The organism is Candidatus Spyradosoma sp. SGI.093, assembly GCF_050314555.1.
Classification (GTDB): Bacteria; Verrucomicrobiota; Verrucomicrobiia; order Opitutales; family UBA953; genus Spyradosoma.
This window is the reverse complement of sequence record NZ_JBNPNH010000006.1, coordinates 57672-114452: the sequence shown is the minus strand read 5'-3', so window position 1 is coordinate 114452 and position 56781 is coordinate 57672. Positions and strand designations below refer to the sequence as shown.

General features: G+C 65.4%; 47 protein-coding genes (2 of these 47 running past the window's edge). 20 read left to right on the top strand and 27 right to left on the bottom strand.

Annotation, left to right across the window (positions count from 1 at the left end; genetic code table 11):
• A protein-coding gene (locus tag ACQREB_RS07045) for a metal ABC transporter permease (RefSeq protein ID WP_427767007.1) crosses the window boundary here: on the top strand, positions 1-398 show its 3' end. The gene continues 445 nt to the left of window position 1, outside the view; only the last 398 of its 843 coding nucleotides appear in the window; its start codon lies beyond the left edge, outside the window; its stop codon occupies positions 396-398.
• Between the two features lie 9 nt (positions 399-407).
• On the opposite strand, the gene ACQREB_RS07040 is transcribed toward ACQREB_RS07045, so the two are convergent.
• From ACQREB_RS07040 to ACQREB_RS07000, 9 genes are all read right to left on the bottom strand, one after another.
• Positions 408-1268: a hypothetical protein gene (locus ACQREB_RS07040; protein WP_427767005.1), complete on the bottom strand. Its 861-nt coding sequence runs from the start codon at positions 1266-1268 to the stop codon at positions 408-410.
• A 257-nt stretch (positions 1269-1525) separates the two neighbouring features.
• On the bottom strand, positions 1526-2665 hold the full coding sequence (locus ACQREB_RS07035; protein WP_427767002.1) for a D-alanyl-D-alanine carboxypeptidase family protein: 1140 nt from the start codon (positions 2663-2665) through the stop codon (positions 1526-1528).
• Positions 2662-4275 (bottom strand): murein biosynthesis integral membrane protein MurJ, encoded by a 1614-nt coding sequence (gene murJ, locus ACQREB_RS07030; protein WP_427766999.1) that lies wholly within the window; start codon positions 4273-4275, stop codon positions 2662-2664. Before murJ ends, ACQREB_RS07035 begins: the two co-directional genes overlap by 4 nt.
• Complete coding sequence (locus tag ACQREB_RS07025) at positions 4272-5273, bottom strand: N-acetylmuramoyl-L-alanine amidase family protein (protein WP_427766996.1); 1002 nt, start codon at positions 5271-5273, stop codon at positions 4272-4274. The genes murJ and ACQREB_RS07025 overlap by 4 nt, the downstream gene beginning before the upstream one ends.
• Before the next feature lie 134 nt (positions 5274-5407).
• Positions 5408-6586 carry a DNA-processing protein DprA gene (gene dprA, locus ACQREB_RS07020; RefSeq protein ID WP_427766994.1) on the bottom strand — a complete coding sequence of 393 codons (1179 nt, stop codon included), beginning with the start codon at positions 6584-6586 and terminating at the stop codon, positions 5408-5410.
• 16 nt (positions 6587-6602) lie between these two features.
• A complete protein-coding gene (locus tag ACQREB_RS07015; protein ID WP_427766992.1) occupies positions 6603-7544 on the bottom strand; it encodes an ArsR/SmtB family transcription factor in 942 nt (313 codons plus the stop codon).
• A 21-nt stretch (positions 7545-7565) separates the two neighbouring features.
• A complete protein-coding gene (locus ACQREB_RS07010; protein WP_427766989.1) occupies positions 7566-8531 on the bottom strand; it encodes a hypothetical protein in 966 nt (321 codons plus the stop codon).
• Between the two features lie 14 nt (positions 8532-8545).
• Positions 8546-8998 (bottom strand): ExbD/TolR family protein, encoded by a 453-nt coding sequence (locus ACQREB_RS07005; protein WP_427766986.1) that lies wholly within the window; start codon positions 8996-8998, stop codon positions 8546-8548.
• Positions 8999-9011: 13 nt separating this feature from the next.
• Positions 9012-9824, bottom strand: a complete 813-nt coding sequence (locus ACQREB_RS07000) for a MotA/TolQ/ExbB proton channel family protein (protein ID WP_427766984.1) — start codon at positions 9822-9824, stop codon at positions 9012-9014.
• A gap of 462 nt (positions 9825-10286) precedes the next feature.
• Between ACQREB_RS07000 and ACQREB_RS06995 the strand changes: the two genes are divergently transcribed.
• Positions 10287-12014 (top strand): Na/Pi cotransporter family protein, encoded by a 1728-nt coding sequence (locus ACQREB_RS06995; protein WP_427766981.1) that lies wholly within the window; start codon positions 10287-10289, stop codon positions 12012-12014.
• A gap of 52 nt (positions 12015-12066) precedes the next feature.
• On the opposite strand, the gene ACQREB_RS06990 is transcribed toward ACQREB_RS06995, so the two are convergent.
• Positions 12067-12975: a hypothetical protein gene (locus ACQREB_RS06990; protein ID WP_427766978.1), complete on the bottom strand. Its 909-nt coding sequence runs from the start codon at positions 12973-12975 to the stop codon at positions 12067-12069.
• A 118-nt stretch (positions 12976-13093) separates the two neighbouring features.
• Here ACQREB_RS06990 and ACQREB_RS06985 point away from each other — a divergent pair, with 118 nt between their 5' ends.
• From ACQREB_RS06985 to ACQREB_RS06975, 3 genes are all read left to right on the top strand, one after another.
• A complete protein-coding gene (locus ACQREB_RS06985; RefSeq protein ID WP_427766975.1) occupies positions 13094-13882 on the top strand; it encodes a ParA family protein in 789 nt (262 codons plus the stop codon).
• 134 nt (positions 13883-14016) lie between these two features.
• Positions 14017-14778 (top strand): glucosamine-6-phosphate deaminase, encoded by a 762-nt coding sequence (gene nagB / locus ACQREB_RS06980; RefSeq protein ID WP_427766972.1) that lies wholly within the window; start codon positions 14017-14019, stop codon positions 14776-14778.
• A gap of 135 nt (positions 14779-14913) precedes the next feature.
• Positions 14914-16308: an ROK family protein gene (locus ACQREB_RS06975; protein WP_427766969.1), complete on the top strand. Its 1395-nt coding sequence runs from the start codon at positions 14914-14916 to the stop codon at positions 16306-16308.
• Positions 16309-16648: 340 nt separating this feature from the next.
• Here ACQREB_RS06975 and ACQREB_RS06970 read toward each other — a convergent pair whose 3' ends face one another.
• From ACQREB_RS06970 to ACQREB_RS06940, 7 genes are all read right to left on the bottom strand, one after another.
• Positions 16649-16900 carry a hypothetical protein gene (locus tag ACQREB_RS06970; RefSeq protein ID WP_427766967.1) on the bottom strand — a complete coding sequence of 84 codons (252 nt, stop codon included), beginning with the start codon at positions 16898-16900 and terminating at the stop codon, positions 16649-16651.
• A gap of 30 nt (positions 16901-16930) precedes the next feature.
• On the bottom strand, positions 16931-17527 hold the full coding sequence (locus tag ACQREB_RS06965) for an RsmD family RNA methyltransferase (RefSeq protein ID WP_427766964.1): 597 nt from the start codon (positions 17525-17527) through the stop codon (positions 16931-16933).
• 112 nt (positions 17528-17639) lie between these two features.
• Positions 17640-18431: a succinate dehydrogenase/fumarate reductase iron-sulfur subunit gene (locus ACQREB_RS06960; RefSeq protein WP_427766962.1), complete on the bottom strand. Its 792-nt coding sequence runs from the start codon at positions 18429-18431 to the stop codon at positions 17640-17642.
• A gap of 46 nt (positions 18432-18477) precedes the next feature.
• Complete coding sequence (locus tag ACQREB_RS06955; protein WP_427766960.1) at positions 18478-20484, bottom strand: fumarate reductase/succinate dehydrogenase flavoprotein subunit; 2007 nt, start codon at positions 20482-20484, stop codon at positions 18478-18480.
• Between the two features lie 25 nt (positions 20485-20509).
• Positions 20510-21421: a succinate dehydrogenase cytochrome b subunit gene (locus ACQREB_RS06950; protein WP_427766958.1), complete on the bottom strand. Its 912-nt coding sequence runs from the start codon at positions 21419-21421 to the stop codon at positions 20510-20512.
• A gap of 201 nt (positions 21422-21622) precedes the next feature.
• Positions 21623-22810, bottom strand: a complete 1188-nt coding sequence (locus ACQREB_RS06945; RefSeq protein ID WP_427766955.1) for an efflux RND transporter periplasmic adaptor subunit — start codon at positions 22808-22810, stop codon at positions 21623-21625.
• Positions 22811-22831: 21 nt separating this feature from the next.
• A complete protein-coding gene (locus tag ACQREB_RS06940) occupies positions 22832-24433 on the bottom strand; it encodes a TolC family protein (protein WP_427766952.1) in 1602 nt (533 codons plus the stop codon).
• 156 nt (positions 24434-24589) lie between these two features.
• Between ACQREB_RS06940 and ACQREB_RS06935 the strand changes: the two genes are divergently transcribed.
• A complete protein-coding gene (locus ACQREB_RS06935) occupies positions 24590-25972 on the top strand; it encodes an alanine/glycine:cation symporter family protein (RefSeq protein ID WP_427766950.1) in 1383 nt (460 codons plus the stop codon).
• A gap of 12 nt (positions 25973-25984) precedes the next feature.
• On the opposite strand, the gene pbpC is transcribed toward ACQREB_RS06935, so the two are convergent.
• From pbpC to ACQREB_RS06920, 3 genes are all read right to left on the bottom strand, one after another.
• The gene (gene pbpC, locus ACQREB_RS06930; RefSeq protein WP_427766947.1) at positions 25985-28138 is read right to left on the bottom strand and encodes a penicillin-binding protein 1C; all 2154 of its coding nucleotides are present in this window, start codon (positions 28136-28138) and stop codon (positions 25985-25987) included.
• 25 nt (positions 28139-28163) lie between these two features.
• On the bottom strand, positions 28164-32858 hold the full coding sequence (locus tag ACQREB_RS06925; RefSeq protein WP_427766945.1) for an alpha-2-macroglobulin family protein: 4695 nt from the start codon (positions 32856-32858) through the stop codon (positions 28164-28166).
• 231 nt (positions 32859-33089) lie between these two features.
• A complete protein-coding gene (locus tag ACQREB_RS06920; protein ID WP_427766943.1) occupies positions 33090-33962 on the bottom strand; it encodes a metallophosphoesterase in 873 nt (290 codons plus the stop codon).
• 220 nt (positions 33963-34182) lie between these two features.
• Here ACQREB_RS06920 and ACQREB_RS06915 point away from each other — a divergent pair, with 220 nt between their 5' ends.
• From ACQREB_RS06915 to ACQREB_RS06900, 4 genes are all read left to right on the top strand, one after another.
• On the top strand, positions 34183-34935 hold the full coding sequence (locus ACQREB_RS06915; RefSeq protein ID WP_427766940.1) for a hypothetical protein: 753 nt from the start codon (positions 34183-34185) through the stop codon (positions 34933-34935).
• A gap of 303 nt (positions 34936-35238) precedes the next feature.
• Positions 35239-35478: a FeoA family protein gene (locus ACQREB_RS06910; RefSeq protein WP_427766937.1), complete on the top strand. Its 240-nt coding sequence runs from the start codon at positions 35239-35241 to the stop codon at positions 35476-35478.
• 153 nt (positions 35479-35631) lie between these two features.
• Positions 35632-37950 carry a ferrous iron transport protein B gene (gene feoB, locus ACQREB_RS06905; RefSeq protein ID WP_427766935.1) on the top strand — a complete coding sequence of 773 codons (2319 nt, stop codon included), beginning with the start codon at positions 35632-35634 and terminating at the stop codon, positions 37948-37950.
• 239 nt (positions 37951-38189) lie between these two features.
• Positions 38190-38363 carry a hypothetical protein gene (locus ACQREB_RS06900; protein ID WP_427766933.1) on the top strand — a complete coding sequence of 58 codons (174 nt, stop codon included), beginning with the start codon at positions 38190-38192 and terminating at the stop codon, positions 38361-38363.
• 105 nt (positions 38364-38468) lie between these two features.
• Here ACQREB_RS06900 and ACQREB_RS06895 read toward each other — a convergent pair whose 3' ends face one another.
• The 3 genes from ACQREB_RS06895 to ACQREB_RS06885 form a co-directional block, all read right to left on the bottom strand.
• Positions 38469-38627: a hypothetical protein gene (locus ACQREB_RS06895; RefSeq protein WP_427766930.1), complete on the bottom strand. Its 159-nt coding sequence runs from the start codon at positions 38625-38627 to the stop codon at positions 38469-38471.
• A complete protein-coding gene (locus ACQREB_RS06890) occupies positions 38582-39307 on the bottom strand; it encodes a polyprenyl synthetase family protein (RefSeq protein WP_427767021.1) in 726 nt (241 codons plus the stop codon). The genes ACQREB_RS06895 and ACQREB_RS06890 overlap by 46 nt, the downstream gene beginning before the upstream one ends.
• Before the next feature lie 218 nt (positions 39308-39525).
• Positions 39526-41058 (bottom strand): sulfatase, encoded by a 1533-nt coding sequence (locus ACQREB_RS06885; RefSeq protein WP_427766928.1) that lies wholly within the window; start codon positions 41056-41058, stop codon positions 39526-39528.
• Between the two features lie 150 nt (positions 41059-41208).
• Here ACQREB_RS06885 and ACQREB_RS06880 point away from each other — a divergent pair, with 150 nt between their 5' ends.
• Together ACQREB_RS06880 and ACQREB_RS06875 are read left to right on the top strand one after the other, a co-directional pair.
• On the top strand, positions 41209-42129 hold the full coding sequence (locus tag ACQREB_RS06880) for a nucleoside recognition domain-containing protein (RefSeq protein ID WP_427766926.1): 921 nt from the start codon (positions 41209-41211) through the stop codon (positions 42127-42129).
• Between the two features lie 137 nt (positions 42130-42266).
• The gene (locus ACQREB_RS06875; protein ID WP_427766923.1) at positions 42267-42434 is read left to right on the top strand and encodes a hypothetical protein; all 168 of its coding nucleotides are present in this window, start codon (positions 42267-42269) and stop codon (positions 42432-42434) included.
• 77 nt (positions 42435-42511) lie between these two features.
• On the opposite strand, the gene ACQREB_RS06870 is transcribed toward ACQREB_RS06875, so the two are convergent.
• From ACQREB_RS06870 to yajC, 3 genes are all read right to left on the bottom strand, one after another.
• Positions 42512-44860 carry a Tex family protein gene (locus ACQREB_RS06870; protein WP_427766921.1) on the bottom strand — a complete coding sequence of 783 codons (2349 nt, stop codon included), beginning with the start codon at positions 44858-44860 and terminating at the stop codon, positions 42512-42514.
• A gap of 109 nt (positions 44861-44969) precedes the next feature.
• Entirely contained in the window at positions 44970-47780 is a 2811-nt protein-coding gene (gene secD / locus ACQREB_RS06865; RefSeq protein WP_427766918.1) for a protein translocase subunit SecD, read from the bottom strand.
• A gap of 79 nt (positions 47781-47859) precedes the next feature.
• The gene (gene yajC, locus ACQREB_RS06860) at positions 47860-48228 is read right to left on the bottom strand and encodes a preprotein translocase subunit YajC (protein WP_427766916.1); all 369 of its coding nucleotides are present in this window, start codon (positions 48226-48228) and stop codon (positions 47860-47862) included.
• A 152-nt stretch (positions 48229-48380) separates the two neighbouring features.
• Between yajC and aspS the strand changes: the two genes are divergently transcribed.
• Positions 48381-50171: an aspartate--tRNA ligase gene (gene aspS / locus ACQREB_RS06855; protein ID WP_427766913.1), complete on the top strand. Its 1791-nt coding sequence runs from the start codon at positions 48381-48383 to the stop codon at positions 50169-50171.
• A gap of 160 nt (positions 50172-50331) precedes the next feature.
• On the opposite strand, the gene ACQREB_RS06850 is transcribed toward aspS, so the two are convergent.
• Positions 50332-51633 (bottom strand): thymidine phosphorylase, encoded by a 1302-nt coding sequence (locus tag ACQREB_RS06850; protein ID WP_427766910.1) that lies wholly within the window; start codon positions 51631-51633, stop codon positions 50332-50334.
• A gap of 230 nt (positions 51634-51863) precedes the next feature.
• Here ACQREB_RS06850 and ACQREB_RS06845 point away from each other — a divergent pair, with 230 nt between their 5' ends.
• The 7 genes in view from ACQREB_RS06845 to ACQREB_RS06815 are tightly spaced (at most 42 nt apart) and all read left to right on the top strand, a layout consistent with a single transcriptional unit that may run on beyond the window.
• A complete protein-coding gene (locus tag ACQREB_RS06845) occupies positions 51864-52277 on the top strand; it encodes a type II secretion system protein GspG (RefSeq protein WP_427766908.1) in 414 nt (137 codons plus the stop codon).
• Positions 52278-52292: 15 nt separating this feature from the next.
• The gene (locus tag ACQREB_RS06840) at positions 52293-52817 is read left to right on the top strand and encodes a type II secretion system protein (RefSeq protein WP_427766906.1); all 525 of its coding nucleotides are present in this window, start codon (positions 52293-52295) and stop codon (positions 52815-52817) included.
• Positions 52814-53272 carry a PulJ/GspJ family protein gene (locus ACQREB_RS06835; protein ID WP_427766903.1) on the top strand — a complete coding sequence of 153 codons (459 nt, stop codon included), beginning with the start codon at positions 52814-52816 and terminating at the stop codon, positions 53270-53272. The genes ACQREB_RS06840 and ACQREB_RS06835 overlap by 4 nt, the downstream gene beginning before the upstream one ends.
• Before the next feature lie 6 nt (positions 53273-53278).
• On the top strand, positions 53279-53926 hold the full coding sequence (locus ACQREB_RS06830) for a PulJ/GspJ family protein (protein WP_427766900.1): 648 nt from the start codon (positions 53279-53281) through the stop codon (positions 53924-53926).
• Between the two features lies 1 nt (position 53927).
• Positions 53928-54977: a general secretion pathway protein GspK gene (locus tag ACQREB_RS06825; protein WP_427766897.1), complete on the top strand. Its 1050-nt coding sequence runs from the start codon at positions 53928-53930 to the stop codon at positions 54975-54977.
• Between the two features lie 42 nt (positions 54978-55019).
• On the top strand, positions 55020-56285 hold the full coding sequence (locus ACQREB_RS06820) for a hypothetical protein (protein WP_427766895.1): 1266 nt from the start codon (positions 55020-55022) through the stop codon (positions 56283-56285).
• A protein-coding gene (locus tag ACQREB_RS06815; RefSeq protein ID WP_427766893.1) for a hypothetical protein crosses the window boundary here: on the top strand, positions 56282-56781 show its 5' portion. It continues 94 nt past the right edge of the window; the window shows 500 of its 594 coding nt (coding positions 1-500); the start codon lies at positions 56282-56284; its stop codon lies beyond the right edge, outside the window. The genes ACQREB_RS06820 and ACQREB_RS06815 overlap by 4 nt, the downstream gene beginning before the upstream one ends.

Below are 56781 nucleotides of genomic sequence, written 5' to 3'. Positions count from 1 at the left end.
TCGCCGCGGGAACGACGCTCGCCGTCGCGGCGTTCTTCGCCGTCTTCCGCGCGCCGCTGAAGCTCGCGAGCTTCGACCCGGAATACGCGCGGCTGGCGGGAGCGCGCCCGCGCCTGATGCAGACGCTTTTTCTCGTGCTGGTCGCGCTCGCGGCGGTCTCGTCGGTGCGCGTCGTGGGCGCGCTGCTGACGACGGCGCTGCTCGTCATTCCCGCGGCGGCGGCGAATCTGCTTTCGAAATCCGTCGGAAAGACGGCGACGCTCGCGGCGGTCTTTTCGGTGCTTTCGGGCTTCGCGGGACTCTACGCGTCGTACTGGTTCGAAGGCGTTCCCGCGGGCGCGGCGATCGTCGTCGCGGAATCGGCGACGTTCTTTGCGGCGTGGCTCTTCCGCCGCTGAAGGCGCGCCTCAGTCGGCGCTTTCGAAGAGGGATTCGGGAATTTTCGGCATCGGCTTCGCGAGGAATTCCGGCGTGAACAGCTCGGGCGCGAAGCGCAGGCGCAGCGCCGCCGCACGCACGACGAGCGTGTCGCGGTCGCGCGTCTTTTCGTCGCGCAGCTCGAGTTCCTTGAACATGTAGAGCCCCTGCGTCCTGCGGATGCTGCCGAGCGTGAAGGTCTTGAGCTTTTCGCCGTCGCGGGAACGCGATTCGGCGACGACGAGCGCGTTGTACACGCGGTCGAAGCCGATGCGCACGGAGCCGATTTCCGCGTCGATCTTCTCGCGGAAATCCTCCGGCGGGAACATTTTGAAGAAGTGCACCGGGCGCGCGCGGTGGCGGCGCGTGCCGTCGTATTCGTATTTTTCCCAGAAGAGAAACGGCGTCTGCAGGTCGAAGGGCGTGAAGACGAGATCGCTGAAGAAGGGGCGCGTTCCCGCGGCGTCGATTTTTTCCGGCGTTCCCGCGGCGCCGAGCGTCCACAGACCCGGCGTCTTTCCGCTTCGGATGAGAAAGCGCTTCCGCTCGCTCTCGGGCATTCCCGCGGCGCCGACGTCCAGCCGCAGCAGAGCGCCTTCGGCGTCGCTCGTGCCCCAGAGCGTTCCCGCGTAGCGCGTCTCGTCCTCGCTTTTGCGCGGCTTGTGGACGATTTCGATGCGCAGGCAGTAGTCCGCCGGCAAGCGGTAGGCGCGGAAGGCGTCGAGCACGGCGGCGGCCTCGACGGCGTCGAGCTGCTTCAGCCCGAAGTCGCGGGACTGCGCGGCGAGCGGAGCCGCGAACGCGACGAGCGCGAACGCGGCGAGGAGGATTTTTCGGAGAAAGGAAAACATAGGGAAAAGGTTATGAGGTTATGAGGTTATGAGGTTATGAAGGTTATGGAGGTTCATTGCGTTCGACTGCGCCGAGGAAAGCGACAGGAGCAGTGAACAGCGAACAATGAATAACGGATAATTAATAATTAATAATGAATAATGAATAACGCAGTGATGAATACAGTATTGAAAAATCCTTTCGGCGAAGCCGAACGCAAGGCGTTATTCATTATTCATTGTTCGCTGTTCACTGCTTTCATTGTTCGCTGCTCCTGTCACTTTCTTTCTCGGAACGGCGTCGGCGCGTACTGCATCGCGTCGAGCGCGAGCAGGCCGCGGTACATCAGCTCGGCGGCGCGCTGATTGCGTTCCCGCTGCGAGGTCTTCGCGTCGATCTCGCCCTTGGCGTTCTTCACGAGCCCGCCGAGCACGACGGCGATCACGCGGCGGTTCCCGCGCGAGGCGGTCGTGACGATGGAGGCGCCGTCGTTCGTCCAGCCGGTCTTGAGCCCGTCGCAGCCCTCGAAGGTTTCGAGCAGGCGGTTGTGATTCTTCAGCCACATCACCGCCTTGCGTTTTTCGTTCGCGGGATAGGGATGCGTGATCGTCGAGGCGTAGCGCAGCGCGTTCGGAAAGCGCTTGAGGAGCGCGACGGAAAGCTTCGCGAGATCTTCGGCGGTCGTGAGGTCGGGCGAGGCTCCGGCGGCGCGTTCCCGCCGGCTCGGCGGCAGGCCGTGCGGCGTGGCGAAGCGCGTGTCGTCCAGCCCGAGCTCGCGCGCCTTGGCGTTCATCGCCGCGACGAAATCCTCGACGCTCCCGCTCACGGTTTCGGCGAGCACGACGGCGGCGTCGTTCGCGGACTGGAGCATCAGCCCGTAGATGAGCTCTTCGATCCGGCAGGGCTCGCCCGTGTCGAGATTGAGCTGCGTGCCGCCCATCGAATAGGCGCGGCGGCTCGCGGGAACGACGTCGTTCAGCGCAATTTTCCCGGCGTCGAGCGCCTCGAGCGTGAGGAAGAGCGTCATGAGCTTCGTGACGCTCGCGGGCGGGCAGCGGCGGCGGACGTTCGTTCCCGCGAGCATGCGCCCGGTCTCGGCGTCCACGCAGATTTCGCCGGCGTCGCGGAAGGACTTGAGCGCCTTGCGCGGCGGGCGCGGAATGCGCGCGACGCGGACGGGCACGGGCGTTCCCGCGGTCGGTTCGGCGGGCTCGCTCCGCGGCGGCTCCGCGGGAACGCCCTGCTCCGGCGCGTCTTCGGGCGCGGACGGCGGCGCGGCGGGCGGGACGGCGCTTTCGGGCGGGAGCGCGGCGGCGGGCGAGCCCGGATCGCCGCCCTCGCGGAGCAGCAGAAACGCCGAAAGCCAGACGACGAGCGCGACGGCGCCGCCGAAAATCAGCATGCGGGAAGGCTTCATGATTTTTTGCGTTTTAAGAGTTTCCTGAGAAAAATGTCCAGCAGCTCGTCGCATTCCGGGAAGCGCAGCAGCTTGAGGCAAAGAAAATAAAGCGCGACCGCCGCGGGAACGACGATGAAGAACGCGCCGAGCAGCCCCCACGCGAAGCCCGCGCAGAGCCGCGTCGCGCCCTCCCACGCCGCCGCCGTCGCGACCGCCATCACGAGCGACGCCAGCACGACCTTCGCGAGCGGCTCCGCGACGGGATCGGCGAAGAACACGCGTTCCCGCCGCCGCAGCACGAAGAGCAGCGCCGCGCACTGAAAAGCCGCCGCCGCGAGATTCGCCGCCGCGAGCCCGCACGCCTTGAAGTGCCAGCCCAGCACGGGCGCGAGCACGAGATTCAGCGCGAACGTCGCGACGCCCACGCGCATCTGCGTCCGCGTGTCCTTCAGCGCCGCGAACGCGCGCCCGACGATGCCGCTCACCGCGTAGAACGGGACGGCGAGCGCGAAGACGCACAGCACGGGAACGGTCAGCGCCGTGTCGCCCGCGGAAAAGTTGCCGTGCTGGAAGAAGCCGCGCACGAGCGGCTGCGCGAGCACGATGATGCCGAACGTCGCGGGAACGTTGATCGCGAGAATCAGCCGCATCCCGTAGGAGAACGTCGCGCCGAGCTCGCGCGTCCGCTTCTCCGCCGCGTGCCGCGCGAGCAGCGGGAACACGACGGTCGTGATCGTCACCGTGAAGATGCCGACGGGAATTTCCACGACGCGGTTCGCGAAGTAATAGACCGCCAGCGCGCGGTCCTCGAGAAAGAACGCGAGCGCGCGCGTCGCGAAAATGTTGAGCTGGTGCACGCCCGCGCCGACGAGGGCGGGCAGGAAGAGCGCCTTGAGTTCGTCCCACGATTCCGTCGTCGCGAAATCGACGCGCGGCCGCCAGCCGGAGCGGTACAGCGCCGCCGCGGGAACGCACAGCTGCAGCGCGCCGCCGAAGAGCGCGCCCGCGCAGAGCCAGACGACGCGCTCCTGCGGCGTTTCGCCGAAATGCCAGCCGAGCACGCCGAGCGCGAAGATCATCGAGAGATTCAGCCAGATCGCGCTCAGCGCCGTCACCGTGAACCTGCCGAGCATGTTCAGCGCCGCCGTGAAGAGCGCGGCGATGCAGATCATCGGCATGTAGGGCATGCACAGCGCCGTGAGCCACGCCGCGAGGCGGTGCCGGTCCGCGTCCGTTCCCGCGCCGAAAAATTCCGCGAGCCGCGCGAGCGTCTCTTCCGGCAGCAGCGCGACGCCGACCGCCGCCGCCGCGAACGCGAACGTCAGCGCGAACATCCACGGCGCCGTGCGCGTGATCACCTGATTGAGAAAGCGGAACGCGCGCGCGTCGCCGCCGCGGGCGCGCTCCTGCGTCATCGCGGGCATGAGCGCGCTCGTCAGCGCGCCTTCGCCGAGGAGCCGCCGGAAAAGATTCGGAATCTGAAACGCGAGAATGAACGCCGAGGCGACCGCGCCCGTGCCGAAGAAGCCCGCCGTGAGCTGGTCGCGGAAGAGCCCGAGCACGCGCGAGCCCGCCGTTCCCGCCGCCGTGACGAGCATGTGCGCGTAGGATGTCTCGCGGGAACTCATCGGCGGGGCGACGGAATGCGGCGTTTGGCGGCGCGCGGCTTGCGCGTTCCCGCGTCGGAGGCGCGCAGCGCGTCGAGCGCGCCCGCGTAGGCGACGACGCCTTCGGCTATGCCCTGGGCGATCTGCTCGCGGCGGTTCGTCGTCGCGATCAGCGCCGCCTCGGAGGCGTTCGTGAAAAAGCCGCATTCGACGAGAATTCCCGGGCACTTCAGCGTGCGCAGCACGGCGAAGTTGGCGCACTTGACGCCGCGGTCCTCCGCGTCGATCTTTCCGGAAAGCGCGCTCTGCACCCTGTAGGCGAGCAGCAGGTTCCACGCGTCGAAGCGGTTGCCGGCGTCGGCGGCGGTCTTCGCGTTCTTCTGCGCGAAGGAGGCCTCGCCCACGGGCGTGAGCATCCACGTCTCGACGCCGCGCGCCGAGGCCGCCGAAGCCGCGTTGAAATGCACGCTGACGAAGAGATGCGCGCCCGCGGCGTTCGCCTTTTCCGCGCGCGCCGCGAGATCCACCGCCTCGTCGCGGGAACGCGTCATCTCCACCGTAAAGCCGCGCGCCTTGAGAATGCGCTGGAGGCGCTTCGCGACGTCGAGCGTGTACGCCTTTTCGCGCATCTTCCCCTGGATCTTCCCGGGATCGGAGCCGCCGTGCCCGGCGTCGATGACGATTTTCCGCGCCGCGGGAACGCCCGTCTTCGCGGGCGCGACGATCGGCGCGACGTGCTTTTCCCAGTCGCGCTTCTGGATGAAGATCTTGCCGTTCGCACAGGAAATCGCCGAGCCCGTGTACACGCGCGTTCCGTTCACCGTGACGTAGGGCTTGCGGTCCTGCGCCTCGATGGTGAAGCCGCGGATCTTCCAACGGCGCAGATCCGGCACGCTCGAGGCGTTCGCCGTCGCGCCGGCGGCGCGCAGCGTCGAGTCGAGATTGATCGCCTGCGCTCCCGCGAACGGAGCGGCGAGCGCGAACAGAGCGGCGATGACTATGGCGGCGAATCGGGACATAAAACGGAAACGCCACTATGAGCGTTCCCGCGCCTCCCCGCAAAATCTTTTTCCCGCTGATTTTCCTCTCGCGGCCCAGAGCTTTAACCTTTTTAACCCCTAACCTTTAACCCTTAACCTCTAACCTTTAACCTCTAAAGCGTCTTTTCGTAGGTGCCGTCTGCCTTGCGGGCGACGAGGCGCTCCAGCTCCAACAGGAGAAGATTAGAAAGCACGGCGGCGGCGGGAAGGTCGGCGCGCTCGGCGATTTCGTCCGGCGAAAGCGCGTCGCCCGCGGCGAGGAGCGCGTGAATCGCGACGGCTTCCGGCGGGAGCGCGGCGAGCGCTTCGGACGCGGCGGACATTTCCGCGGAAGTCGGCGTGGGAACGCGCGCGGGCGCGTCTCCGAAATCGAGCGCGAGGCTCGGCTGCGAGGCGACGCTCTCCATTTCCTCGACGATGTCGCCGGCGCCGGTGACGAGCGTCGCGCCCTCGCGGATCAGCTTGTGGCAGCCGCGGGAATTGTCCTGATCGACGCGCCCGGGCAGCGCGAAGACGGTGCGCCCGTAGTCCGCCGCGAATCCGGCGGAGAGCATCGAGCCGCCCTTTTCGTCGGATTCGACGACGAGCATTCCCGCGGAAAGCCCGGCGATGATGCGGTTGCGCTGCGGGAACGTGCGGCGGTCGGCGACGCGCCCGAGGCGGAATTCGCTGATCACGGCGCCGCCGGTCTCGGCGATTTTCCGGTAAAGCTCCAGATTCTCCGGCGGGTAAACGATGTCGAGCCCGCAGCCGAGCACGGCGACGGTCGCGCCGTTCCCGTCGAGCGCGCCGACGTGCGCCGCCGTGTCGATGCCGCGCGCGAGCCCGCTGACGACCGTCCAGCGCGAAAGCGCGAGCTCCCGCGCGATTTTCCGCGCCATGGACGAGCCGTAGAGCGACGCCCGGCGCGTGCCGACGATCGCGATCGCGCGGCGCGTGCCCAACGCGGCGACGTTCCCGAACACGTACACGCCGATCGGAGCGTCGGGGATTTCCCGCAGCATCACGGGAAAGCGCGCGTCGAAGAACGGCACGAACTCGAAGCCGTGCTCGTGCATCTTCTTTTCCTCCTTCGCGAGCGAAAATTCGCGCTCGTGCGCGGCAATCTTCGCGGCGAGCGTCCTGCCGACGCCGGGAATCTTTTCGAGCGTTTCCGCGGACGCGGCGAGCGCGGGCGCGAGCGCGCCGTCGAACGCGTCCGCGAGCCGGCGGCAAAGCGCGGGGCCGACGCCGGGAATCGCGTTGAGCGTGAGCGCCGCCTGCGCTTCGGAGAGAGTCGCGAAGTTTTTCATGCGGGAACGGAGCGGATCATTTTTCGGGTTTGTCGCCGCGCGCGAACAGCGTCTCGAACTTCATCTTTCCGTCGTCCGCGGGGAAGACGAGCGAGGAGATCTTCGCGAAGCCCGCGGCGGCGAGCCAGCCTTCGATCTCGTTTCTGGAAAAGCCCAGCCAGGTGTCGTGATAGCGTTCCCGCGCGATTTCGTACGGGTGCTTGTTCAGGTCGAGAATGATGATCTTGCCGCCGGGCTTGAGAATGCGGAACGCCTCGGCGACCGCGACGTCCGGGCGCGCCGCGTGGTGCAGCGACTGGCTGAGCAGCGCGACGTCGGCGACGGCGTTTTTGAGCGGCACCTTCTGAATGTCGCCGAGCAGAAATTCGACGTTGCGCACGCCGTGCTTCTTCATGAACTCGCGCCCTTCGGAAAGCGTCGTCCGGGAATTGTCCACGCAGTAGATTTTTTTCGCGGCGAAGGCGAGCTGCTGCGAAATGATGCCGCGCCCCGAACCGAGGTCCGCGATGACGAGCGGCGGCACGAGCGAAAGCAGCATCTGGACGATGCCTCCGTCGGAACGCCCGGGCACGCCGGGATTGCCGTTGCGCTTCGCGATCGCGTCGAAATACGCCTGCGTCGCCGCCGTGCGCTTTTCGATGACGCGGGCGCGCGCCGCCTCGTCCGCGCGGATTTCGGGATCGTCGGCGATTGCGGCGAGCGTCGCGTCCAGCAGCGCGCGCGCGTTTTCGGGCAGCGTTCCCGCGAGCGCGTAAAACGTCTTTTTGCCGTCGCGGCGCGCCGTCACGACGCGGAGCTTGAGCAGCTGCGCGAGCTGCGTCGAGATGCGCGACTGCCCCATGTCGAGGATGTCCTGCAGCTCGCCGACGGAAAGCTGTTCGCGCTTGAGCAGATGCAGAATGCGCAGGCGCGTGCGGTCGGAGAAGATTTTGATGATGTTCCAGGCGTTTTCGGACATGGCGGGGCGAAAGTGTTCGGTTCAGTCGACGACGAAGGAAACGCCGTTGAGGCGTCCGGTGAACGGATCGCCGCCGGGCGGCGGCTGAAAGGGCTTCGGGAACGCGAGGCGGAAGATCTTTTCGACGCGCGCGCGCACCTGCGCCTCCGAGCTGCCGACGACGTCGAGAAAACGCACGTTCCCGCGCGCGTCCACGGTGAAGCGCACGTCCACCGTAATCGAGCTCGGAATCGAAAGCGGCTCCTGCGCGACGACGTCGTCGAAGAAAATTTCGAAGCGCTTCAGCACCGCCTTCACGTAGAGCGCGCGGGCGTCGGCGACGCGCGCGCCGCCGTCTCCGCCGTTCCCGCCCGTGCCGTCCACGGTTCCGAAAGCCTTGCCGTTCCCGCCGCCGCCGACCTTGACTTCGCCGACGCGTTTGCCGGGAGCGTTCCCGCCGGAGGATCTGCCGCCGGGATTCTTTCCGGAGCCGCCGTTTTTGCGGTTGTTTTTGACGAGCTGACGGATGTCCACCTTTTTGGCGTCGCCGGAATTCTTCGCCGCGGCGGCGTTCTTCGCGGCCTCCGCCTTTTTCTTGGCGGCTTCGGCGGCGGCGCGTTCCCGCGCGGCTTTTTCCGCGGCGGCCTTTTCCCGCGCCGCTTTCTCCGCGGCTTCGGCGCGTTCGCGTTCCGCGCGCGCGGCGGCTTCCGCGGCGGCGGCGGCGGCCTGCGCCTCCTCTTCGGCGACGAGGCGTTCGTTCTCCTCGCGGAGCGCTTCGAGGCGTTTGGAAAATTCTTCCGAATCGAAAGGATCGCCGTCTTCCGTGCCGCGCGCGGGGCCGCGTTCGCGCCCGGCGAGCCCGGCGTCCTTGTCCGGATCGTCCCCGCCGAGCATCAGCAGAATCGGATCCGCGTCGGACGGCGTCGCCGCGTCGTTTTCCCCGCCGATCAGCAGCAGCGCGCCGAGCGCGAGCGCGTGAACCGCGAGCGCGACGGCGAGTCCGGGCATGGAAAGGCGGCTGTTCAAGGCTTGGGGGCTTCGTGAGTGATTTCCGTGTCGAAGGCGACTTTGGCGAGGCCGCGGCTCTTCGCGAGATCGAAGAGCGAGATGAGCTGCTGCACCATCAGCGAGCCGTCGGCGCGGACGCGGACGACGGGCTGCGCCTCCGCCGGCATGGCGCTGATGCGCGCGAACTCTTCGGCGAGGCGCTCGGGCAGCATCGGTTCGCCGTCGAAGAAGTAGCGGCCGCTGCGGTCGAGCGCGACGACGGCGTATTTCGTCTCGGTCTGAATCGGCGCGCCGACGCTCTCGGAGGCGACGGGCAGATCGACGCGCGTCGTCTGCTCGAGCACCGGCGTCGCGATGATGAAGATGATCAGCAGACAGAAGCACAGGTCGAGCAGCGGCGTGACGTTGATCTCGCTCATCGCCCGGATGGCGTTTTGCCTGCGGAAATTGCTGGAACGGCGTGACATGGCGGGAACGGGATCAGTCCGCGGCTTCGTCGGCGTAGGGGTTGCGGAACGTTCCCGCGGCGGGCGCGCGCGGCGTCTCGGCGGGCGCGGGAACGGGTTCGGCGGCGGGAGCGGAGCCGCGGCGCCCGTCGCGCAGCGCCTCGCGGAGCTCCAGCTCGAAGCGGTCCGTCAGCAGCGACGCGAACGCCTCGATCTCCACCGTGAGCTTTTTCGTGCTCGACAGCAGGTAGTTGTAGCAGAACACGGCGGGAATCGCCAGCACCAGCCCCGCGAGCGTCGCGCACAGCGCGCCCGCGACGCCCGGCGCGAGCTGGGCGATGGTCGCCTTCTCCGTCAGCGAACCGAACGTGATGATGATGCCCCAGACCGTGCCGAGCAGCCCGAGGAACGGCCCGCCCGAAGCGAAGGAGCTCAGCAGCAGCAGCGATTTTTCGTAGTCCTCCATCACGCGCGCGAGCCCGCGCTGAATGCCGTTTTCGACGTGGCGGATGCAGATCTCGATGTCCTCTTCGGTGCGGACGGCGGCGCCGTTCTTCGCGTAGGCGCGGCACGCCTCGAAGGCGACGCGCTCGTAGTGCGACGCGCCCGGGCGCCGCTCGAGATTCAGCCGCGTGAGCTTCGCGCCGAGAATCCGCGCCTCGAAGCGCGCGTTGTCCTTGCGGAAACGCCGCACGTCGAGCCATTTGCCGACGATCGACGCGGAGGACCAGATCGACAGCGTGAAGATGACGAGGATGACGACGCGCGCGGCGCCGTCGCACTGCTCCCAGTACCAGAGCATTCCGTGCGTGTTCGCGAAAAATTCCGGAAGAAAAAACGTCTGCATAGATTGAACGCGAATCATGCACTGAAAGCGTTTTCCCCGCAAGCGCGCAAAATCCGCCCCGCGCGAAAAGCGCTTCGCGGCGGGATTTTCCCGCGCGGGAACGCGAAGGAGGGCGAGCGTCCCGTTGCCCGCCGAAATCCTTCCCGCAGAAATTCCTCACGCGAATCTCGCAGACTTCCGCAGATTTTTTGAATCCACGAATTGCACGAATTTCGCGAATTTTTATCGGAGGGTAAACGTCCCGCTGCCCGCCGAAATCCGCGGACGGGAACCTCAATTCCGCTTCGGCGGGAGCCGCGCGGGGCGGAATCGGCTCCCTCAAAATCCTCGAGCTCCCTGTTCGTTTTCGCGTTCCCGCGGGCGGAATTTCGTCGCCGCCTTGACTTTTCGGCGGAATAACGGGAAACTTCCCGAAGTCTTTTTGATTCTTACCAACACTTAGAAATACGAGGCATACATTCCATGGCAATGCTCCTTCTGAACGTCTTCGGCGGCTTGGCGATCTTCATTTTCGGCATGAAACTGATGAGCGACGGGCTCCATCAGGTCGCCGGCGAACGCATGCGCACCGTGTTGCGGCTTTTTTCGGCGAACCGCTTCGTCGGCATCGTTTCGGGGGCGACGGTGACGGCGGTCATTCAGTCTTCGAGCGCGAGCACGGTCATGGTCATCGGCTTCGTGAACGCGGGGCTGCTCACGCTCGTGCAGGCGATCGGCATCATCTTCGGCGCGAACATCGGCACGACGATCACGGCGCAGCTCGTGGCGTTCGACATTCAGTGGATCATCATGCCGTCGATTATTCTCGGTCTCGTGCTGAGCTTCATTCCGATGCGGCCGATCCGCAACTGGAGCGAGACGGTCATCGGGCTGGGCTTCCTTTTCTTGGGCATGACGCTGATGAGCACCGAGCTGAAGGCGCTGCAGGAATACGAAGGCTTCAAGGCGCTTTTCCAGACGTTCCGGTGCGCTCCCGTGGACGGCGTGATCCCGCCGCTGGCGCTGCTCGGCGCGATCGGCGTGGGCATCGTCGCGACGTTCATCATGCAGAGCAGCTCGGCGTGTTCGGGCATCGTGATCGCGCTGGGCGCGAGCGGGCTCGTCGATCTCTACACGGCGGTGGCGCTGATTTTGGGCTCGAACATCGGAACGACGGTGACGGCGCAGCTCGCGGCGCTCACGGCGAACCGCGTCGCGAAGCAGGCGGCGCTCGCGCACACGCTGTTCAACGTGTTCGGCGTGCTCATCGTCGCGGCGACGTTCTGGTTCACGATCGACGGCGATCCCGTGTTTTTCTGGGCGGTGAAGAAGATGTCTTCCGGCGAGGCGGATCTGCCGCGCCAGATCGCGAACGCGCACACGCTGTTCAACGTGGCGGCGACGCTCGTGCTCGTGGGCTTCATTCCGCTTTTCGCGAAGATCTGCGAAAAGGCGATTCCGGTCTCGCGGGAACGCGTCAAGTATCAGCGCCTCGAGCCGCACCTGCTCTATTCGCCTTCCGTCGCGCTGGCGCAGACGGCGGGAGCGCTCCGCAAAATGCTGAAGAAATCCTGGAAGATGGTGGACTGCACGCTCTGCCTCTACAACAAGAACGACGAAAAGAACCAGGCGGTCTTCAAGCAGCTCGAAAAGCGCGAGGCGGACGTGGACGAGCGCCAGAAGGACATCACCGAATACCTTTCCAAGCTGATGCAGACGCAGCTGACCTCCGCCGAGGCGGAGCAGATCCCGCTGCTGCTGCACTGCACGAACGACGCCGAGCGCATCGGCGACCTCGCCGCCGGCATCCGCGACGTGATGGAGCTGCTGCGCCAGAACAATTACCGCTTCAGCGAAAAGGCGGAAAAGGAGTTCGATCTGCTGCACGCGACGCTCGCGTCCGTCGCCGACTTCGCGATCAAGATTCTCGAAAAGAAGTCTCCGGAAACGCTCGCGCTCGCCAAGGCGAAGAAGCGCGAGATGAAGGAGATGCTGAATTCCGTCGAGGCGGACCACATGGCGCGCGTCGGCGAGGGCACCTGCCTGCCGCAGGTCAGCGTCCGCTATCTCGAACTGCTGGAAATGATGCGCAAGGTTTACAAGAACCTTTCGAACATCATCGACCGCGCGGAAATGTTCTACGAAAAGCTGCCGAAGCAGTACTCGACGGCTTCGGCGTTCGCCGACCCGCTGAAGACCTTCGCCCGCTGAGCGCGGGAGGCGGGCTCTTCGCGCGGGAATTCCCGTTTCGGCGCGCCGGGCTTCAGCGGCGCCGGCGGCGGGAGGCGCAGAAGGCGAGCGCGAGCGTTCCCGCGAAGAGCGAAAACGCGCCGGGCTCGGGAATCGCCATGATCGCGCGGATCTGTTCCGCGTAGGGCGCAAGGTCGATGAAGTACGTCGCGAAAACCGCCGGGTTCTCGGCGGTCGCGTCCTCGACGAAACCGATTTTCGTCGTGTTCCCGTTCCCGCCGACTCCGACGGCGACGCCGACCGGCTCCCAGACGTCGCCGTTCTTCACGAACGCGCCGCTGCCCGAATCCTGATTCGTGCATTGGACGCTCGCGCCCGACCTGGAAAACGTTTCGACGATGCAGGGATCCCCGGAAACCGTCTCCGTGTCGTCCGCGCAGAATTCCGCCCACTGCTTCTGCCGCTTATAGCCGCTCTTGAAGCTGCCGCCGAGCTCCGTGGACTGCCCCGTGCCGACGACCCAAAGCGGCGTGTTCGTGTAAAGCGTTCCCGTGAAGACGTCGACGGAGCCGAGAGCGTCGAGATACGCCGCCGTCGCGTCGTTGCCCGGCGTCACGGCGAAGAGCTTGAGGTCCGCCGCGCCGCCGTTTGGATTTATCAGCCGGATCGCGGAAACCGACGCGTCCTGATCGAGCGCATGCGTCGCGCCGCTCGTGTCCGTGATCGTTCCCGAAAGCGAGGAGACGTGAGCAGCCGTGAGCACCCAGCGCGTACCGTCGGCGGCCTGCCCGAGATACGTTCCCGTTCCCGCGCTGAGATACGCCGTGCGGTTCCAGAGTTCCGAGATGTCTGTTCCCGCCGTGCCCGGATCGGTGTTGTGGGAGACGACGCCGCCGTTCGACGCGAGCATCGCCCGCGCCGCGGGAACGCACGCCGCGCACAGCGCGAAGACCGCGCCCGCCTGAAAGAAAGCCCGTTTCATGCCGACCACTCTAAAGGATTTCCTTCTTCGAGGCAATTTCGGCGCACTTTCAAATTGCGCGTTCCCGCGGGTTTGCTTCAGAATGGGAGACTCATACGCGCCACGCGCCATTCGCATCATGACCACCAAAATTTTTTCCATCGCCAATCAAAAGGGCGGCGTCGGCAAGACGACGACCGCCGTGAATCTCTCCTGCGGGCTCGCGCGCCGCGGCGTTCCCGTGCTGCTCGTCGATCTGGATTCGCAGGCGAACGCGACGAGCGCGCTCGGCGTCGAAAAGAAAGTCGGCGGCAGCCTCTACGGCACGTTCTTCGGCGAGGCGTCCGCGCAGGACAAGATCATTCCCACGGGAACGAAGAATCTCGACCTGATTCCGTCGGAGGCGGACATCGCCGCGATCGAGTCCGAGCTGCTCCAGCTCCGCAAGGACGACTACCTCGGCGCGCTGCGCGACGTGCTCAAGCCCGTGAAGGACGGCGGGAAGTACGCGGCGATCATCCTCGACTGCCCGCCGTCGCTGGGCATGCTCTCGATGAACAGCCTCGTCGCCGCGGATTTTCTGCTGATCACGCTGCAGTGCGAATACCTCGCGATGGAGGGGCTGAGCCAAATTCTCGAAACCGTGGAGCGCATCCGCGATTCCGGGAACAATCCCGAACTTTCCATCGGCGGAATTCTGATGACGATGTTCGACGTGCGCACGAACCTTTCCCGCGCGATCGTCGAGGACGTCGCCAAGACGTTCCCGCAGCTCGTCTTCAAGAGCAAGATTCCGCGCTCCGTCCGTCTCGGCGAGGCGCCGAGCTACGGCAAAAGCATCTTCGACTACGACCCGAACGGCTCCGGCGCGCTCGCCTACGACGCGCTCGCGAAGGAGTGCGTGCGCCGCTTCGCGCTGAAGGGCTGAGGCGCCCGCGCGCTCCCGCGGCGGCGTTTCCGCGTTGACCGCGGCGGGAGCGTGTGCTAAGTTTTTTCAAGTTTCACCCCGTTATCCGCAAGAACCAATCTTTATCGTTTCAAATCTCAACATATCCAAAAATCATGAACAAAAAAATCGTTGTTAAGGTTTATCCTGCGAAGGAAGAAGCCGTCAAGGAAGTCGCCGCCGAAATCGCGGCTCTCATTCGCGCCCGCGCGGCCGAAGGGAAAGAAGCCGTTCTCGGGCTCGCCACGGGCTCGACGCCGGTCGTTCTCTACAAGGAACTCATCCGCCTGCACAAGGAGGAAGGGCTGAGCTTCAAGAACGTCACCAGCTTCAACCTCGACGAATACTACGGACTGCCGGGAACGCACGACCAGAGCTACCGTTACTTCATGAACACGGAACTCTTCGACCACGTCGACATCGACAAGGCCAAGACGCACGTGCCGGACGGAACCGTTCCCGCCGACAAGGTCGCCGAAATGTGCGCCAAGTACGACGCGGACATCAAGGCCGCCGGCGGCATCGACATTCAGATTCTCGGCATCGGCCGCACGGGCCACATCGGCTTCAACGAACCGCCCTGCGCCGCGGACACGCGCACGCACCAGGTCAAGCTCGACGAGCTGACGATCAAGGACAACGCGCGCCTGTTCTTCCACGACAAGATCGAGGAAGTCCCGACTTCCGCCGTCACGATGGGCGTCGGCACGATTCTCGAATCCAAGAAGATCGTCCTCCTCGCGTGGGGCGACAACAAGGCGGACATCATTCACCGCTCCGTCTGCGAAGCGCCGAGCGAAAACTGCCCGGCGAGCTGGCTGCAGAATCACGACAACTGCGTCTTCGTCCTCGACAAGGCCGCCGCCGCGAAACTCTAAGACAACGGACAGAGAATAACGAATGGTGAATGATTCGTTCCTGTTTTTGCGTTGCGCAAAAATTTCGGCAATGCGTTATTCATCATTCGTTGTTCGCCGTTCATTGAATTTTAATCCGACAAAACCTTTTACTCCATGATCAAAGTTTCTCCCAAATTCGTTCCCGAAATCGATCCCGCCTTCGTTCCCGCCGTGCTGTGGAACAAGGAATACCGCAAACTCGCCGCGGCGACCGCGGACGCGGCTCCGCTCGCCCTCGGGCTGGAACGCCCGGACGGCACGGCCTCCGTCTTCCGCACAGTCTGCCTGCCGTGCACGCCGGAGTTCGCTCCGCTGAACAAGACGTACGTCGAGCGCATCGTGAAGTTCATGCTCTGGGCGCGCGGCGGCACGAAGATTTACGTCTGCGGCAAATACGCGCCGTGCATCGCGAAGATGCTCGCCGAAGTGTACTCGCCGAACGGCGAACGCGCGTTCGACTACGAGTTCTTCAAGACGAATTTCGAAAAGGGCATCGAAGTCGTCGTCGTCGATGAAGCCGGACTCCCGAAGGAAGCCGCGTCCGCGCTCCCGCTGGGCCGCAATCTCGACGGCTGCCGCATCGGCTTCGACCTCGGCGGTTCCGACCGCAAGTGCGCCGCCGTCGTCAACGGCGAAGTCGTCTTCTCGGAAGAAGTCAAGTGGTCGCCGTACTTCGAAAGCGATCCGGACTACCACTACCAGGGCATCATGCATTCGCTCAAGCTCGCGGCGGCGCACCTGCCGCACGTGGACGCGATCGGCGGCTCCTCGGCGGGCGTCATCATCAACAACCGCCTCGGCGTCGCGTCGCTGTTCCGCGGCGTGAAGGACCCGGAAGTCTATCAGAAGCGCGTCAAGAACATGTTCCTCGACATCGCGAAGGAATGGGGCGTGCCGTTTGAAGTGGCGAACGACGGCGACGTCACCGCGCTCGCCGGCGCCATGAGCCTGAACAAGAACGGCGTGCTCGGCGTCGCGATGGGAACGTCCGTCGCCGCCGGCTACGTCGACATGAACGGACACATGACGAACTGGCTCAGCGAGCTCGCGTTCGTTCCCGTCGACTACCGCGAAAACGGCCCGGCGGATGAATGGTCGGGCGACCTCGGCTGCGGCGTGCAGTACTTCTCGCAGCAGGGCACGGGCCGACTCATTCCGCTCGCGGGCATTCAGCTGCCGGACGAAATGAAGCTCCCGGAAAAGCTCGAAGAGCTCCAGAAGCTCATGAAGGCGAACGACCCGCGCGCGCGCAAGGTGTACGAGGCGATCGGCATCTGCTTCGGCTACACGCTGGCGCACTTCGCGGAGTTCTACGACTACGAGAACCTGCTCATCATGGGCCGCGTGACCTCCGGCGAAGGCGGCACGATCATCATCGACAAGGCGAACGAAGTCCTCAAGGCGGAGTTCCCCGAGCTGAAGATCAACCTCGTCGTTCCGGACGAAAAGTCCAAGCGCCACGGCCAGGCGATTGCGGCGGCGTCCCTCCCCGCGATTCCGAAGAAATAAGGCGAAAAGAGCTTAAAGTTTAAGGCTTGAAGCTTAAAGAAGAGCGTTCCCGCGATCCGTTTCGCGGGAACGCTTTTTTGTCGGGAACCGCAAAGGCCGCGAAGAAAACCTCGAAGTCAAAAGGAAGTCAAAGGAAGTTTTTCTCGGGAACGAAGGCATTCCTGCCTTCGTTCCCGCAGCGTGCGTTTTTCCCGCGGACGAGCGCAATTTCCGAGCCCCGACGGGGCGACGATTGCTCAGCGTAGGGCAAGCGAGCGCAACCCTACGAAACCGTAAACAATCCGACGCGCCCTGAAAGGGCGCAATTGCCGCCGAAAACGCGTTCCCGAGGACGCTCGTTTCATCTGTGCTCATCCGCGGCGAAACCGCCGAGCGCGGCTTCGTAGGCGGCGCGGACGCGCGCGCCGAAGCAGACGAAGACGACGCGCGCGGGAACGGCGTTCGCCGCGAGAAACGCGCGGACTTCGCGGACGGCGATCGCCGTCGCCGCTTCGAGCGGGTAGCGATAGACGCCCGTGCTGATCGCCGGGAACGCGCTCGCGAAGCTCGGCGACGGGGCGGAGAATCTCGTCGTCACGGGCTCGGCGGGCATGGGCGTCGCCGAGCCCGGAAACGCCGCGCGTCAGCCGGCGCGGCGGCGGAGGACGGAGGCGGCGGGCTGGTCTTTGCCTTTTTTGCCGATGCGCCTGGTGAGTTCCCAGCCGGAGGGAATCGGCGGCTCGACGCCGCTCGGCGTTTCCAGCACGACGCGCGCCCAGGGCGTTTCCGCGTCCGCGAGCGCGGCGAGCGTCTCCACGAAACGCGCCATCCGCACGTCTCCCCAAAGCGCCCAAGGCGGGTCGCAGAAAATCAGATCCGCGCGCGGGAACGTCGGCGGGAACGGCGCGTCCTTCTGCAGATCGAGCGAGAAGAACTCCACGGCGGGAACGCCCTTCCCCGCGGCTTCAAGCGATTTCTTCAGCGCGGCGAAATTCTTTTTCTGCGCCGCCGTCGCCGCCGCATTTCTGTCCACGAGCGCCGCGAAGCGCGCGCCGCGCGAAAGCGCTTCGAGCGCGTAGGCGCCCGTTCCCGCGAAGACGTCCAGCACCCGCGCGTCCTGCGGCAGGTCGCCGAGCGAGGAAAAAACCGCCTCGCGGATGTAGTCCGTCGCCGGACGGATTTCTCCGCGTTTCGGGAGTTCGAGCGGAATGCCGCGCGCCGTGCCGCCTGTGATTCTCATGCGGCGATGTTCGCGCCTCCCCGCCGAAAACGCAAAGGTTTTCGCGCAAAAAAAAAAGCGTTCCCGCGAAACGAATCGCGGGAACGCTCTTCCGGCGTTCTCGGGGGAACGCTTATTTGTGCTTCTTGCCGGTGGACTTGAAGAGCTTCTTCACCGTGGCGACCGCGTAGTCGCGGTTCATCTTGGCGATGAAGTCGAGCGTCTGTCCCTTCGGGCAGACCGCCTGGCATTCGCCGAGGTTGGAGCAGTTGCCGAATCCGGCGTCGTCCATCGCCTTGACCATCGCGAGCACGCGGCGGTCCTTTTCGGGCTTGCCCTGCGGGAGCGAATTAAGCTGCGTGACCTTCGAGGAGACGAAGAGCATGGCGGAGGCGTTCTTGCACGCCGCGACGCAGGCGCCGCAGCCGATGCATTCCGCCGCGTCCATCGCGGTGTCGGCGACTTCCTTCGGGATCGGCATGATGTTCGCGTCGATCGCGGAGCCGGTGCGGACGGAGACGAAGCCGCCCGCCTGGATGATCTTGTCGAACGCCGTGCGGTCCACGATGAGGTCGCGGATGACCGGGAACGGCTTCGCGCGCCACGGCTCGATGGTGACGGTTTCGCCGTCGCGGAAGTGGCGCATGTGCAGCTGGCAGGTCGTCACGCCCGGGAGCGGGCCGTGCGGCATGCCGTTGATCGTCATCGAGCACATGCCGCAGATGCCTTCGCGGCAGTCGTGGTCGAACGCGATCGGTTCCTTGCCCTGCGCGACGAGGTCCTCGTTGAGGATGTCGAGCATTTCGAGGAAGGACGAACCCGTGGAGACGTTCGAGACCTTGTGGGTCTCGAAATGTCCCTGCGACTTCGCGTCCTTCTGACGCCAAACGCGGATGGTGAGAGAAATGGTTTTGTCTTCGGACATTGTCTTGTTCCTTTTCTTTAAGCTTTAAGCGATAACCTTCTGTCTCTTACTTGTACGAGCGCGTCGCGAAGTGGACGTTTTCGTAGACGAGCGGTTCCTGCACGCGGACGGGATCCTTGCCGTCGCCGGTGAATTCCCAGACGCCGACGTGCGCGAATTTTTCGTCCACGCGCTGCGCTTCGCCTTCATCCGTGGCGTGTTCGAGGCGGAAGTGACCGCCGCAGGATTCGTCGCGTTCGCGGGCGTCGAGGCAGAGCAGCTCGGCGAACTCGAGGAAGTCCGCCACGCGGGCGGCGCGTTCGAGCTCGACGTTCAGCGTGTTCTTTTCGCCGACGACGCGGACGTGCTTCCAGAATTCCTCGCGGAGCGCCTTGATTTCGGCGATGGCTTCCGTGAGGCCTTCCTTCGTGCGCGCCATACCGCACTTTTCCCAGATGATGTGGCCGAGCTTCTGGTGGAAGAAGCGCGGGGACTTGTCGCCCTTGACCGCCATGAGCTTGTCGATGCGTTCCCGCACGGCGGCTTCGGCGGCGGCGTATTCGGGATGGTCTTCCTTCTTCGGCGCGCCCTTGAGACCGCACTTCGCGAGGTAGTCCGGAATCGTTGCCGGGAGCACGAAGTAGCCGTCGGAAAGCCCCTGCATGAGCGCGGAAGCGCCGAGGCGGTTCGCGCCGTGGTCGGAGAAGTTGGCTTCGCCGCCGACGAACAGGCCCGGAATCGTGGACATCAGGTTGTAGTCGACCCACAGACCGCCCATCGTGTAGTGCGACGCCGGGAAGATCTGCATCGGGTTCTTGTACGGATTGACGCCCGTGATGTTTTCGTACATGTCGAAAAGATTGCCGTAGCGCTCGCGGATCGTCTGTTCGCCGAGGCGGTTGATCGCGTCGGAGAAGTCGAGGAACACGCCGTAGCCTGTCGGCGCCACGCCGCGGCCGTCGTCGCAGGCTTCCTTCGCGGCGCGGGAGGAAATGTCGCGCGGCGCGAGGTTGCCGAAGCTCGGATACTTGCGCTCCAGATAGTAGTCGCGGTCTTCGTCCTTGATGTCGTTCGGGTTCAGCTTGCCTTCACGGACGAGCTTGGCCATTTCGCGCGTCTTCGGCACCCAGATGCGGCCGTCGTTGCGGAGCGATTCGGACATGAGCGTGAGCTTGGACTGCTGTTCGCCGTGGACGGGAATGCAGGTCGGGTGAATCTGCGTGTAGCAGGGATTCGCGAAGCCGGCGCCGTGCTTGTAGGCGCGGAACGCGGCCGTGACGTTGCAGCCCTGCGCGTTCGTCGAAAGGTAGAACACGTTCCCGTAGCCGCCCGTGCAGAGCACGACGCAGTCGGCGTTCCAGGACTTGATTTCGCCCGTCACCATGTTGCGGGTGACGATGCCCTTCGCGGCGCCGTCCACGATGACGAGATCCATCATTTCGTGGCGGTTGTACATCTTCACGGTGCCGAGACCGATCTGCTTCGAGAGCGCGGAATACGCGCCGAGGAGCAGCTGCTGCCCCGTCTGGCCGCGCGCGTAGAACGTGCGGGACACCTGCGCGCCGCCGAACGAGCGGTTCGCGAGCGTTCCTCCGTATTCGCGTGCGAAAGGAACGCCCTGCGCGACGCACTGGTCGATGATCGCGTTGGACACTTCGGCGAGACGATAGACGTTCGCCTCGCGGGCGCGGAAGTCGCCGCCCTTGACCGTGTCGTAGAAAAGACGATAGACGGAGTCGCCGTCGTTCTGGTAGCACTTGGCGGCGTTGATGCCGCCCTGCGCGGCGATGGAGTGCGCGCGGCGCGGGCTGTCCTGGTAGCAGAAGCAGCTCACGTTGAAGCCCATTTCGCCGAGCGACGCGGCGCACGCCCCGCCGGCGAGGCCGGAGCCGACCACGATCACGTGATACTTGCGGCGGTTCGCGGGATTGACGAGCTTGAGCTCGAACTTGCGCTTGCTCCACTTGCCCGCGATCGGTCCTTCCGGAATCTTAGAGATTTCGGAGACGAACTTCTTGTCGTCCGTGCAGGCTTTCCAGGTTTTCGAGAAAGAAACTTCGGGAATGTTGCTCATGGTTTAAATTCTCCTTTCTGTCGGTTCATTTCGCTTCGGGAGCGGCGCATTCGGTCTTGCCGCAGGCGGAATCGCCGCAGGAAGCCTTTTCGCAGGCGCCCTTGTCGCAGGAAAACGGGCAGGAAACCGTCGCGACGGGAGCCGTCGTGTTCGGGTTCGGCTTGATCACGCCCGAAAGCACGCCCGCGGGAACGGCGATGAGACCGACGCAGACGAAGATCGCGTAAATCGCGGCGACGCCGCGGAAGATCGGACGCAGCTTTTCGTTGCGCAGACCGACGGACTGGAACATGGAATGCGCGCCGTGCGAAAGGTGCGAGAGCAGCAGCAGCATCGCGACGATGTAGCCGAGCGAAATCAGCGGATTCGCGAACGCGTTGTACACCATCTGGTAAACGTCGAACACCGGGTAGAGCAGCACGTCTCCGCCCTCGGCGCCGTGAAGCCCCATGTAGCCGAAGAAGCCCTTGCCGCCGACGACCTGAATCATCGTCGCGTTCTCATAAGCCGCAAGGCAGCCGGCTTCCTTGAAGATCGTGAACTGGCACAGGTGCCACACGATGAACGCGAGAATCAGAATCCCCGTGGCGATCATCGCGCGGGCGGACCACGCCGCGTAGCGCGTCGATTTCACCGCGTAGGGTTCGTTCCCGCGCGCCGCGAGGTTTTCCAGCTTCAGCTTGATCGCCAGGCCGAAGTGAACCACGATGCAGGCGAGGATGACGACGCGGAATCCCCAAAGCGCCACCGGGGGCAACGCGTGCAGGAGATGCGCGTAGGTATTGATTTTTTCCGGCGCCTGGAACATCTGCAGGTTGCCCACGACGTGGACCAGCAGAAACAGGACGAGAACGAGACCCGTCACCGCCATCAGGTATTTCTTCACCAATGAAGGCATGCGACAGGCGCAGGAACAGCAGCAGCACTTTTCGCTCATAGATTTTAGGATGATTTTTGGTTGGTTTAGTTGAAAAAAGGGGAAAACGCCTTCGACGCGGGCGCGCCGAAAGTGCTTCCAAGACTGCGCGCTCCCGCGCGTTTTTTCAAGCGCAAAATCGCCCGCGGCGCCGCCGGAACGAAGAAGGGGAACCCGCCCGCGGATTCCCCGAAAAAACGCCTCTCCGGCGCGCCGAAACGCTCACATCGGGGGCGGACCGCCGGCGGGAGCGCCGCCTTTGCCGTCGCGCTTTTTCGGCGAGCCGTCCGCGGGAACGGGCTTGCCGTCCGCCGAGACGATTTCGCCGTGCGAGGGCCGGGTCGTCGCGATGGTTTCGCCGGCGGACACGCCCTCCGTGATCTGGATGAAGTTGAGATTGCCGATGCCGATCGTCACCGGGCGCCGCTCGAATTTGCGCTCGCCGCGCTTCACGAAGACGTAGCGCACTCCGTTTTCGATGAAGACCGCGCTGGCGGGAACGCAGGCGGCGTCCGCCGCGTCCGCTACGAGAATCGAGAGATTCGCGCTCGTGCCCGGGCGCACCAGCACGCCGCCCGTCGTGAAGTTCACGCGCACGGGGAATTTGTAGAGCGTCGAAGTCGCCGAATCCTGCACGCCGAAGGAGGACAGGTAGTTGACCGTTCCCGAGAACGCGGTCTTCGGGAGCGAATCGAACGTGAGATTCGTCTGCGCGCCCACGGCGATCTTGTTCGCCTCGATCTCGTTCAGGTCCGCCTCGACGCGCAGCTTGCTCATGTCGTTCACCTTCATCAGCGTGGTGCCGTTGGAGAACGATCCCGCGCCCGAGATGACGTTGCCGACGAAGACGTCGAGGTCGGAGATCATGCCGGCGTGCGGCGCGCGGATCGCGGTCTTCGCGAGCTCGATCTTCGCGTTGTCGAGCGCCGCCTGCGCGATTTCCAGCTGCAGCTTCTTGCTTTCCAGATCGGTGACGGCGTCGAGGTATTCCTGTTCCGTCGCGAAATCGTTTTCGTAAAGCTGCTTGATGCGGCGCATGTCGCGTTCCGCCTTTTCGACGTCGAGCCGGCGCTGGCGCGTCGTGCGGTCGTTGGATTCGACGGTCGTCTGGTACGTCTGCGGATCGATCTCCAGCAGCAGCTCGTCCTGCTCGACGAACTGCCCGTTCTCGACGAGAATGCGGATGATGCGCCCGTTAATCTCGGATTTGATTTCGGTGACGGTTTCGGGCTTCACGAAGCCGGAGACCGTGATCCGCTCCTCGATCGTCTTTTTCTCGACGAGCGCCGTTTCCACCGTCGGCAGGACGGCGTTCCCGCCGACGGAATCGCCGCACGCGGAAAACGCGAGCGTTCCCGCCGCGAGGACGAGAGCCGCGAAGATGCTTGAACTGAACTGAAAGGATTTCATCTGAAAAAATTTTTTAAAGGTTCATCGGGCGGCGGCGGGAACGGCGGACGCGCTTTCCGCATCGTCGATTTCCCGCCAGGAAAATCCGTTGGCGGCGAGGATTTCTCCGTCGAGCCGCTGCACCTTCGCGCGCGAAGTGACGACGTCCAGCGCCGCCTGGATCAGGTCGAGCCGCGCGGATTCCAGCGCGTCCTGCGCGGAAAGCACGTCCGTCATCGTCGCCTTGCCCACGCCGTAACGGGCGATCTGCCCGGCGTAGGCCTCTTTTTGCATCGAGAGCGCGACCTTCGCCGAGGCGAGGCGTTCCCGCGCCGCCTCCGAAGCGCGCCACGCCGAACGCGCGTCGAACATCGCGTTCTGCAGCGCCTGCGCGACGGCGATTTCCGCCTGCTCGCGGGCGAGCTCCGCGCGGCGCAGTTCCGCCTTTTCGCGGCGGAAGCCCAGCGGCACCGAAAAGCGGATGCCCGCCGAAAGATCGTAGCCCGTGCGGTCGGCGACGCCCGTGACGGATTTCGCCGGCGAGCTTTCCCGGCCGGAGGCTTCCGCGCCGAGCACGAGCGCCAGCGACGGGCGGTCGGCGTCCGCCGCGACGCGCACGTCCAGCTCCGCCTTCTCGCGCTCGATTTCCTGAATCTGCGCGTCGATGTCGAACTCGCGGACGGCGGCGATCCACTCGGCGAAAGTCCGCGTCTCCGCGGGAACGTCCTCGGAAAGCTCCGCAACCGCGTAGGTGCCCGAATCGTCGTCTCCGGTCTCGCCCAGAATCTTGCGCAGCGCGTCGTCGCAGTCCTGCACGGACTGGCGCGCGACGACGAGATTCACGCGCCGCGACGCGACGTCCGCCTCCGCCTGGAGCACGTCCTCCTTCGTCGCGTCCTTCAGCGCGCGCCGTTTCTTCGCCTGTTCGAGCACGAACTCGGCGTGGCGCAGGCTGCTCAGCCGCGCGCCGACAAGCGCGTAGCTCGCCGAAAGATTCCAGTAGGCGACTTCCGCGTCGAGAATCAGGTCGAGCGTCGTCTTGCGCAGCGAAAGCGCGCTCTGTGTCACGTTCTTGCGCGCCTTGACGAGCGGCGCGAGGTTGATCTCCTCGCCGAACCCGCTCAGCAGCGGCTGCGAAATCTCCAGCCCGACGGCGCTTCCGGACGCCGGCGAAAAATCCGTCGTCGTGTTGTAGGCGCGGTTGAAGGCGCCGTAGAGCGTCGCCTCCGCGCCCGAAGAGAATTTTTTGGAGAGCTCGGCGCGGTTCGCCCAGTTCTGCTCCGACGCGCCCGAACGCTGCCGTTCCCAATACGCGTCGCCCGTGTTCCCGTAAGTCGAGGAGAACGAAAAATTCGGATCGAAGTCCGCGAGCGCGACGTTCGGCGTTTCCGCGACCGACGCCTTTTCGCGCCGCGCGACGGCGACGCCGAGATTGTTGCGGAGCGCCAGCGGCACCGCCTCGCCCAGCGCCAGCGCGGGACCGACGCGCACGACGCGGCGGACGTCCTCGCCCGTGACTTCTTTGAGACGGATCTCGCGCGAGGGAAGCGCGGACGACGCTTCGGGCTCCGCGGCGTTCCCGCGCGGAACCGAAAAAACGACGGCGGCGGCGAGCGCCGCGAATGCAGCTTTCTGGAAAGTCATGACTTTTTCCGTGTAGCTTAACAAACGCCCCCGCGCGCGGAAAGTTTCGTTTCGCGGGAAAATTTTCTCGCGCTCGCCCGCCGCCGCGAGATTTTTCGTTTTCACGGGAAGAGAAAGCGGGCATAGTGGGTTTTTAACGCTCAAAACGACACCTTCATGATCACCGAAATCACGAATTTCATCACCGAAGTCAACGACGTGCTCTGGAGCACGGTGCTCCTTTTCGCGCTCTGCGGCGCGGGCGTCTTCTTCACGGTCCGGCTGCGCTTCATTCAGCTGCGCAAGTTCAAGGACGCTTGGCGCGTGCTTTTCCGCCGCCACGAAGACGGCAAGAAGGACGGCGAAATGACGCCCGTGCAGGCGCTCGCGACCGCGGTCGCCGCGCAGGTCGGCACGGGCAATCTCGCGGGCGCGGCGACGGCGATCGTCTCCGGCGGACCGGGCGCAATTTTCTGGATGTGGGTCAGCGCGTTCTTCGGCATGGCGACGGTTTACGCGGAGGCGACGCTCGCGCAGAAATTCCGCCGCGAGGAGCACGGCGAGATCACCGGCGGCCCCGCCTATTACATCCGCGAGGCGTTCGGCGGCGCGTTCGGGAAAATTCTCGCGGGCGTGTTCGCGGTGTGCTGCTGCTGCGCGCTCGGCTTCACGGGCATCATGGTGCAGGCGAATTCGATCGGCAGCGCGTTTTCGGGCATTTTCGAAAAATACGCCCTGCCCGTTCCCGCGCTCGCGGTCGGCGCCGTCGTCGCGCTCGCGGCGGGCGCAATCTTCTTCGGCGGCACGCGGCGGCTGGCGAAGGCGGTCGTGCGCATCGTGCCGCTGATGGCGCTCGTGTACATCGTCGGCTCGGTGATTCTCATCGCGGCGAACGCGGCGGCGCTCCCGGAAGCCGTGCGGATGATCTTCGTCGGCGCGTTCGATCCGCAGGCGGCGATGGGCGGCGCGCTCGGCGTGACCGTGCGCGAGGCGATCCGCTACGGCGTCGCGCGCGGGCTGTTCTCCAACGAGGCCGGGATGGGCTCCACGCCGCACGCGCACGCGCGCGCCGCCGTGAAGAACCCGAACCGCCAGGGGCTCATCGCGATGCTGAGCGTGTTCATCGACACGTTCGTGATTCTGAACCTGACGGTGTTCGTCATCCTCACCTCGGGCGCGCTGAAATTCGGAGAAGGCGCGGCGCGGCTCACGGGCATCGACCTCACGCAGGCGGCGTTCGACTCGCTTTTCACGGGCTTCGGCGGCGTCTTCGTCGCGGTCTGCCTGTTCTTCTTCGCGTTTTCGACGATTCTGGGCTGGCACTTTTTCGGCGCGGTGAATTTCGCGTATCTCACGCGCGGGCGCTGGGTGAAGCTCTATTCCGCCGTCGTGCTCGCATGCGTCGTCGCGGGAACGCTGCTGAAAGTCGAATGCGTCTGGCAGCTCGCGGACTTCTTCAACGGGCTGATGGTGCTGCCCAACCTGCTCGCGCTCGTCGTGCTCTCGAAGACGGTCTCGGACATCTCCAAGGGCAGATACGTCGATCTGCCGAAGAACTGAGCGGGAACGCGCTCACTTCACGTCCAGGGAGAGCTTCGCGGAGGCGAAGTCGGGGCCCGGCCAGACGAAAAGCTCGTGCGCGCCCGGAGCGAGCTCGAGCGCGGAGCCGGAACGGCGGACGCCGAGGTAGGCGCCGTCCAGATACCAGTGCGCCTCGGCGGGAACGGTGCGCACGACGAAGCGCGCCCTGCCGTCCGCGCCGCGCCGATAGACGCCGCCGCGCGGCTCCAGGATTTTCGTCTCCCGCGAAAGATCCGCGCGGCGCGCCGTCGGGCGGCAGAGTCCGCAGACGCGCAGGGGCACGCCGACGAGCGCCGTCCCCGTCCGCGTCTCCGCGCAGAAATCGCCCGCGCGCAGTCCGCTCGCGGCGCAGAGCCTTTCGGCGCGGAAGAACGCGCCGTCGTTCCACGGCGCGGGAACGCGCCCGCGGTAAAGCGCCGCGAGAATCTGCCCCGCGACGGGCGCGGCGATTTCTGCGCCGACCAGCTCGGGCGCGGGCGCGCCGCTCTTGTTGCCGAACCAGACGGCGACCGTCCATTCCGGCGTCACGGCGACGCACCACGCGTCGCGCAGACCGTTGGACGTTCCCGTCTTCCACGCGGCGCGCAGGTGCTCCGCGCTCGGAAGCGGCGTTTCCCGCAGCATGCGCAGCGTCATTTCCGCCGCGCCGGCGCTCCAGACGTGCCCGCGCGCGGGCTCGGCGGCGGCGTCCGTTTCGAGCAGCCGCAGCGGCGCGGGAACGCCTCCGCAGGCGAGCGCGGCGTACGCCTCGGCGAGCTGCACGAGATTCGTCTCCGCGCCGCCGAGCGCGAGCGCGAGTCCCGCGCGCGCGGGCGTCGTCCCCGGCGCGAAACGCACGCCGAACGCGTCGAGCGAACGGAAGACGCGCTCGGGCCCGAGCGCGCGCAGCACGCGCACGGCGGGCGTGTTCAGCGATTTCGACAGCGCCGTCCGCGCGGAGACTCTGCCGAGATACGTTCCCGAAAAATTTTCCGGACGATAATCCGCGAGCGTCAGCGGCGAATCGTCGAGCACGGTGTCCGCGACGAGCAGCCCCGCGTCGATCGCCTCGCCGAAGATGAACGGCTTGAGCAGCGAGCCCAGCGAACGCCGCGCCAGCGCCGCGTTGACCTGCCCGTCGCGCGACGCGGAAAAATCCGCCGTGCCCAGAAACGCGCGCACGGAACGCGTCGCGTTTTCGACGACGACCGCCGCGCCGTCGCGCACGGAAAAGCTTTCGGCGAGCGCCGCGCGGACGGCGGTTTCGACGACGGCGCCTACCGCCGCGTCCGCCGTCGTGCGCGCGTCGCCGCGCAGACCGGGCTCGCGTTCCCGCAGCCAGAGAAAGAACTGCGGATCGGCGGCGCGCGGGAACGCCGGACGCGAAAAATCGCGGAAGCGCAGAGGCTCGGCCGCGACGGCGGCGGCCTCCGTCTCGGAAAGCGCGCCCTGCCGCACGAGCATCGCGAGCACGCGGTCGCGGCGTTCGCGCGCCGCCTCGGGAAAGCGGTCGGGGCGCAGCCGGTTCGGGCGCTGCGGAATGCCCGCGAGCATCACGGATTCGGCGAGCGTCAGCTCCCGCGCGGAATGCCCGAAATAGTGGAGCGCCGCCGCCTCCACGCCGTAAATTTTTCCGCCGTAGGGCAGACGGTTCAGATATTCCTCGAGAATCTCCTCCTTGCTCCTCCGCCGCTCGAGTTCGCGCGCCTCGCACATCTGCACGAACTTCCGCGCGAAGGAGCGTTCCCGCCGCCCCTCGGCGAGCGCGACCAGCTGCATCGTCACCGTCGAGGCGCCGGAAACGATGCGCCCGTTCGCGGCGAGCTGAAACGCCGCGCGCGCCGCCGCGCGCAGATCCACGCCGTCGTGCCCGAAGAAATTGCGGTCCTCCGCCGCGAGCGTCACCGCGATCAGGTGCGGCGGCAGTTCCGAAAGCGGCACGGGAAAGCGCAGCGTCCAGTCCGCGCCGGGTTCGACGTGGACGGGATTTCCCGAGCGGTCGCGGAAAAGCGTCGCCGGAAAGCGCGCGTCGAGCAGCGCGTCGTCGAAGCGGAAAATCCGCGGGAACGCCCACGCCCAAAGCGCCGCGAAGACGAACACGCACGCGCAGACCGCCGCGAGAAAAATCGCGACGGCTCTGCGGACTCTTTTCGGGAACGGCGCCATGGCGGAAGGCGGCGCGGACGCGCGCTCACTTCACTTCGAACACGGGAACGGCGGGCGCGCCCGTGCCGCGGCAGTCGGCGTCGTACATCGATTCGACCTGCACCGGAGGCACGGCGAAGACGCCGCGCGTCGTCGCGCGCACGCGGTAGAGCAGCGTCGTCTCCCGGTCTTCGCCGCGCGTCGGCGAAAACGCGCCGAACGCGAGGAAGCGGTCGTAGCGGCGTTCACGCGCGCGCTCATGGAAGCCCGAGGCCTTTTCTTCGGCGCCGCGCGCGTTCACGGCGGCGCGCGTCGCGAGCGTCTCGTCCTCGATTTCGAGCCCGCCCGGAAGCAGGTCGCAAATCACGGCGCTCTCGCACGCGACGTCCGCGCGCACGCGGACGCGCACCGTGAGCAGATCTCCCGCCGCGCACGACGTCACGGGCTCGCCCCGCGCGTCGAGATATTCGCGGGAGACGGTGAACCCGGCGGCGACGTTCTCGGCGCGCTCCGGCGTTTCGCGCGTGCGCTCGAAGACGTAGAGCGGGCGCGTTCCCGTGTTCCTCACGACGACGGGACTGCCGCCGGCGATCTTCATCGAAGCGGCGAAAGGCTTTTCCTCGCCCGCGACGAAGACGCGCGCGCTCTCCGTGCCCGCGCCGCCGTCCGCGGCGAGAAACGCGGCGAGCCCGAACGCCGCCCACGCGTTCGCCTGCGTCGTGCCCCAATAGCCGCTCGCGCGCATGTTTTCGACGAGGAAGCGCGCCAGTTTCGGACACGCGGCGTCGCCCGGCGCGATTTCGCAGAGCAGCCGCAGCGCGATGCCGGCGCGGCGCACGGGCGAGTCGATGCACGTCGCGCCCGAGCCCGGCGCGCGCGTGATCGCGGCGACGTCCGCGGCGGCGGCGGCGATCTCCTTCGCGCCCTCGGCGGCGTATCCGGATTTTACCGACGCCGCTCCCGCGAGCAGGCGCGAGAACGCGTCGCCCGCCGTCTCCGCTTCGCGCGCGAGCGCCTTCGCGGCTTCCGCCGCCCTGCCGTTTCCGGCGGACGCGGCGAGATAAAGCGCGTAGGCGCGCTCCGCCAGCGGAGAACGCGTGTCCGTCGCGCGCCCGAAAAGCAGCGAGCTCAGCTCCGCGCGGCGCTGCGCGGAGAGCGCGAATCCCGCCGCGTCCGCCTCCAGCTCGAAGTGGCACGCGAAGAGCGTTCCCGCGTCCCAGGGTTCCGACGAGCCGGGCCACATCGCGTAGGCGCCGCCGCGGCAGCGCATCGTCGCGATGCGGGAAAGCGCGGCGCGGACCTTCGCCGCCGAAGTTTCCGCGAAACCGTCGGAAACCACGCCGGCGCGGACGAGCGCCTGCGTCGCGAGCAGCGGAAACGCCGCCGCCGCCGTCTGTTCGAGGCAGCCGTACGGATACGCGCCGAGCCATTCCAGCGCGCCGGCGACCGCGAGCGCGGGCGTGCCGACGGAGACCTCGCCGAAGGCGGACGCGTTCGCGAACGCGGCTTCCGCGCCGGGCTCAAGCTTGGTCACGGCGACGCGATCGACCGCCGGAATCGGCGCGCGCACGCGCAGCCCGAGCTTCTCGGAGGAGACGACGCGCCCGTCCGCGTCGAGCACCTCGAACGCGATCGAGCCCGCGCCGCACGCGGCGTCCGCCTTCAGGCGTTCGCGCGCGACGCGCTTTTCGCCGCGCTTCACCGCGCCGAAGCTTCCCGACGCCTTTTCGGCGCCGTTCACGAGCAGACGCCACGAAAGCGCGCCGTCGGGAAGGTCGGAATTGAAGATTTCCGCGACGGCGTCGAACTCGTCTCCGGGAGCGAGCGCGCGCGGCGTCGTCAGCTTCACGGAAACGGGACGGCGCACGACGAAATTCGCCTCGGCGGAGCCCGTGCGTTCCGCGTCCAGCGCGAACGCCATCAGGCGCATGCCGCCGTCGAAATCCGGCAGGTCGAGCGTCGTTTCGGCGAAGCCTTCGGCGGGAACGTCGATCGGTTCCGCGACCGCGACGGCGCTGAGCTTCGCCTCTTCGTCCTCGCCGAGGAATTTCCGCAACGCCGCGCCGCCGCCGATCAGCGACTCACGCCTGGCGAGCACCGGATAGAACGAGCCGTAGCCGTCGCCGAATTCATACGGACAATCGTATGTGCCGAAGAAATACGAAAACGCATCGGGCGTGCGGAACGCGCTCAGCGAGAGCACGCCGCGGTCCACCGCCCAAAGCTGCACGCGGCCGGCGATCGGCTTCCCGTCCGCGTCCGCGAGTTCGACGCGCACAGGCGCCTTTTCGCCCGGACGCGCGACGGCGGGAACGCGCAGCGAAACATGCATGCGCCGTGCGCGCTGGTCCACCGGAAGCAATCCGACGCCGAAAAGCCGACGCATTTCCTCGCCCTTTTCGAAGCCGGGGACGGGCACTTTTCCGCAGACCGTCACCGAGAAGAAGCGGCTGCCGAGCGACGTGCCTTCAGGCACCGCGAGCTCGAAGACGTTTTTCCCGGGAACGACCGGAAACGTGCGCGTGCCTTCGATTTTTTCGGAGCCGAAGAGGAGCACGGCGGAGCCGGCGAACGGCGACTCGAAGGAAATCTTCGCCGTCGTCCCCGGCGCGTAGCGCTCCGCGTCGAACGTGAACGCGAGGTCCGAAAAGTCTCCCGAACGCGAACCCGTTTCGCCGAACCAATGATAAAATTCGCGCGCGTGCAGGCGCGTTCCCGCCTCGTCGAAGATTTCCAGAAGATAGCTGCCCGCGCTCGGCACGGGCACGGCGATTTCGCGCGCCGAATCGTCGAACGCGATTTCGCCCGCGGGCGTGTCGAGACGCTGCCATTCGCAGGAGGCGACGCCCTCCGCGTTTTCGCGCACGACGTAGCCCCACTCGCGGCGCGTCAGCGCGGCGCGGAATTTCGCGCCCGTCGGCGCGACGCGCTTTTCGTCCGGCGAAAGCGCGCACACCTCGAAGACGCGGCGCGCGGGCTCGACGGCCGCCTCACGCGTGCCGAAATAAAAATTCGCGTAATGAATTTTTACCGACGTTTTCGCGGAGACGACGCGCGAACCCGCGGCGCTCGACGCGGAAACCGTCACTCGGGAAACGAGGGGCTGCGTCGCGGCGGCGGGAAATTTCGGATCGTCGAACACGGCGGAAAACGCGCCCGCGGCGTCCGTGCGCGTCTTCACGGGCGCGTCGTCGCGCTTGGGCTCGTCGGGCATCGGCGCGCCGAATTCGAACTCGGCGAACTCCGACGCGCTCGGCGAGAAATCCGTGAAGAACGTTTCGCGTTCGAGGGAAACGTCGCCGTCGGCGAGTGGCGCGCCGAAGTAATACGCGGCGTTCCCGCTCACGCGCGTGCGCCCGTCCTCGCGCGTCGAGGCGAGCGAGAGCGAGAAGGTGTCGGGCACGTAGTCGGCGACGCCGAAGCGCGCGCTCCCGAACGTCTGCTCCGTCTGCCCGGGAATGCCCATCGACACGCGGTAGCCGCCCGTCGCCGCGAACGCGGGGATTTCGATTTCCGTGCGGTAAAATCCGAACTCGTCGCCGACGGCGAGAGCGCCGCCGAGACGGGTTCCGTCCGGAGCCCGCACTTCGAATTCCGCGGGAACGCCGGCGCTCGCGCGCCTGTCGGAGCCGTCGCGCAGGCTCGCGTAAATGCGCATCGTCTCGCCGGGGCGGCAGACGCCGCGCTCGGGGAAGACGTACGCCTTCGCCCCCGGGCGCTCGAAGCCGCGCCCGCCGCGCCGCGCCCACAGCGAGCGCAGCGAGAGGAACGTGCGGTCGCCGTCGAGCTCGGCGAGAATCAGCCAGGGCGAATCCTCGCGGTCGGCGAGCTCCGGCAGCGTCAGCTTCACGAAGCCGTCGGCGTCCGTCTTCGTGTCCGCGACCCAGCGCTTTTTGCGCGAAAAGACGGAGACCTTCGCGCCCGCGACGGGAGTGTTTCCGGAGATGTTCTTCACGACGACGGCGACCTCGTCGCCGTTTCGCGCCGCCTGAATCACGAGATCGGTGACGACGACGATGCGCCGTTCCCGCCGCCAGTAGGAATCGGGATCGCCCGCCTCGACGAGATACAGCCCCGGCCTGCGCGCGACGCCGATTTTTTCGAGCTCCAGAGAAAAGACTTCCGCGCGGTTGCGGGCGATTTTCGGACGGACGCTTTCGTTGAAGATCGGGCGCGAGCACTCCCACGACGCGGGACGCTCGACGAAGTCCGCGATGCGGTCGGGATAGACTTCGCGCGTCTCGATGCTGACGCGGGCGACGTTGCGCAGCTGCAGCGGCAGCGCGAAATCCGGCGCGGACGGCGCGACGAAGCGACCGCTTGAAACAAAGCCGAAAATCTCGGGCAGATCCGGCATGGAAAAGGAGAACGTCCGGCTTTTTCCGCTCGGCGCGGCGAGTTTTCCCGCGAGCTCGCCCGAGACGGAGATCTCGTAGCTTGTCCCGGGCGCGTAGTCGGCGAAGACGCCGACGAGGGCGTCGCCGCGCGGCACGAGCTTGAAATCGACCGCGGGAACGATCTTGAGCGCGCGGCGGAGCGCCTCGGAATCGACGGCGTCGGAAAAGCGCAGGTCGGCGCAGCGCGAAGGCGCGTCGAACGAAAAGTCCGTGACGGACAGCGGCGGCACGGCGGCGGGCGCGGGTTCGGGCGCGGGCACCGTCGCGGGAGCGGGTTCGGCGGCGACGCCGAAAGGCGCCAGCGCCGCGACGAGAGCGAAAGGAATGCGTTTCAGGAATTTCATGACGGAAAGGATGCGTTTTTCGGGAACGGAAACGTTTCGGACGCGCCGCGCCGATGCGGCGAACCGAACATGCGCGACGGTCAGTCGTAGAGCCTGCGGGTTTTCCCAATCCGTTCCCGCCGTCGTTCCCGTGCGACGAGACGGCGCGCGTTATAAATCCGCCGCCTCTTTTTTTTCAAGAATTTTTCGGGAAAGGCGGCGTCTTCCCGCTTCATTCAAGGGGAAATTCGTTTACGGAACAAGTTCGAGGAAGGCGATTTCCGGCGGGCAGAAAAGACGCGCGGGAACGATGCTCGTGCCCAGGCCGCGCGTGACGAAAAGAGCGCTTCCCGTCGCGGGAACGCGGAAAAGCCCCGCGGGAAAGGCGCGCCCAACGCCGCGGCACGACGTCGTGACGGGAACGCCGCCCGGAAAACAGATCTGCCCGCCGTGCGTGTGCCCGCAGACGGCGAGATCGACCGTCTCGTTCAGGAACGGAGCCACGTCCGGCGAATGCGAAAGCAGCACGAAAGGCGTTTCCGCGCCCGCTTCGGCGGGTCTGCGCGGCACCCAGTCCGCGTCGAACTCCGAAAAATAGCCGTGAGGATCGAGCGTGCCGCCGAACGCGACGCGCACGCCGTTCCGCAGCGTCGCGACGCACGCGCCCTTGCCGTCGAAAACGCGGACGCCCGCCTCGCGCAGCGCCTCGGCGACCGCGCGCGATCCGACGTAGGCGTCGTGATTGCCGAGCACGGCGAAGACGGGAACGCGCGCGGCGAGCTCTCGAAACCGCGCCGCGATTTCGCGCGGTTCCATGGAGGCCGCGCGGGAATGCCCCTTCGCGAAGTCGCCGAGCAGCAGCACGGCATCGGGATCCGCCGCCGCGAGCGCCGCCGCGATCCGTTCCGCGCGGGCTTCGTCGCCCGGCGCGAAGTGAAAATCGCCCGCGACGGCGAGCAGCGCGCGCTTGTCCGTCCCCGCCCAGGACGCGACGGGAACGCGCAGCCGCGTCTCCGTCAGGCGGTTCGGCTCGACGAAGACGCCCCAGCACGCGACCGCCGCGCAGGCCAGCGCGCAGGCGGCGCAGAAGGCGACGAAGCGCCCTTTCGCGTTTCCGAAAATCATGCCCTTCAGTAAACGCCTTCGCGCGCGGAAAGGCAACTCCGCCGGAACCGGGAAAAATTTTTGAGAACGAATCTTAAAATTTTTGTTGACATATAAGAATGAATCTCATTTTCTTAAATCATCGTTTTTCTTCAAACCAACCATGAAAATAAGCAAGTTATCAAAGCCGGCCCTGGTGTCGGCAGCGGCGTTGAGCGCCGCAGCTAACACGCTTGCCGGTGTGTTTGTCATCACCGACGACGCCTGTCCCGCCTCGAAGGGCGATCTGGAGGCTCACCTGAACTGGGAGAGCACCATCGCCACGGATCACGGGAAAGCAGTATCCTCCGCGCCCTCGCTCGAGCTGGCGTACGGAGCGACCGAAACTCTCGAAATCGCGTTCTCGCTCGACTTCGGGCACGACTACGTGGGCCGCGGCCGAGCGCGCAAGCTCGACGAGAGCCACGTCAACGACCTCAACTTCACGGGAATTTCCGTGGGGCTGAAGAATCAGATCCTCGACCCCGAGAACGCGGAAAATCCGTTCGGGCTCGCCTTCGTCGGAGGTTTCTCCTGGGCGTGGGCGGCGACGAATCAGGACAGCGCGCGCGACCTGACGTTCGAGCTCGGTCTGAACTTCCAGAAAAACCTGCTCGACGGCGACCTGATTCTGGCGTTCACGCCGGGCGTCGCGCTCACGTCGGTGAAAGGCGACAAGGCGGAGACCGGCAGCTCGGACTCGACCTTCGACTCCACGGAATACACGCTCGCGGCGGGCGCCTCGTATCAGCTCGCCGAAGGCTGGCGCGTCGGTCTCGAAGGCGTCTGGTCCATCGCCTACGACGCGGACGGCTACGCGGACGACCAGTTCTACGCGGGTCCGAACGTGTGCTACGAAGCGGACAGCTGGTGGTTCACGGCCTGCGTCGCGCCGCGCCTGTTCTCGACCGCGGACGAGGTGATCGTCTCCGCGCAGATCGGGTATGCGTTCTGAAAAAAGTTGAGGAGTTGAGAGTTGAATCGGCGGCTTCGCGCCTGTTGATTCGGCGGAGCCGAGGAAAACTCTCTCGAGCGGAGCGAGAATCAACAGCGAGCGCCGCGAGCGATTCAACTCTCAACGCTCAACATTCATCTCTTCCCCTTTCCGCGGGAACGCGAAACGATGTTTTGCCATATCTTTCGTTTCCGTTTTCGCGTTCCCGCGGACTCCCGGGGGAAGATTCTTGAAAATGAAAATCATTTGAAAAGCCCTCGACGCGAAAGCTAAAATATCATGCTCACAAATTTTCTTCAGAAAATGATTCCGTTATCTGAAATCAAAATCGGCCAGCGCGCGCGCGTCCAGACGATGGACGTGGACGACTCGGTCAACCAGCGTCTGCTGGCCTTCGGGCTCACGCCGGGCGCGCAGGTGCGCGTCGTGCACGTGGCGCCTCTGGGCGATCCCATCGCGATCGCGTTTTCCTCGCAGAAAGTGATGATCCGCCGCGCGGACGCCGCGCGCGTCATGGTGGAACTCGAAAGCGAAAGCAAGTGACAAGAGAATTCCGCGAGGATTTTTCAAAAAAGTTTCGCCTTGGCGAAACCCGCACTGCTCCTGTCACCAGTCACTTATAACCTGTCTCTCCTTGACAGACAACCCGCGCACCGCGACCGCGGCCCGCAAAAATTTTCACGAAATTTCACGATAATGGACAACAACAACGAATCTCACGGCGAATGCTGTCGCCGCCGCTGCTGCCGCGACGACGACGCTGCCGCCGACGTTCCCGCGGCGCGCCGCGAATCTTCCGGCCTGCCGAACGTCGCCCTCGTCGGCAACGCGAACACGGGAAAAACCACGCTCTTCAACTCGCTCACGGGCCTGCGCCAGCACGTCGGCAACTATCCCGGCGTGACGGTCACGAAGTATTCCGGCCCGCTGAAGCTTTTTCACGGCGAAAAAATCGAGCTCACCGACCTGCCCGGCATCTATTCGCTCGCGGCGGCCTCGCTCGACGAGCGCGTCGTGATCGACGTGCTTTCCGGTCGTCTCGAATCCTCGGGAACGCCGAAGCCGGACGCCATCGTCTGCGTCGCCGACGTGAACAATCTGCGCCGCAATCTCTTTCTCGCGACGCAGGTCGCCGAGCTGGGCATCCCGATGGTGCTCGTGCTCAACCAGATCGACGTCGCGCGCAAGGACGGGCTCGTCGTCAACACCGACCTGCTGCGGGAACGCCTCGGCATTCCCGTGATCGCCGTTTCCGCGCGGCGCGGCGAAGGCATCGACGCCGTCCGCCAGGCGATCGCCGACGTGCTCAAGAACGGCGACCGCATGAAGACCGTCTCCTGGAACGCGGGAACGCGCAAGGCGCTCGCCGTGCTGCGCGGCGCGCTTTCCGAGGAGAACAGCCGGAAGATTTCCGACGCCGAGCTGCAGCGCGTCATCTTCGACGTCGCCTCGCCGATCGCCGACCGTTTCGCGGGCGAGGACATCGAGAAAATCGGCGCCGCGCTCAAGGAGGCGCGCGAATGCATCCGCGCCGCGGGTGAAAATCCGCACTCGACCGAGGCGCTCCAGCGCTACGAGTTCATCCGCGAGACGCTCGCGGGAGCGACGCGCCGCGAAAAGGACCGCACGACGTTCACGTCGATCGCGGACAAGCTGCTGCTGCACCGCGTCTTCGGCGTGGCGATCTTCCTCGCCGCGATGTACGGCGTTTTCTGGTGCATCTACACGCTCGCGGCGTTCCCGATGGACTGGATCGACGGCTGGTTCGGCGCGCTCGGCGAATGGGTCGGCTCGCACATGGAATCCATGCCGATCGCGCGGTCGCTCGTGGTGGACGGCGTCATCGGCGGCGTCGGCGGCGTGCTCGTCTTCCTGCCGCAGATTCTGATTCTTTTCTTCTTCCTCGGCCTGCTCGAATCGACGGGCTACATGGCGCGCGCGGCGTTCCTGATGGACAAGCTGTTCGGCTGGTGCGGGCTCAACGGCAAGAGCTTCGTGCCGATGCTTTCCGGCTACGCGTGCGGCATTCCCGGCATCATGAGCGCGCGCACGATCGAGGACCCGAAGGCGCGCCTCGCGACGATTCTCGCCGTGCCCTTCATGAGCTGCGGCGCGCGCATGCCCGTGTACGTGCTGATGTGCGCCCTGCTCGGCCGCATCACCGACCCGACGACCGCCTCGACCGTGTTCGTCGCGATGTATTTCGTCGGCATCCTCGTCGCCGTTCCCGTGGCGTGGATCTACACGCGCTTCGTGCTGAAGTCGAAGGCCGCGCCCTTCGTGCTCGAAATGCCGCGCTACCAGCTGCCGCGCCTGCGCGACGTCGGCCTGCGCGTGTGGCAGAGCGGGCTCGAATACACGCGGCGCGCGGGAACGATCATCTTCGCGATGTCCGTCGTCGTCTGGGCGCTCTCGTATTTCCCGCGCAGCGAAGAAACCGCCGACGCCGCGCGCGCGGCATACGTCGCCGAACAGTCCGCCGAACTCGGCGTTCCCGCGGAGGTTTTCGAGAAAAAACTCGCCGACGCCGAAGCCGCGGAAACGCCCGACGAAGCGCAGGAGGAAATCGTCGCCGCCGCCGAAAACAGAATTTCCGAGGCCTACCTCGAAAATTCCTACCTCGGGCGCTTCGGCAAGTTCTGCCAGCCCGTCTTCGCTCCCGCGGGATTCGATTGGCGCATCACCGTCGGCGTGCTCGGCTCGTTCCCGGCGCGCGAACTCATCGTCTCGACGCTGGGCATCACCTACAGCCTCGGCGGCGACGTGGACGAGGAGAACGAAGGCCTCTACGACGCGATGGAGAAGACGACGCACGCGGACGGCTCGCCCGTGTTCACGATTCCGGTCATCGTCGGCATCATGGTGTTCTTCGCCCTGTGCGGACAGTGCCTCGCGGAAATCGTCGTCATCGCCCGCGAATCCTCGTGGAGATGGGCGATCGTCGCCTGGGCGCAGATGACGTTCCTCGCCTGGCTCGGCGCCGTCCTCTGCTACCAGATCGGCAGCCTGCTCTGAGGGAAAGATCAGAGCTTAAAGGTTAAAGCTTAAAGAAGCCTGGAGGCGAATGATTCGAAGTTGAGGCGCTCAAAAGGGAGCTGGGAGCCGGTAACTTGAAACTGGAGATTTCTCGGAGAAGTTTTCAAAAAAGCAATGCTCCAGTCACCTGTTGCCAGCTACCAGTTTCTTTTTCGGAGAAGCCGAACGCACTGCGTCATTCGTTATTCTCCATCAACTATTAATTGCAGAATCTTCCCATGTTCGACGTCATCTTCGCCGCGGTCTTCGTGCTCGGAGCCGTCATCTACCTCGGGTTCCGCCTGAGAAAGAAAATCCGTTCGATGCGCGACCCGCACGCCTCGCCGGGCTGTTCCTGCGGCTGCGGCTGTTCCCGCAGGTCCGCCCTCCCGCCCCGCCTCCGCAAAAAGTGATTTCCCCTTTCGCTCAAAGAAAAATCAGTTGAAAAAACACGTTCCCGCGGGATTCTTTCCCGCGGGGACGCGCCTTTTTTCTCTTCGGGAAACGATTTTCGCGGGTCAGGAAATTTTCCGGACCTGCGCGGCGACGAAATCCGCCAGCGCGAGCAAATGCTCCGTGCCCGGCGTTCCCGCGTAAGGCGCGAGCGCGTCCGCGGCAAGCCGCGTTTCCTTCAGAAAATATTCCCGGCTTTCGCCGAAGACGCCTGCCGCGCGCATCCGCTCGGAAACGTCGCCGAGCGCGAGCGTTCCCGCGCGTCGAGACCGCGGAAGAAAAGAATCTCCGGCAGCGTGAATTTCCCGCTGGAGAGATCCGTGCCGAGCGTTTTCCCGATCGCGGACTCCGTGCCGAGATAGTCGACGATGTCGTCAAAAATCTGATACGCGCGCCCGAGGTGCCGGCCGAAGCGCGCGAACGCCGCTCCCGCGTCCGCGCCGCGCCCGGCGAGCGAGGCGCCGAGCAGCGCGCTGACCTCGAAGAGCTCGCCGGTCTTCATTTGGATGATTTCGAAATAGTCTTCGAGCGAAAGCGCCGCGTTCCCGCGCTCCGTCGTCAGCCAGATTTCCCCGGTGCAGATTTTGCGCGTCGCGACGGCGAGCGCGCGGCAGAGCTCCACGTCGTCGAAGTCCGACATCAGCTTGAGCGCGTGCGCGAAAATCGCGTCGCCGAGCAGCACGGCGGTGTGCGCGCCGTATTTGGCGAAAAGCGTCGGCGAGGCGTGGCGCAGCGCAGCGTCGTCGAGAATGTCGTCGTGGACGAGCGTCGCGAGGTGAATCAGCTCGACCGTCGCGGCGGCGCGCACCGCGTCCGGCTCGACGACGTCTTCGCCTTTCCAGCCGGAAAAAAACACGAGCGCCGGGCGCAGTCTTTTCCCGCGATGCGCGAACGTGTAGCGCAGGCTTTCCCGCGGCGACGGCGCGCGAGGCTGGCGACGCCGCTCAAATCTTGATCGTTCTAGGAGTGCTTGTTTCGGTAGGCTTCGGAATTTTCGTGTTCGTCTGCACTTTGCTGGACAGCCGGCCCGGAAAGAATGAATACGGGCAATCCGAAAAATATCTCTGAGGCCGGCTGATCGGCCGGGGCGATCCCTTCATGCGAAAGCGCGAACGCGCGCTCTCACTTCGAGCCGTCCGGCCACGGGCAAGGTTTTCCCGTCGCCTTCACGATCGGGCGCGTCGCGTCGTTCTTTTTCAGGAACTTCGTCAGCGTCCGCGCGAGCTTCCTCGCCTCGCCCGGCTTTTCCTCCGACAAATCGCGCGTTTCGCCGATGTCCTCGCTCAGATCGAAAAGCATCGTTTTGCCGTCGTCGTAAAAATGCACGAGCTTCCATTTGCCCATGAGAATCGCCGACTGCGGCGCGCCGATGCGCCCGTTGTTCTCGCCCCAGAAATTCGGGTAGTGGAAGAAGAGCGGCCGATTCGCGTCCGCCTTTTCCCCGCGGAGCGCGGGAACGAAACTTTCGCCGTCGATGCGCTGGGCGGTTTTTCCCGCGTCCGCTCCCGCGATTTCGAGAATCGTCGGGAAAAAGTCCTCGATGACGACGGGAGCGTCGCAGACCGTTCCCGCGCGCGTGACGCCGGGCCAGTAGGCGATCATCGGCTCGTGGATGCCGCCCTCGAAGCAGGATCCTTTCCCGCCGCGTCCCGGCGCGTTCCCGTTGGAATGATGGCCGCCGTTGTCCGACATGAAAATGACGACGGTGTTCTTTTCCAGCTCGGGGTCGCGTTCCAGTCGGTCGAGAATGTCGCCCAGAGACTTGTCCATGCCCGCGATCATCGTCGCGTAGGTTTTCGCCTGCCCTTTCAGCGCGGGATAATCCGTTTCGAAACGGTCGTCGAAAGCGCGGTCCGCCGAATACGGCGCGTGAACGGCGTATTGCGACATGTAGAGGAAGAAAGGCTTGTCCGAAGCGACGGCGGCGTCGATTTCGGCGAGCGCCGCGCGCGTCAGCGCCTCCGTCAGACAGCAGCCGTCCTTGTTGTAGGCGGAAAGCCCCAAAACCCTGTTCCCGCCGACTCCGTAGTTGTAGCCGCCGTCGGCGAGCGCCTGCTTTTTGTTCACGAGATAGGTTTCCGGACCGCCGATCGCCGAACCTGCGATGTTCACGTCGAAGCCGAGATTGCGCGGATCGGACGCCAGCGTCTTCGGCGTGCCGAAATGCGCTTTCCCGACGTGAATCGTGTGATAGCCGCCCTTGCGCAGAAGCTCCGGCAGCGGCGTCGCCGGGAACACGTTTTTGATTTTTTCCTTCGAACCGCTCGGCGACATGCCGTTGATGTTCCATTGCTCGAAATCGAGCGTGCGGTGCCGCGCGTCCGTGGAAACGTCGCTGCGCACGTTGGACGTCCAGTTCGTCACCTTGTGCTGCGCGGCGTTCGCTCCCGTGATCAGGCTCACGCGCGTCGGCGACGAAACCGGGCACGCGTAGGCGCGGACGAATTTCACGCCCTTCGCCGCGAGCCGCTCCATGTTCGGCGTCTTGTAGCGCTTGTTCAGCTCGCTTTTTTCGTTCCCGTAAAACGGCACGCTGGTGTCCTGCCAGCCCATGTCGTCCACGAGAAAAAGAACGATGTTCGGTTTTTCCGGCGTTCCCGCGGCGCAGAGCGCCGCCGCGCTGAAGAAGGGGAGAAGTGCAACTGGAATTTTCATGCGCACACCATAAGAAGCCGCCCGCCCCGCTTCAAACCCGTTCTTTCTTTCCGAATCGCGGCGAACACGCAACGGGAAGCGGAAAATTTTCATCGCGAATTTTGAAATTTCAACGCGCGCGTTCTCCGCCCATAATTTCCGCAAAAAAAAATGCGGGCAACGGACTGGCAGTCGGCGGCGGAAAATCTGGCGGCGCGCGTCGCTTTCGGGAATGCCGCGGACGCGCTTCTCGAAGCGGCGGAGCGCGGCGGGAACGCGCCCGTCGCGTGCGCCTGTTCCGGCGGCGCGGATTCGCTCTGCGCCCTGTTGCTGCTTTGGGCGAAATTTCCGCGCCTGCGGGAACGCTTGCTCGTCCTGCATTACGATCACGCCGCGCGGGAAGACAGCGCGGCGGACGCGGAATTCGTCCGCCGCGTCGCCGCCGCGCTCGGCGTTCCCGCGCGCGAAATCGAAGCCGCGCTCGCCGACGTCGAAGTCTCGCTCGAAGAGAGCGCCGTCGCCGCGCTCGCCGAAGAGCTCGAAGCGCACGTCGAAGGGCTGAAGAGCCTCTTCGTCAAAGACCGCGCGGCCGCGCTCGAAGTCGCGCCGGAGTTCGTTTCCGCGGCGCTCGCGAAGGACAATCTCGCGGCGGGGCTCGACAACGCCGTTTCCGAGGCCTACCTCGAAAATTCCTACCTCGGGCGCTTCGGCAAGTTCTGCCAGCCCGTCTTCGCTCCTGCGGGATTCGATTGGCGCATCACCGTCGGCGTGCTCGGCTCATTCCCGGCGCGCGAACTCATCGTCTCGACGCTGGGCATCACCTACAGCCTCGGCGGCGACGTGGACGAGGAGAACGAAGGCCTCTACGACGCGATGGAGAAGACGACGCACGCGGACGGCTCGCCCGTGTTCACGATTCCGGTCATCGTCGGCATCATGGTGTTCTTCGCCCTGTGCGGACAGTGCCTCGCGGAAATCGTCGTCATCGCCCGCGAATCCTCGTGGAGATGGGCGATCGTCGCCTGGGCGCAGATGACGTTCCTCGCCTGGCTCGGCGCCGTCCTCTGCTACCAGATCGGCAGCCTGCTCTGAGAACGCAACGGATAACTGACAGTGAATAATGAATAACGGATTGCGTTCGGCTTCGCCGAAAGAATTTCAAAAAATATTTTCCGCACTGCGTTATTCATTATTCATTATTCACCATCAACTATTAATTGCATCTTCCCATGCTCGACGTCATCTTCGCCGCGGTCTTCGTTCTCGGAGCCGTCATCTACCTCGGGTTCCGCCTGAGAAAGAAAATCCGTTCGATGCGCGACCCGCACGCCTCGCCGGGCTGTTCCTGCGGCTGTTCCCGCAGGTCCGCCCTCCCGCCCCGCCTCCGCAAAAAGTGATTTTCCCTTTCGCTCAAAGAAAAATCAGTTGAAAAAACACGTTCCCGCGGGAACGCGGAAGCTCGGCGTCCTTCTGCTTATTTGAAGAAGTCGCCGAGGGAGCCGAAGCCGGAGGAAGAGCCGCCCGTGGAGAAACGGCGCGGCGAAGCGTTCCCGCGGTCGTCGCGGCGTCCGCCGAAGCCGTTCCCGCCGCCGAAGCCGCCGCGGCGCGGAGCGTTCCCGCGGCGGGCGTCGCGGTCGGAGAAGTTTTCGCGCGCGCTGCGGGCGCCCTTTTCCGGATTCGTCTTCATCGAAAGCCCGATGCGGCGACGCGGAACGTCCACCTCCATCACGGTCACGGAAACCTTCTGCCCGACCTTCACGACGTCCGCCGGGTCCTTCACGAAATCGTCCGCGAGCTGCGACACGTGCACGAGCCCGTCCTGGTGGACGCCGACGTCCACGAACGCGCCGAACGCCGTGACGTTCGTCACGATGCCCGGCAGGCGCATGCCTTCCTTGAGGTCGGAAATCTCGTGCACGCCTTCCTTGAACGCGAAGACTTCGAATTTTTCGCGCGGGTCGCGTCCGGGCTTTTCGAGCTCCTTCAGAATATCCTGCAGCGTGGGCAGCCCGACGTCGTCCGACACGTATTTCTTCAGATCGATGCGGGCGCGCAGGCGTCCGTCGGCGAGCAGCGCGGGAACGTCGCAGCCGAGATCCGCCGCCATTTTTTCGACGAGCGCGTAGCGTTCCGGGTGCACGGCGGAAGCGTCGAGCGGATGCTCGCCGCCTCGGATGCGCAGGAAGCCCGCGCACTGCTCGAACGCCTTTTCGCCGAGGCGCGGCACGTTCTTCAGCTCTCGGCGGGAACGGAAGGCGCCGTGTTCGTCGCGGTAGGCGACGATGTTCGCGGCGATGCTCGCGTTCAGTCCGGAAACGTAGCTGAGCAGCTGCTTCGACGCGGTGTTCACCTCGACGCCGACCCGGTTCACGCAGGAAACGACGACGTCGTCCAGCGAGCGCTTCAGCGCGATCTGATTCACGTCGTGCTGATACTGCCCGACGCCGATGCTCTTCGGATCGATCTTCACGAGCTCGGCGAGCGGGTCCATCAGGCGGCGGCCGATGGAGACCGCGCCGCGCACGGTGACGTCCTCGTTCGGAAATTCCTCGCGCGCGACTTCGCTCGCGGAATAAATCGACGCGCCGCTCTCGTTCACGACGACGACGGGAATCGACGCGGGCAGCCCGCAGCCGCGCACGAACGTCTCCGTCTCGCGCGACGCCGTGCCGTTGCCGATTGCGATCGCCTGAACCTTGAACTGATGGCAGAGAATGCGGATGCGGTTTTCCGCATCGGCGTACTGCGCCTGCGATCCCGCGGTCGGAAAAATCACTTCGTGGTGCAGCAGCTTGCCCTGCGCGTCGAGCACGACGAGCTTGCAGCCCGTGCGGAAACCGGGATCGAGCGCGAGTACGCTCTTCTGCCCGAGCGCGGGCGCCATGAGCAGTTCGGAAACGTTCGAGGCGAAGACGCGTATCGCCTCCTCGTCCGCGCGCTCCTTGGACTTGAGGCGCGCCTCCGTCTCGAGCGAGGGCCCGAGCAGGCGCTTCCACGAATCGTGCGACGCCGTGCGGACTTCGTTCCCGCAGGCGCCGTTCCCGCCGACGAAGATCTTGTCGAGCCGGGAAAACGCCTCGTCCTCGTTCACCGTGATGCGGAAGAAGAGAAAGCCTTCCTTTTCGCCGCGGCGAATCGCGAGCACGCGGTGCGACGGCGCGGACGCGAGCGGCTCGCTCCATTCGAAGTAGTCCTTGAACTTCGCGCCCTCCTCTTCCTTGCCTTTGATGACCTCGGAAGAAAGCTCGGCGGATTTTTCGTAGATTTCGCGGCAGGCCGCGCGCGCCGTCTTGTCGTCGGAAATGCGCTCGGCGAGAATGTCGCGCGCTCCCGCGAGCGCGGCGGCGACGTCGGGCACCTCCTTGTCGGGCGCGACGAATTTCGCGGCTTCGGCGGCGGCGTCCGCGTTCTGATTTTCGAAGATGAAGTCGGCGAGCGGCCCGAGTCCGCGTTCCCGCGCGATCGTGGCGCGCGTGCGGCGCTTCGGGCGGTAGGGCGCGTAGAGGTCTTCGAGTTCAGTCGAAGTCGAAGCCTTTTCGACGGCGGCCTTGAGCTCGGGCGTGAGGTGCTTGTTCTCCTCGAGAGACTTGAGGATCGCGGCGCGGCGGGCGTCGAGCTCGCGCAGGCGTTCGAGGCGGTCGCGCACGGCGGTGATCTGAACTTCGTCCATTTCGCCGGTCGCCTCCTTGCGGTAGCGCGCGATGAAGGGCACGGTCGCGCCTTCGGCGAGGAGCCTCGCGACGGCGCTCACGCGCGCGACGCCCAACCCCGTTTCCTGCGCGATGCGCAGCACGTATTCGGAAAGGGAAGCAGTGATTTCCATAAAATGAAGGAGCGGAGAAGCCGAGAAGCGATGATGTCGGACGGGAAAGGACGGCGCGCGCCCGCGGCGTTCCCGCGCGCGTGTGCGGCGGGAACGCGGGAAGACGGCGTCACTCGGCGGACTTCGCCTCCCACTCGTAGTGGTAGGTGTCCTCTTCCTCCTTGACCTTTTCGCGGTCGCCCTTGTGCCACCACCAGAAGATCGGCGCGGCGAGGAAGATCGACGAGAACGTGCCGATGATGACGCCCCAGATGAAGACCTTGCCGTATTCGGCGACGTCGCCCGCGCCGAAATACGCGAGCGCGCAGGCGGTGAGGAACGTCGTGACGGACGTGAGCATCGTGCGCGTCAGCGTGCGGTTGATCGAAAGGTCGATCACGTCGCCGAGCTTCATGTTCGGGTTGAGCTCGAGCTCCTCGCGGATGCGGTCGAAGACGACGATCGTGTCGTTGATCGAATAGCCGGCGACCATGAGCAGCGCGGCGATCATCGACGCGGAAAGCTGGCCGCCGCAGGCGAGATAGACGAACGTGACGATGACGATGTCGTGCAGCGTCGTCAGCAGCGCGGCGACGCCGAATCCCGTTTCGAAGCGCAGCCCGACGTAAACGGCGATGCCGAAGAGAGCGACGAGCAGCGAAATGATCGTGCCGCGGATGAGCTGAGCGCTGACGGTCGCGCCGACCGCCTGCTTGCCGATGACGACGTCGTCGAGCGTCTTCGCGTCCGCCGGAAAGAGTTCCGGATACGTCGCGCGGATCGATTCGACGATCTTGTCGATGTTGGAAAATTCGCCCTGGGACTTGTCTTCGGTGAGCGCGCACTCGACGGCGAGCGTCTTTTCGGAGGCGCCGACCTGCTGCTGATAGACGGCGGAGACGTCGTCGATTCCGGTCTTTTTCGCAGCCGCGAGCAGCTCGCCCACGCCGATCTTTTCCTGAATCTTTTCGTCCTGGACGATGCGGAGCGTGACGGATTCGCCGCCCTTAAAGTCCTTGCCGAGGCAGTCGTTCCCGCGGATCGCGAGCGTTCCCGCGCCGATCGCGACGAACGCGCAGACGGCGGCGACGGAAAGCTTCCACTTGTTCATGAAGCGGAACGAAGGCGTCTTCGTGAACTTGACGCCGAAGATGTCCTTGAGCCAGCCGTGCTCGACGAGGAGCTCCTGCAGCCCGCGGCAGAAGACGCAGGTCGAGAAGATCGTCGTGATGATGCCGATCGCGAGCGTCACGCCGAAGCCCTTGACGGAACCCGTGCCGAGCAGAATCAGCACGACCGCGACGAGGAACGTCGTCAGCTGCGAGTCCAAAATCGTGAGAAACGCGCGGTTGTAGCCGAGCTGGACGGCGGTGCGCATGGACTTCCCGCGCGCGATTTCTTCGCGGATGCGTTCATAGACGAGCACGTTGGAGTCCACCGCCATGCCGACGGTGAGGACGAACGCGGCGATGCCCGGCAGCGTGACCGTGGCGCCGAACGCGCACTGCACGCCGAAGAGCGTCGCGACGTTGAGCGCGATGCCCAGCACGGCGATCAGCCCGCCGATGCGGTAGAACACGAGCGCGAAAAGAATCGTGCACGCGCAGCCGATGATGGCGGCGTTCACGGACTGCGTCTGCGCGTCCTTGGCGAGCGTCGCGCCGACGTTCGTCATGTCCTGCAGTTCGAGCGGGAACTCGAGCGGATTGTTCAGCGCGTTGGCGAGCTCTTCCGCCTCCTTTTTGTCGAAATTGCCGGTGATCTGCGCGCCGCCGCCGTAGATGCCGGTCTTTTTGCCGCCGGCGGAGGCGTTGATGGTCGGCGCGGACATCAGCTTGCCGTCGAGTACGATGGCGAAGCGCCCGTTCTTCGCGGAGTAAGGCAGATCCTTCGCGGCGTTCGCGTTGTCCTCGTCCGCGATGCGCTGCGTGACGTCGCCGAAGATCTTCCCGCCCGCGGACGTGAAGCTGATGCTGACGTAGCGGGAAAGCCCGTCCGTGACGGGCGTGGCGCGGCTGACGATGGAGCCCGTCGCCTCCGGCGCCTTCTTGACGTAGACGGGCGTGCGCGAGACCGCTCCCGTCTCGCGGTCCTGATGTTCGTCGAAAAGCACTTCGTAGGTCGCGACCGCCGATCCCGCGGAAGTCGGATTCGTGCGCAGGGAGACGAGCTCGCCTTCCTTCGCGTCCGCGGGCGGGAGCTCGTAGCGGTGCACGAGGCGGAACTCGAGCTTGGCGGGCTTCTTCAGCGCGTTGATGGAATCGGGATTGTTCGCCGTGTCCTCGCCCGGAAGCTGAATCTCGATCGCGTCGTTCCCGACGGGCCGGATCACGGGCTCGCTGACGCCGAAGGCGTTCACGCGGTCGCCGATGACCTCGATCGCGCGGTCGAGCTGGCCGAGCTTTTCTTCGGCGCGCGCCTCGGCTTCCGCCTTCAGCTTGGCGCGCTCTTCGTCGGTCTTCGCGCGCGCGAGCGCCTTGGCCTCCGCCTCCGCCGCCTCGGGATTGACGCGCAGCGTGAACGACACGCCGCCCTGCAGGTCGAGGCCGAGCTTGACCTTGCCCTGCGAACGCCGCAGCAGCTCCTGCAGCAGCATGTTGTTCTTCTTTTCGAGATTGGGCTCGCGCACCATCTTGATCTCCGGGAAGAACGCCTTGTTCAGATCGATCTCCTTGCCGGAATTTCCTTTGCCCGCGGCGATGTCGCGGAGCGCGGAATACGCGGTCGGCGACTTCTTGTCGGCGGGAACGCTCTCGTCGCGATAGGAAGCGACGCGGCGGTCCATCTCGGCGAGCACGCCGTCGAACGCTTCGCGGTCGTGCGTGACGACGCGGTCGACGTATTCGCGGAACGGCACGCTCGAAAACGGCAGCATGCTCGCGACCGCGAACGCGAGAACGAGCGCGGAGACGAAAAGTTTCCAGAAGATTTTGGCGGACATTTTTGCGGAAGAAAAAACGGGACTGACGAAAAAAGAGAAACGGACTGCGGAAACGCTCCGCAGTCCGCCGAAAAGAGGCTTATTCGGCCTTGCCGACGATCTGGCCGCGGACGAACGTGATGCGGCCCTGGACCACTTCGAGCGTCGCCTTCGACTCGTCGAGGGAAACGATTTTCCCGTAGATGCCGCCGGCGGTCACGACCGTGTCGCCGACCTTGAGCTCGCTCTGCAGCTTCTGCATCGCCTTGCGCTGCTTGCGCTGCGGCAGGAAGAGCAGGAACCAGAGTCCGGCGAAAAGCAGCACGTAGACGAGAATCGTCGTCATGCCGCCGCCGATGGGGCCCTGGGGCTGCGCGCCCGCGGCGTCCGTCGCGGCGTTGACCGCGGGAGCGGCCGTTTCCGCCGCCGCCTGTGCAAAAATCGAAAGATTCGTGATGATGTTTTCCATAAATGTAAAAATTTGAATTGAAGTGGCATCATGCCCTTTCGCCGCCGCGAACGCAAATTCTTTTTGCCCGCGAAGTTTTTCCGTTTTTTCTCGACGAGATTTCGGCGAAGTTTAAGAATCAAGACTTTTGAATTTTTAATCGATACAGAACAATGCTGCGCACTCACACCTGCAACTGTTTAACCATCGCCGACGCGGGGAAGAAAGTCACCCTGATCGGCTGGGTCGACACCGTCCGCGACCTCGGCGGCGTCCGCTTCGTCGACCTGCGCGACCGCGAAGGCATCACGCAGATCGTCTGCCATCCGGACAACGCGGAAGTCCACGAAATCGCGAAGGGGCTCAAGGACGAGTCCGTCATTCAGGTCACGGGAACGGTGACGCCGCGCGACGCCGACACGATCAACGAGAAGCTGCTCACGGGCACAGTCGAAGTCGTCGCCGAAAAGATCGTCATCGAAAACGTCTGCGCGCCGCTGCCCTTCCCGATGGAAGACGACAAGGCGGACAAGGTGAACGAAGACCTGCGCGGCGAGTTCCGCTATCTCGACCTGCGCCGTCCGCGCAATCTGAACCTGCTCCGCATGCGCGCGAAGGCGGGTCACGCGATCCGCAACTTCCTCGACGAGCAGGCGTTCGTCGAAGTCGAGACGCCGACGCTCTTCAAGAGCACGCCCGAGGGCGCGCGCGAGTTCCTCGTGCCGTCGCGCCTCAATCCGGGGCAGTTCTACGCGCTCACGCAGTCGCCGCAGCAGTACAAGCAGATGCTGATGGTCGCGGGCATCGAACGCTATTACCAGATGGCGCGCTGCTACCGCGACGAGGACCTGCGCGCCGACCGCCAGCCCGAATTCACGCAGGTGGACATCGAAATGTCCTTCATCGAACGCGAAGACATCTACGCGCTCATCGAAGGCATGCTCAAGCGCGTGTGGAAGGAAGTGCTCGACGTGGACATCCCGACGCCGTTCCCGCGCATGCCCTACAAGGAAGCGATGGACCGCTTCGGCGTGGACAAGCCCGACACGCGCTTCGGCATCGAAATCACGGACTTCACCGACCTCTTCAAGAACTCCGCGTTCAAGGTGTTCAACTCCGTCGCGAACACGCAGGGCAGCGTCGTCCGCGCGATCAACGCGAAGGGGCTCGAAGACATCACGCAGGGCGAGCTCACGAATCTCGAAACGATCGCGAAGACGCTCGGCGCCAAGGGGCTCGCTTTCATCAAGGCGGCGAACGGCGAATGGAAGTCGCCGATCCTCAAATTCTTCTCCGACGCGGAAAAGGCGGCGCTCAAGGAAAAGCTGAACATTGAGGACGGCGACATCGTCTTCTTCGCGGCGGCGCCGTGGGAACAGGCCTCGGCGATTCTCGGCCGCATCCGCCTCGAATGCGCCAAGCTGCTGCAGGCCCGCGGCAAGCTCACGATTTCGCCCAAACAGTTCAACTTCCTCTGGGTCATCGAGTTCCCGCTCATGCTCTGGGACGAGGAACAGAACCGCTTCGTTTCCGCGCACCACCCGTTCACCGCGCCCGTGAAGGAGGACGTGCCGCTGCTCGACACGAACCCGCACGCCGTGCGCGGCCAGCACTACGACATCGTGCTCAACGGCGTCGAGCTCGGCGGCGGCTCGATCCGCATCCACAATCCGGAAATGCAGAAAAAGGTCTTCGAGGACGTGCTCGCGATTCCGAAGGACGTCGTCGAAACCCGCTTCGGCTACATGCTCAAGGCGTTCAGCTACGGCGCGCCGCCGCACGGCGGGATCGCGCTCGGCTTCGACCGCCTCGTCACGATGCTCGCGGGCCGCAGCTCCATCCGCGACCTGCTCGCGTTCCCGAAGACGCAGCGCGGCCAGGACCTCATGGCGCAATGCCCGTCCGCCGTCACGCCGCGCCAGCTCAAGGACGTTCACATCGAGCTCCGCGACGAGGAAAAGTAACGCGCGCCGTTCCCGCTCTTTTCCGCGAAACGCGTTCCCGCCCGCCGGGAACGCGTTTTTTTTTTGCGCGCAAGAACTTCGCTCCGCGCGCGCCGGGCGCGAAAAAAGGCGTTCCCGCGGGGGCGGGAACGCCGATTCGGAGGAGAAGCGCGAAGGCGCGTCAGGCGACGCGTTCGATGATCAGACTGATGTCGTTCGGGCGCTTCGGCGCGAGACGGTAGGCGCTGCGGAAGTATTCCATCGCCTTGTCGAGATTCGACTCGTCGTTGTAAAGGATTTCGACAAGCGCTTCGCCCTGCTTCACCTGCGTGCCGACCTTCTTCAGGTTGACGAGCCCGACCGCGGGATCGTAGGAGCCGTCCTTGCGGCGCGCGAGCTCCTGAACGCCGCGGGCGATCATTCCCGCGTTGATCATGTGCACGTAGCCGCGTTTCGCCGCCGGAAGCTTCTTGACGTATTTCGCCTTCGGGAACTTCGCGGGATCGTCGATCCAGTCGGTCTTGCCGCCCTGGGCGACGACCATGTCGCGGAATTTCTTGAGCGCGGAACCGTCCTTGAGCGCGCGCTCGACGGACTGCTTCGCCGAAAGAGTCGAACCGGCGACGCCCGCAAGGCGCACCATCTCCATGCCGAGCTTGAGCAGCAGCTCCTTCAGATCTTCCGGACCTTCGCCCTTGAGCAGCTCGACGACTTCGAGAATCTCGAGCCCCGTGCCGACGGAATTGCCGAGCGGCTGATTCGCGTCCGTCACCAGCGCGACGCAACGGCGGGACATGCCGCGCGCGACGCGCGTGACCGTACGGGCGAGCTGCTTCGCCTGTTCGAGGTCGCGCATGTAGGAGCCGTTGCCCCACTTCACGTCCACGACGAGGCCTTCGCAGCCTTCGGCGAACTTCTTGGAAAGGATGCTGCTCGTGATGAGCGGAAGGCTCGAAACCGTCGCCGTGTGCTGGCGCAGCTCATAGAGCATGTCGTCGATCGGCGCGATCTTCGGGCTCTGCTCGACGACGGCGCAGCCGACCTTCTGCAGGACGCGCTCGTAGTCCTTGGGCGCGAGATCCGCCTTGAAGCCGGGAATCGCCTTCATCTTGTCCACCGAGGTGATGATGAAGTCCTCGTCCTTGGAGACCATCGTGGGCACGACGACGCCGCACGCCGAGGAAAGCGCCGCGAGGGCGATCGTCGTTTTGTCGCCGACGCCGCCGGTGGAGACCTTCGACATCTTCGGGTCGGTGATGCGGTCCAGCTCGACCGTGTCGCCGGAGAACATCATCTCCTCGGAAAGCGCGGACATTTCGTTCGCGGACATGTTCTTGAAATAAATCGACATGAGGAGCGCCGCCTGCTGGGACTCGGGCATTTCGCCGTCGATGATGGCGTCCACGATCGTCCGGATCTCGTCGCGCGTAAACTCGCCGCCGTCGCGCTTCTTCTCGATGAGATACGCATAAGTCGATCGCATGTCTTTTCTGCTGTCAGTTTTCTTGTCTGCCATTATATTGTTTCCTGTTGTGAATAAGGGATTTTCAAAGCTCTACGTATGAGCGACAGGATGCGCAAAATTTTTCAAAAGTCGAGAAAAAAATTCTCGACAATTCCCGCAAGGCGTTGTAAGCGGGCGCGTTTTTTCCGAAACTTTCGCCGCGTTTCGGCGTTGCCCTCTTTCCGCGAACGCAACAGATTATGTCCCATATGAAAAGCAAACGCCTCACCCCTCCGACCTCCGCGCGGGAACACCGCCGCGGCTTCACGCTGATGGAGGTCATCATCGTCATCGCGCTCATCGCGCTGATCGTCGGCGCCGTCTCCGGCAACCTGACGGGCATTTTTTCCGACAATCAGAAAAAAATCGCCGAGACGGACATCCAGGCTCTGGAGACGCCGCTCTTCGCCTACCAGATCAAGCACGGCTCCTATCCGACGACGGAGGAAGGCCTGCAGTCCGTCGTCGATTCCGGCGAGCTGAAGAAGCTTCCCGAAGATCCGTGGAAGCGCCCGTTCCGATACCGCTTTCCCGCGCAGAAGAGCAAGAACGGCTACGACCTGTGGTCGCTCGGGCCGGACGGCGTCGAAAGCGACGACGACATCGGCAACTGGCAGCCGTAAGCCTTCCCGAGGACGATGCCCGCAGCCCGACGGCAAGCCCCCGCGCCGCGTTCCCGCGCGCGCGCCTTCACGATGATGGAACTGCTCGTCGTCATCGCGCTGCTCGGGCTCGTCTCCGCGTTCGTCGCCGTGCGCTTCGACGCGCTCGTTCCCGCGCTGGCGGAGCCTTCCGCCGAAGCCTCTGCGCGGCGGGCGTTCGCGCTCGCGTCCCATCGCGCGCGGACGCTCCGGCGCGCGTTCTTCGTCCGGCTCGACGCGGACGGAAGCGCGCTCTCGGTCGAAGACGCGGACGGGAACGCCGACGCCGTCTTTCCGCTGCGTCGGGACGGAAACGCGCCCGCGCTCCGGCTCCTCGCCGACCCGCGCGACGGCGCGACGCTCTTCGTTCCCGCGCGGCTGCGCGAAATCGACGCCGCGGAATTCCATCCTTCGGGCTGCGCGACGCCGACGCTCGTCGAAATCCTCAAAAACCGGAAGACGGAAAAAATCCTGCAGGCGGATCCGTTTTCGGGCGCGCTGACGGAAAGGAAGACGCTGTGAACCGCGCGCGTTCCCGCCGGGCGTTTTCGCTGCTCGAAGTCGTCGTCGCCGTCGCGATCTTCGCGACGACGGTCTCGGTGCTGCTCGCCGCCGTCGGCAACGTCTACGCGGCGCAGAGCGCGCTTTCGCGCCTCGACGACCGGCACGCCGACCGCCTCGAAATCCTGCGGACGCTGCTCGCCGATTCCGAGAACGACGTCGACAAGCTCGAAACCGGCGGAGACTTCCGCACGCTCGACGGCAAAAGCGTGCGCTGGCGCGCCTTCGCCGAAGAGACGCCGCAGGCGGGCCTTTTCCGCGTCGTCGCCGAAATCGAATGGCCCGGCGATCCCGAGCCCGAAACGCTCCCGTTCTTCGTCTTCCGTCCGGACTGGAAGGCGCAGTTCGACAACCAGGAAGTCCTCCTCGAAAACCTGCGCGAAGCGTTCCCGAGCGACCGCTTCGACACCTATTGAACCGCCGTGCGTTCCCGCGTCCGCAAAGCCTTCACGCTGCTCGAGGTCATCGTCGCCGTCGCCCTCGCGGGCGTGCTGCTCACGGCGGCGGCGGGCGTCGTGATGAACGTCGTGCGCGTCTGGGAAAAATCCGGCGACGTCGCCTCGCTCGACCGCCATCTTTCCGGGCTCGAGCGCTTTCTCGGCGTCCTCGCGGACGCGCAGCGCAAGCTGCGGATCGCCCGCTCGAGCGACGGGAAAAACGTCGTCGGCTGCACGTGGACACGACCGCCCGGGCTCGACGAGACGTTCCCGCGCTTCGAGATCGTCGAGACGTTCCCGCTCTTCGCGCTCGACGAAAACCCGCAGCCCAAGCTCGAAGCCTGGCTTTTCTGGGACGCCTCGGGGCTGTGGCTGATCTCGCAGACCGCGCGGCAGAAGAACGAAGACGAAAACGCCGCGACCTGGACGCTGCTTTCGCCGTTTCTGGAAAGCGTCTCCGTGCACGCCCGGGACGCCGAAGCCGGCGCCTGGGAAAGCGTCGATTCCGTGGACGAAAGCGTGATCCAGAGCCGCGCGATCCGGCTGCGCCTGCGTTTCCGCGACGGCAAAGTCGCGCGGGAACACACGCTCGCGCTCTCCGGAACCGAGACGCCGGGAGGGACTTTTTTCTGAGATGAGACGCGCCGCGCATTGCTTCACGCGAAAATCCTCGGCGAAGCGCCCGGGCGCCGCGCTGCTCCTCGTGCTCGGCTTCGTCGTGCTGCTGTCGTTTCTCGTCGTCGGCATCATGAAGAACGCGCAGCGCGAAATCCTTTCCCGCGCGGAAGACTACGCGCGGCCGGAGCTCGAAATCGCCGCGCGTTCCGCGCTCGAGGCGACGCTCGCGGTCGTCGCCGATTTTCAGGCGATCGACGGGGCGGTTCACGCGCCGAACCAGGGCTGGGGCGACGCGCTCGCGCTCGCCGGATTCGAGCCCGTTCCCGGCGAAGACGCGTGCCGCTTCGACGCGAAGACGCTCGTATCCGTGCGCTTCCGCGACGAGTCCGCGCGCTTCCCGCTCGACGGGCTTTCCGACGACGCGTTCCGCTCGCTCCTGCTCGCGATCGGCGTTCCCGAAGGCGAAATCGACGCGCTCCGCGACCGCCTCGCCGACTGGACCGACGCGGACGACGACGCGCGCGCGAACGGCGCGGAAATCGACGACTACGAGGCGGAAAACGCCGCCGCCGTTCCGCCGAACCGGGCTCTGCGCGACCTGCGCGAACTCCGCTTCGTGAAAGGGTTTTCCGAAATCTTCTTCGACAAAGCCGGCGCGCCGAACGCGCTTTTCCGCCGCCTCGAAAAAACCGTCTCGCCCTACGCCTCCGCGGGGCTGCCCAACGTCAACACCGCCGACGCGGAAACGCTGAACGCGCTCGCCTACGAGACGGACTGCGACGTCGCCGCCCTGCTCGAATACCGCGAAGGCGCGGGCTTCGACGGGCGGAGCGGGCGCGTCTTCCGCCACGCCTCGGATCTTTCCCGCGTCGGCGCGGAATCGCTCGCGGGCAAAGTCTCGTTCGCCGTGCGCACGCTGCGCGTCACCGTCACGGCGTCGCGCGGCGGTGCCTCGCTCACGCTCGAAGCGCTCGTCGAGGTTTCCGGCGCCGCCGCGCGCGGGAACGCGACCCCGTTCAGAATCGTCGAGCGCACGCTCGATTCCCCCGCGCCGGAAACGCCGTGAAACCTTTTCCCGCTTTTCGCGTTCAACATGAAATCCCCCGCCGTGAAAACCGCCTCTTCCCATCAGCCGCCTCCCGAAAAAAACGCCGCGCCGCCGCCGATTTTTCTGCTGCCTTCGTGGCTTTTCTTCGTCGAAAACGTGCCCGCGGATCCCGCGGCGACGCCGGAAGCGCTCCGCGAACAGGTCGCGCTGCGCCTTGAGGCGGCGGCCCCCGTTCCGCCGGAGCAGCTGCTTTCCGGCTTCCGCTTCGCGCCGCGCGGAAACGCCCTGCTCTGCTACGCCGCCGCGCGCGAACGCGCCCGCGCCTTTCTCGCGGAAATGCCCGCGAAATCGCTGCACGCGCTGCCGCTCTTCGCGCTCCGCGGGAACGACGGCGCGACGCGCCCGCGCCGCGAATGGTTCGCGACCGAAACGGAGCTGACAGCCGTGCGGCTCGATCCCGACAACGCGTTCCCGACGCGCGCCCGCTCCGTCCCGCTCGAACGCGGCGGGCGCGACGACGCCGCCTTCCGCGCCGCTCTCTTCGCCGCGCGCGACGCCCTGCGCAAGGAAATCGGCGACGACGGCGCGGAGGAAAGCCCCGACGTCTTCATGCCCTCGGAACAGATTTTCGACGCGAAAAAAGGCGCGGGAGAAATCCGACTGCTCCGCCTGCGCGAGGACGGGAGCGCCGTTCCCGCCGCGCGGACGCTCGCGTTCTCGACCGCCGACGAATCGCTCTGGTTCGCGGACGCGCGCGACGCGGAGACGCTCGCGCGGGAACGCCGGGAACGCCGCGCCGCCGCGCTTTGCCGCCAGGCGGCGCGCGCGCTCGCCGTCGCCGCCGCCGTGCTCTGCGCCGCGCAGCTCGCCCTGCTGGGACTGCGCGCGCACGTCGCCGCCAACGTCGAGGCGGAAGCCGCGCAGCGCCCGCAGGTGCGCGAAATCCGAGAACGCGCGGCGCTGATCGAAAAGATTTCCGAAATCCAGGCGAACAAACTGCAGGCGATGCGCGCCGTCGCCGCGCTCAACGCGCAGCGCCCCGAGGGCGTCGGCCTCGTCAGCTTTTCCGGCAACGGCACGACGGGAACGCTCGCCGCGAACGGCACGGCGGAAAGCATCGCGCTCGCCAACGAGTTCGAGAAGAGACTGCGCGCGTGCGGGCTTTTCCGCAACGTCGTCTTTTCCGCGAACATGGCGGCGAACGGCGCGAATTTTTCGCTGCAGTGCGCGCCCGTGAAGGCGGAGCTCGACAGGCTCGACTTCTACGCGGAAACGGACGAGGAAACGCCCGAAGACGAACCCGAAAACGGAGAAAACGCGTCATGAAAATTCCATTACACGCAAGAACGAAGATCCTGCTCGCCGCGGCGCGCGCGCGTCTCCGCGGCCGTGCTTTCAGCGTCCGCGAGCGCGCTCTGCTTCTGCTGCTCGCGGCGGCGGCGCTCGTCGTCTGGGCGAGCGGGCTCGTCTCCGCGTTCCGCGCGGACGTCGAGACGAACGCCGCGGCTCTGCGCGCTTCGGAGCAGAACGCGCTCGTCCTGGGCACGCGCGAAATCGTCCGCGCGCGCCTCGCGGAAAAGGCGCGCGAGCTGCGCGGGAACGCCGACGTCTCGGGCACGGATCTGCTTTCCGTCGTCGGCGAGCTCGGCGCCGATCTCAAACTGAAGCCGGAGAGCTCGCGCCCCGTCTCGAAGGACCAGGCGCCGTTCGACGTCGTCACCGTGCGCATCACGCTGCGCAACGCGCCGCTGGAAAAGCTCATCGAATTCGACGAGCGCATCTCCAACGAATTCCCCTCCGTCGCCGTGACCGAGGCGCGCTT

What these genes read in the sequence shown, in the direction of transcription:
- ACQREB_RS07040 (WP_427767005.1), bottom strand. Translation starts at nt 1,268, where the DNA reads ATGTTTTCCTTTCTCCGAAAAATCCTCCTCGCCGCGTTCGCGCTCGTC.
- ACQREB_RS07035 (WP_427767002.1), bottom strand. Translation starts at nt 2,665, where the DNA reads ATGAAGCCTTCCCGCATGCTGATTTTCGGCGGCGCCGTCGCGCTCGTC.
- murJ (WP_427766999.1), bottom strand. Translation starts at nt 4,275, where the DNA reads ATGAGTTCCCGCGAGACATCCTACGCGCACATGCTCGTCACGGCGGCG.
- ACQREB_RS07025 (WP_427766996.1), bottom strand. Translation starts at nt 5,273, where the DNA reads ATGTCCCGATTCGCCGCCATAGTCATCGCCGCTCTGTTCGCGCTCGCC.
- dprA (WP_427766994.1), bottom strand. Translation starts at nt 6,586, where the DNA reads ATGAAAAACTTCGCGACTCTCTCCGAAGCGCAGGCGGCGCTCACGCTC.
- ACQREB_RS07015 (WP_427766992.1), bottom strand. Translation starts at nt 7,544, where the DNA reads ATGTCCGAAAACGCCTGGAACATCATCAAAATCTTCTCCGACCGCACG.
- ACQREB_RS07010 (WP_427766989.1), bottom strand. Translation starts at nt 8,531, where the DNA reads ATGCCCGGACTCGCCGTCGCGCTCGCGGTTCACGCGCTCGCGCTCGGC.
- ACQREB_RS07005 (WP_427766986.1), bottom strand. Translation starts at nt 8,998, where the DNA reads ATGTCACGCCGTTCCAGCAATTTCCGCAGGCAAAACGCCATCCGGGCG.
- ACQREB_RS07000 (WP_427766984.1), bottom strand. Translation starts at nt 9,824, where the DNA reads ATGCAGACGTTTTTTCTTCCGGAATTTTTCGCGAACACGCACGGAATG.
- ACQREB_RS06995 (WP_427766981.1), top strand. Translation starts at nt 10,287, where the DNA reads ATGGCAATGCTCCTTCTGAACGTCTTCGGCGGCTTGGCGATCTTCATT.
- ACQREB_RS06990 (WP_427766978.1), bottom strand. Translation starts at nt 12,975, where the DNA reads ATGAAACGGGCTTTCTTTCAGGCGGGCGCGGTCTTCGCGCTGTGCGCG.
- ACQREB_RS06985 (WP_427766975.1), top strand. Translation starts at nt 13,094, where the DNA reads ATGACCACCAAAATTTTTTCCATCGCCAATCAAAAGGGCGGCGTCGGC.
- nagB (WP_427766972.1), top strand. Translation starts at nt 14,017, where the DNA reads ATGAACAAAAAAATCGTTGTTAAGGTTTATCCTGCGAAGGAAGAAGCC.
- ACQREB_RS06975 (WP_427766969.1), top strand. Translation starts at nt 14,914, where the DNA reads ATGATCAAAGTTTCTCCCAAATTCGTTCCCGAAATCGATCCCGCCTTC.
- ACQREB_RS06970 (WP_427766967.1), bottom strand. Translation starts at nt 16,900, where the DNA reads ATGCCCGCCGAGCCCGTGACGACGAGATTCTCCGCCCCGTCGCCGAGC.
- ACQREB_RS06965 (WP_427766964.1), bottom strand. Translation starts at nt 17,527, where the DNA reads ATGAGAATCACAGGCGGCACGGCGCGCGGCATTCCGCTCGAACTCCCG.
- ACQREB_RS06960 (WP_427766962.1), bottom strand. Translation starts at nt 18,431, where the DNA reads ATGTCCGAAGACAAAACCATTTCTCTCACCATCCGCGTTTGGCGTCAG.
- ACQREB_RS06955 (WP_427766960.1), bottom strand. Translation starts at nt 20,484, where the DNA reads ATGAGCAACATTCCCGAAGTTTCTTTCTCGAAAACCTGGAAAGCCTGC.
- ACQREB_RS06950 (WP_427766958.1), bottom strand. Translation starts at nt 21,421, where the DNA reads ATGAGCGAAAAGTGCTGCTGCTGTTCCTGCGCCTGTCGCATGCCTTCA.
- ACQREB_RS06945 (WP_427766955.1), bottom strand. Translation starts at nt 22,810, where the DNA reads ATGAAATCCTTTCAGTTCAGTTCAAGCATCTTCGCGGCTCTCGTCCTC.
- ACQREB_RS06940 (WP_427766952.1), bottom strand. Translation starts at nt 24,433, where the DNA reads ATGACTTTCCAGAAAGCTGCATTCGCGGCGCTCGCCGCCGCCGTCGTT.
- ACQREB_RS06935 (WP_427766950.1), top strand. Translation starts at nt 24,590, where the DNA reads ATGATCACCGAAATCACGAATTTCATCACCGAAGTCAACGACGTGCTC.
- pbpC (WP_427766947.1), bottom strand. Translation starts at nt 28,138, where the DNA reads ATGGCGCCGTTCCCGAAAAGAGTCCGCAGAGCCGTCGCGATTTTTCTC.
- ACQREB_RS06925 (WP_427766945.1), bottom strand. Translation starts at nt 32,858, where the DNA reads ATGAAATTCCTGAAACGCATTCCTTTCGCTCTCGTCGCGGCGCTGGCG.
- ACQREB_RS06920 (WP_427766943.1), bottom strand. Translation starts at nt 33,962, where the DNA reads ATGATTTTCGGAAACGCGAAAGGGCGCTTCGTCGCCTTCTGCGCCGCC.
- ACQREB_RS06910 (WP_427766937.1), top strand. Translation starts at nt 35,239, where the DNA reads ATGATTCCGTTATCTGAAATCAAAATCGGCCAGCGCGCGCGCGTCCAG.
- feoB (WP_427766935.1), top strand. Translation starts at nt 35,632, where the DNA reads ATGGACAACAACAACGAATCTCACGGCGAATGCTGTCGCCGCCGCTGC.
- ACQREB_RS06900 (WP_427766933.1), top strand. Translation starts at nt 38,190, where the DNA reads ATGTTCGACGTCATCTTCGCCGCGGTCTTCGTGCTCGGAGCCGTCATC.
- ACQREB_RS06895 (WP_427766930.1), bottom strand. Translation starts at nt 38,627, where the DNA reads ATGCGCGCGGCAGGCGTCTTCGGCGAAAGCCGGGAATATTTTCTGAAG.
- ACQREB_RS06885 (WP_427766928.1), bottom strand. Translation starts at nt 41,058, where the DNA reads ATGAAAATTCCAGTTGCACTTCTCCCCTTCTTCAGCGCGGCGGCGCTC.
- ACQREB_RS06880 (WP_427766926.1), top strand. Translation starts at nt 41,209, where the DNA reads ATGCGGGCAACGGACTGGCAGTCGGCGGCGGAAAATCTGGCGGCGCGC.
- ACQREB_RS06875 (WP_427766923.1), top strand. Translation starts at nt 42,267, where the DNA reads ATGCTCGACGTCATCTTCGCCGCGGTCTTCGTTCTCGGAGCCGTCATC.
- ACQREB_RS06870 (WP_427766921.1), bottom strand. Translation starts at nt 44,860, where the DNA reads ATGGAAATCACTGCTTCCCTTTCCGAATACGTGCTGCGCATCGCGCAG.
- secD (WP_427766918.1), bottom strand. Translation starts at nt 47,780, where the DNA reads ATGTCCGCCAAAATCTTCTGGAAACTTTTCGTCTCCGCGCTCGTTCTC.
- yajC (WP_427766916.1), bottom strand. Translation starts at nt 48,228, where the DNA reads ATGGAAAACATCATCACGAATCTTTCGATTTTTGCACAGGCGGCGGCG.
- aspS (WP_427766913.1), top strand. Translation starts at nt 48,381, where the DNA reads ATGCTGCGCACTCACACCTGCAACTGTTTAACCATCGCCGACGCGGGG.
- ACQREB_RS06850 (WP_427766910.1), bottom strand. Translation starts at nt 51,633, where the DNA reads ATGCGATCGACTTATGCGTATCTCATCGAGAAGAAGCGCGACGGCGGC.
- ACQREB_RS06845 (WP_427766908.1), top strand. Translation starts at nt 51,864, where the DNA reads ATGAAAAGCAAACGCCTCACCCCTCCGACCTCCGCGCGGGAACACCGC.
- ACQREB_RS06840 (WP_427766906.1), top strand. Translation starts at nt 52,293, where the DNA reads ATGCCCGCAGCCCGACGGCAAGCCCCCGCGCCGCGTTCCCGCGCGCGC.
- ACQREB_RS06825 (WP_427766897.1), top strand. Translation starts at nt 53,928, where the DNA reads ATGAGACGCGCCGCGCATTGCTTCACGCGAAAATCCTCGGCGAAGCGC.